This is a genomic window from Streptomyces sp. NPDC050988 (assembly GCF_044456225.1).
In the GTDB taxonomy this organism is placed as follows: domain Bacteria; phylum Actinomycetota; class Actinomycetes; order Streptomycetales; family Streptomycetaceae; genus Streptomyces.
The window spans coordinates 115343-168254 of the sequence record NZ_JBITFQ010000022.1; the positions used below are offsets into that span (position 1 = coordinate 115343).

Genomic DNA, 52912 nt, shown 5'->3' on the forward strand with positions numbered 1-52912 from the left:
GTACTTCGCCACGAAGCCCGTGCCGTCGTCCTGAGCGACGCGGGAGCATGACACCGGTTGCGAGCATGACGCCGGTCAGGCATGAGGCTGTGGGCCCGGCCCGGCCCGGATCGAGAACGGACGATCCTGGGCCGGGCCTGATCCGGCTGCCGATCAGTCGAACGCGGCGGCGAACATGCCGGGCTCGTAGGAGCCGCCCCGCTGGTGCACGATCACGGCGAGCCGGTTGGCCGCGTTGATCAGGGCGACCAGGCAGACCAGTGCGGCGATCTGGTCGTCGTCGTAGTGCTTGCGTGCCTGGGCCCAGGTCTCGTCGGACACGCCCTGGTCGGCGTCTGCGAGCCGGGTGCCCTCTTCGGCGAGTGCCAGCGCGGCCCGCTCGGGCTCGGTGAACACGGTGGACTCGCGCCAGGCGGCGACCAGGTTGAGCCGGACCGCGGTCTCGCCGGCGGCCGCCGCCTCCTTGGCATGCATGTCGATGCACCAGCCGCAGCCGTTGATCTGGCTGGCGCGCAGCGACACCAACTCCTGCGTGGACTTGGGCAGCGGCGACTGCTGGATCGCCAGGCCGGCGCCTGCGAACCGCTTGGCGAACTTGCCGGCGATCTCGTTGTCGAACAGGTTGAATCGGGCGTCCATGGCTTCGTCCTCACTCGTGGTGTGTCGCACTGGACTCGTGGTGTTGCACTGGCCGAACACGAGACGCCGGCGCCTCGCTCCCTGTGACGGGGCGGTCGTGTGACGAGCGCCACCGCTCATGAATGTCACAGAGCGGCGGCGACCGGCGTCTTGTGCGCGTGAGGCCGTCGACAGCGAGCAGGCAGGAGCAGCCGGTGATGAGCGAGCACGGTGAGCGCGCAGAGGACACGGCCGGGCGGCTCGGCGACGGGGGACGCACGGACCCCGCCACCGAGGCGTTCGTCGCCCATCGGAACCTGCTGTTCACCGTGGCCTACGAGATGCTCGGCTCGGCCGCCGACGCCGAGGACGTCCTCCAGGAGACCTGGCTGCGCTGGGCGGGCGTCGATCTCGGCACCGTGCGAGACCACCGCGCGTACCTGGTCCGGATCACCACGCGTCAGGCGCTGAGCCGGCTGCGCACGCTCGGCCGCCGCAAGGAGTCCTACGTCGGTTCCTGGCTTCCCGAGCCGCTGCTCACCGCGCCGGACGTGGCCGAGGACGTCGAGCTGGCCGACAGCGTCTCGATGGCGATGCTGCTGGTGCTGGAGACCCTGCAGCCCACCGAGCGGGCCGTTTTCGTGCTGCGCGAGGTGTTCGACCTCGGGTACGACGAGATCGCCGAGGCCGTCGACAAGAACGCGGCGGCGGTCCGCCAGATCGCTCACCGGGCACGGGCGCATGTCGCGGCGCGTCGGCCGCGCGGGGTCGTGTCCCCGGCCGAGACCAGAGACGCGCTCGACGCGTTCCAACGGGCGGTCAACACGGGCGACCTGCAGAGCCTGCTCGACATCCTCGCGCCGGATGTCGTCCTCCTGGGTGACGGTGGCGGAATCAAGCAGGCCGTACTGCGGCCCATCGTGGGGGCCGACAAGGTCTCCCGGCTGCTGGTCGCCGGGCTGGGCAGGGTCGCCGACGCGGTGTCGCTGCGGCCGGCGCAGGTCAACGGCCACCCGGCGCTGATCATCCGGCTCGACGGCGAGCTCGACACCGTCGTGGCGGTACGCATCGACGACGGCCTCATCACCGGGCTCTACGCCGTACGCAACCCCGAGAAGCTGTCACACATGCAGCGGGAGACCGCCCTGCGCCGCTGAGCCGGGCCACCCCTCGGACCCTCGGAAACCAGCTCGACCGGGCCCGCGAGCCCCGGGTCCGCGAGCCCCGGGTCCGCGGTTCACGATCGGGGGCGGGCGCCAGGTCCCAGTCGGGCGGTGACCTCCCTGGGGGTGAGCGTCGAGTGTTCCGCGGAGCACTCGACCACGACGCGGACCGGGGCGTCGCAGGCGGTGTGGCGGACGTCCAGTACGGGGCCCTCGGCGCCGAGGGCGTGGGTCTCGCCCCACTGGCTCAGCGCCATCAGGACGGGCCACAGGTCCCAGCCCTTGCGGGTCAGGCGGTACTCGTTGCGGGAGCGGCTGCCCGCCTCCTGGTAGGGGACGGTCTTCAGGATGTCGGCCGAGACCAGCTTCCGGAGACGGTCGCTGAGGACCGCCTCCGACAGGCCGATGTGGCGGTGGAAGTCGTGGAAGCGACGGACTCCGTTGACGGCGTCACGCAGGATCAGCAGCGTCCATTTCTCCCCGACCACGTCGAGCGTCCGCTGGACGGGGCAGTTCTCGGTGCTCGCCTCAAGCCACTCCATTCCGCCATCGTAGGGGCCTGGCTTCGTCATTGACAGTCAGGTGAGCCGGAAGTTAGCTTCATTTGCAAAAGTCAGATGGGAAGGCACCGGATCGTGGGACGAACACGTACGTATCAATGGGAGGACCCCGCGATCCTGGCGGAGGCCGCCGGACGCATGTCCGGTATCGACTTCCTGCGCGAGCTGCAGGCGGGGCGACTGCCCGCGCCGCCGATCGGTTCCAGCATGGACTTCGCGCTGGAGGAGGTGGAGCCCGGCAGGGCGGTCTTCTCCCTGACGCCGGGCGAGGAGCACTACAACCCGATCGGCAGCGTGCACGGCGGAATCTTCGCCACCCTGCTCGACTCGGCGGCGGGGTGCGCCGTCCAGTCCACCCTCCCGCAAGGCATGGCGTACACCTCGCTCGACCTGACGGTGAAGTTCCTGCGGCGGATCACCGTGGACACGGGTACGGTGCGAGCCATCGGTACGGTGGTCAACCAGGGCCGTCAAACCGCCCTCGCCCAGGCGCAGTTGGTCGACGTGAAGGACCGTCTGCTCGCCCACGCCACCAGTAGCTGCCTGCTCTTTCCGGTGCCGCCCGCTCAGCGGTGAGACTCCTCTTCGTCTTGGCTTCCGTCTCCGTCTCCGTCTCCGCCTTCGCGGGTGCCGGTCCGTGCGGCCGGTCCGTGCGGCCGGTCGGTCAGTGGCCGTCGTCGTCGGGCAGTTGGTCGCGCAGGACCGTGCTCAGGGTGATGGGCTTGCGGCCGAGCAGGGCGGCCGGCGTCGGGTCGACGGCGGCGAATTCGCCGGGGCGGCTCGCCGCGACGATGCCGAGCAGCTGGTCTGGCGCCTCGGCGGGGACGCCGCGGCCCACCAGCTGCTGCCGGAACCGGTGGCCGGTTGCGGTGATCCTTTTGACGCGGGTGCGGCCGGCGCCGCCCGTGCCCTGCGCGCCGCGCTGCCCGAGCAGACGACTCTCAGCGGCGCGGAGCGGCATTTGCCGAGGGAGTGGCTGGACCGTCTCGCCTCCGAAGGTTGAGGCGCCATTGCGTGTGCGGTCTCGGGGTGCGCCGACGGAGGGGTGACCTGGGGGTAGTCCAGGGGTGACCTGGGGGTATTGGTCGGTCGACCGCCACACCTCTCGGCGGCGGGGCCATGCCATCACGGACTGTCCTGGGTGCGTCGCACCTAGGGAAACGGCGGCCTGGTTGCTGTGCGGGCGCGGATCGAGTCTTGGACCAGAAGCCATTCGGCCCAGACTCGGCGCCTTCCGCGGCGCCTGCGAAGAGCCACCCGAAAGGGGCCCGCCATGAGCACCGACGACACCACCAGCGCCAGCCTTCTCGAACAACTGCGACGTCAGTCCGCCGATCCGCGTCGGCGCATCCTGTTCACCGGCGCCACCATCGTCACGATGGACCCGGAACTGGGCATCCTGCACAACAGCGACCTGCTCGTCGAGGGGGACGCCATCGCCGCGATCGGGCAGAACCTGACCGCCGACGGCGCGGTGGTCGTCGACGCCTCCGGCACGATCCTGGCCCCGGGTTTCGTCGACACCCACAGGCACGCCTGGGAGGCCCAGCTGCGCCGGATCATGCCCGACGTCGACGACCTCGGCGGCTATGTGATGTCCACGCTCGCCGGATACGCCACCGTCTACCGCCCTCAGGACATGTACGTCGGCACGAAGCTGGCGGCGCTGACCGCGATCGACAGCGGCATCACCACCATGCTCGACTTCTCCCACAACTCCCGTACCCGTGAGCACTCCGACGCGGCGATCGAAGCCCTGCGGGACACCGGTATCCGCGGAGTGCACGCCTCGATGGGGCCGCACTTCGGGGAGTGGGACCGTCAGTGGCCGGCCGACCTGACCCGCCTCAAGGACCAGTACTTCAGCAGCGACGACCAGCTGCTCACGCTCCGCATGGCGACGCTGGCCACCGACGAGATCGCCGGTCCCCTCCTCGCGTACGGCCCCGAACTCGCTCGTACCGCAGCCGACTTGGGCATCGGAGTCAGCGTCGACGCCGTCTTCGGTACCTCCTCGTCGGAGGCCGTGCTGTCCTGGGCCGAGCACGGCATCCTCGGTCCCGATGTCACGCTGATCCACGCCACCGGTCTGACCTCCGAAGCCTGGAAGGCGATGGGGGAGTCCGGCACGACGGTCGCTCTCGCGCCCACCTCGGACGCACAGATCGGGCTGGAGACGGCCATCCCCGCCGTGGACGAGGCGCTCGCCGTCGGCATCCGCCCCGGCCTGAGCATCGATGTCGAAGTCGCCCTCGCCAGCGACATGTTCACCCAGATGCGGGCCCTGCTCGCGATCCAGCGGATGCGCGCGGTCAACGCCGCCTACGGAACCGGCGGCGACCTCTCCCTCTCCCGCATCACCACGCACGACGTCCTGGACTTCGCCACCCTCCAGGGCGCGCGGACCAACGGCCTCGGCGACGTCACCGGCTCCCTCACTCCCGGCAAGAAGGCCGACCTGCTGGTCGTCCAGGCCGAGGACCTCAACAACATGCCGCTCAACGACCCCATCGGCACACTGGTGTTGGGCTCCGACGCCCGCAACATCACCGGTGTCCTGGTGGGCGGCCGGCCCCGCAAGTGGAACGGCCAGGTTCTCGACGTGGACCTCGCGGCCCTGCGGAGTGAGGTCGGCGCCTCGCGCACGTACGTACTCGACACACCGGCGAGCTGACCGGAGTTCGGGGGCGCTCCCTGGCCGAGCCGGGGAGCGCCCCCGTCGGACAGCGCCCGGGCACTCAGCACGAGCACACCAGGACGAGCACGCCAGCACCAGCACCAGCACCCAGAAACCAGCGCCACCGATGTGTGCGCACGACCGGAGTCCCCATGTCCCGCCTCAGCATCCTCCGCCGATCGCCGTCGCCCAGCGCAGTGGACCGATCCGCGTCGCCCACCGTTTCGGACCGACTCGCGACAGACTCAGCCCCGCCGAACGGCAGCCGCAAGGCCCCTGCGGCCTCCACAGCCTCCACGGCCTCAACCGTGGCCCTGCTCACCGCCCTCGGCGTCCTCGTCGTGGGCCAGATGTACACCGTCCTGGCCATGCTGGCCCCCATGGCCGACTCCTTCGCCACCACTCCGACGCAGACGACGTGGACGGCCACCGCGTTCGGGTTCGCCTACGCGGCGGGGTTCCTGATCGCCGGACCGCTGTCCGACCGCTACGGTCCTCGGACGGTGATCACGGGCGGCCTGGTGGGGGCGACCGTCACCACGCTGGCGGTGAGCGCCGCTCCCAGCCTCACCTGGGCCGTCGTGCTGCGCATCGTGCAGGGACTCACCGCGGCGACGTTCGCGCCCTCGGCGTTCTCGTACATCGCGGGCAACCTCGCGCCCCACAGCCGGGGCATCGCCCTCACCTGCGTAACCAGCGGGATGCTGGCCTCCGCGGTGGTCATGCAGATCGGCGCCCAGATCGTCGCGGCCGGACTGGGCTGGCGGATGGTCTTCGTCCTCAGTGCCGTCCTCATGGCACTCAGCCTGTGGCCGGTCCGGCGCGTCCTGCGTCCCGCGGCGGCACAGGACTCCGGCCCCAGCCTGCTCCAGGCGTTCGTCGCCGTACCTCGTCTCCTGCGCAAGCCCCGTCTCGTCGCCCTGTACCTGGCCACGGCCACGGTCATGGCGTCCTTCGTGGCCGTCTACACCGCGGTCGTCGTCGCCGGGCCTCCTGGCGTCGCGGGCGACAACGCGGCCCTGCTCGCCCTGCGGGCCAGCGCCCTGCCCGCCCTGGTCGCCGTGCCGCTCCTCACGTCTGCCCTGCATCGCCTGGCGGCACCGGTACGTGTCGTACTCGCGATGTTCGTGGCGGCCGGAGCGGTCGCGGCGGGCTCCGCGCTGGGCGGCGACGTCCGCGTCCTCGCGCTGGTGTTGCTCGTGTTCGTGGCAGCGGTGGCGGCGGCCGCGCCCGCCGTCGTCGAGGTCGTTCACGCCATGGCGTCCCACGCCCGGGGCGCGGGGGTCGCTCTCTACGCCTGCAGCATGTTCCTCGGCGCCAGCCTGGGCCCACAACTGGCCGGCGCCCTTTCCGGACAGGGCTTCGGCGGCATCCTCCGCGCCGTCGCCGTACTCCTGGTCGTGGGCACGCTGCTCTCCCTGCCCGCCCTGACCGGCCGCCGACGCGACCGGTGAAGGGGCCGTCCAGATACCCAGAGGTTCAACGCGTCAAGCGAGAGCGGGCCGTTGCGTCGTTCAGTTGGCCAAGATGGTTGTTGTCAGACTGTGGCGAATGCGGACAGTAGCGTTTCGGCCCGGATCTGGAGTTCCGGTGTCTCTGCTCCGGTGACCCTGACGGACATCACTTCGCTGCCGACGGAGTGAGCGAGGCCGACCTCCAGGGTGGCGATCGTGCCGGCCAGCGGATACGAGTACCAGCCGTCGAGCATCTCGTCGTCGGTGTCCTGGACGCCGAGTGCGATGGTGTCCCAGTCTGTCTGGTCGAAGGCACAGCCCGCGTAGTGGGACAGCAATTCGAGAAAGGGCCGCAGGTTACGGCCCATGATCCATCCCGTGATCGACTCGGTCACGCCTCTCCCTCATCCCTGTGCGGCGGGCGGCATGGCAGACGCGGTCCGGCTGTCACCCGGCGACGGCAGACCGGGGGCGGTCGTCTCCGATCTCGGCGAGTACCCGGGCGCCGAGCTGGACGTCGAGTCCGGGGAAACCACGGCTGACGGCCCGCGCTCAATCACCGTCCTGCGTGGCCTTCTTCGCCAAAAGCCCCAGAGCCCCGAGAGCCCCGAGAGTCCCCAGGCCCGCTGCTCCGGCGAGCGTCTTGCGCCCGGCCTCCGCGGCCGCGGTCTTCAACTGCCCCGGGTCCCGGGCCGCGTCCCGCCATCGTGTCGCCTCCAACGGATGGCGCCCGAACTCGATTCCGAGCGGCCTGTGGAAGTCGTCGACGGCGATCCCGACACGGTTGACCGAGCCCACCACAGCCCGGGACGCGGTCGAGTGGAGCAGCACCTTCGAGTTGGCCGTGCAGGCCGCATCCATGCGGGCCATAAGGCGCTCGGTCTCTCGTGTGATGCGTTCCCGCCGGTCCTGACGGTCGGCATTGAGCGCGAGGCGATGCCCGTCCAGCTCGGCCGGAGACACGTCCAGCACCCGGTCCAGTCGCAGCACGTCGAGCGCGTCCTGCAGTTCGAAACAGCGAGCCAGAACGGCGAGCAACTCCCGGACCTCGGACTCCGCTTCCCTGGCCGTCGTGGCGAGGTCACCGATCCGGGTCGTGCTCTCCACCCTCTCAGCGAGCGCGTCGAGTTGAAGCAACGCCCACCCGAGGGCGTCTGTGATCGTGTGGGTCCTGCCCTGCACCGTCGACCACGTGGTCTCGTCGACCCGACCGGCCTGCTCCCGAACGGTCATGGCGGACCGGATGTCGAGGCCCGCTCCGATCACTCGTGCCAACTCGGCGCTCTTCTGGGCGTGGAGTACGTCGTCGACCTTCTTGTCGATCGTGGCGAGATAGTCCTTGATCTCGTTCATCTCATGGTGCCTTGCGAGCTGCGCCATCATGCCCGCGGCACCGGCAAGAATCGCCGGGTTGGTCAGAAGCGATCCGGGCCCCTTCACGATTTCGACGAATCCCCCGATCTGGCCCCTGCTCCCCTTGATCACCCCCGTACAGAGACCAGTCTTCGCGCTTTCCCTCAGTCCGAACCTGCTGACGGCCTGCGCGGATTCCTCGGTCAGCTTCAGCCAGCGACCCGAGTTGGCGGCGATTGCGGAACCTGCCCGTGCGACTCCGGCTCCGGCACTGAGGAAAGGCCCAAGCCTTTGCAGTCCGAGGTCCTCCGACAACGACAACAGTCCCTCGGAGAGGAGGAAGCGTTCGACATCCGTCGGGTCCCCGATGACCGCAAGTCCATCGCCGTCACTGATCAGCTGAATCTCGATGTCAATCGCCCGCTCTTGTAGTGACTCCCCGTAGCAGCTGAGGGTAGTTGGGGTGAGCGGCGCGAGACCCCCGATCTTCGGAAGACGTCGATTCCAGGGCTGGAACTCACTGGGGAGTTCACTGGTCTGTCTCGCTGATTTGTTCAGAGCCGGTACGGGCCGAAAGCCGATAGGGGCCGAAGCCGGTACGCGCCGAAGCCGGTGCGGGCCAAGACCGTTACGGTCAAGGCTCGTACCGGCTTCGGCCCGTACGGCGAAGGGTCAGCCGAGTCGCATGGCGTACCCCGCGTGGTGCAGTTCCTCGCCCTGGAACTCGCCGAAGGCCCAGAAGCCGAGGTCGTCCAGGTAGTCGATGCGGTCGCCGTCGATCCAGTACCGGCCCTCGTAGGCGTGCGGGCGGCCGCCCCGGGTCTCGTCGTAGCGGCCGTCGGTGGTGAGTTCCTGGTGCAGGAAGTCGTTCTTGTCGATCCAGACGCCGGTGCGCGGGCTGCCGGTCATGTCCCCGGCGGCCGGGATTCCGGCCTCGGGCGCGGTGGGGCGGTCGGGGGCGTCGGTGCCGGCCCACAGGACGGGCTTGCCGGCCGCGACCAGGGCGCGGACCTGGTCCGGGCGGGTCAGGAGCGTGGCCTGTGCGCTCGCCACGTCGGTCGCGAACTCGTCCGGCACGACGAGCAGGTCGCCGGCGTTGCCCGGTGTCAGTGTCGCGACGTACTCCGAGCGGTGACCGCGTCCGCCGACCAGGGCGACGGTGTCCACGACGGCCGGTACGACGGTCATGCCGGTGCAGTCGACGACGATCGCGTTGTCGTCCTGGGCCGCGGTGATGATGCCGGGGCCGACGCCCACGAGCAGGGCGCCCACGAGCAGGACGTCGGCGCCGGTCATGGTCCCGATCAGCGGGTCCATCGTCAGCACCCGGGCGTTGGTGAACAGGACGGGACGTCCCGCGTCGTTCGAGACGATCTCGTCGAAGGCATTGCTGTTCCAAGTCACGGTGTCCGCGTCCGCGTCCGCGTCCGCGTCCGTGAGCGTGTTCGTGTCGGTGTCGCTCATCGCCGGCTCCTCAGGTGAGTGGTTCCGTCGGCCTGTGGATTGCGTCGAGCGCGTTCACGCCGGCCGAGGCGGGGTCGGCAGCTCCTTGCGGCTGCCTACGGCCAGCCTGGTCGCGGCCACGGAACGGAACCAGGCCGCCGTTTACCCAGGTGTATGGCACCCACCTTGCGCGCCGGTTCGTACGAGGTGGCGCCTCCGGCGACGGTCTCTCTCCCCTCCCCGCCGCGGCCCCTCCCGCGACGGTCCTTCCCGCGACGGTCCTTCCCGCCACGGTCTCTTCTGGGACGGTCCCTCCTCGCCGTGGATCGGCCGGTGCACGGCCGCGCGCGACGAGGGCCCTGCCCTGCCTGCCCGGAGCACCCTGCCGCCGTCCACGTCGGTGCGCGGCGAGCGGCATCGACGACCCGAGCGCACACACCCACCGCGTCCGGGGCCTGAGTGCCTGCGGCTGCCAGCCCGTCCGTCAGTCCGACGGCCCGTCCGTCAGCCCGACCGCCGCCCCGTCAGTCCGCGGAGGCCATCAGCCTCCGAGGGCGCCGGTCCGGGTAAGGAGGGCGCCGGTCCGGCCGATCCGGCCGGGCCCCCACCGTCCCCGTACCAGCACCTCGCTCACCCAGCAGCGCCACCCCGCCGGCCGGAAAACGAGCCACTGGTCCATACCTATCCCAGGGCAGTGAATCGTTTTGGCGGGTCCCTGTCAATGCCTCAAGGGGCGGGATTTCCGGTGGAGTTCAGGAGGGGCGCGATGGGTTGACAGTCCATTACTGGGCGCCCATCATCGGTGCAACTTCGGCGAGGCGCCTCGCAGACCCACTGCTCCATGAATCCCAGGCCTTCGTGGGCGATCGATTTGAATCGATTCAGGCAACTTGTTTCCGCACCGATCCGGGAGGTACTCATGCGGCGCCGCCGTCTCCTGCTCCACCGAACACCCTTTCCGGGAAGCCTGGTCGGCCTCGCCATGGTCGTGGCCTCCGCGCTGACCGTGGCTCCCGCGCCGTCCGCCGACGCATCCGCTCCCGCGTCCGCGGCGACGGCGAAGGCCCCAACCGCCGCGCCCAGAGCGGCCGTTGACCCGCTGAACTACTCGCCGACGTCACGGACCCTCAAGCCGACCGCCGTCCACAAGACGTCCGGCAGTGTCGCGAATCCGCAGAACGTCCTCAGCGGGCAGCCGACGAGGATCTCCGGCTCGCAGTCGGCCATCACGCTCGACTTCGGCAAAGAGGTCGGCGGTGTGACAACGTTGTCCTTCGGCAGTGCCAGCAGCAGCGGTCAACGGGTCGGCCTGGCATACAGCGAGTCGTCGCTGTACGTGGGCAACAACAGCGACCGGAGCAGCGGCCGCGACGGCGAGGACGGGGCCCTGTACGCCACGGCCTCCGCCAACGGCAGCTACACGGTGCCCACCGCGAAGCAGCGGGGCGGCTTCCGCTACCTCACCGTCTTCCTCGACAGCTCGGGCTGGGTGGACCTCAAGGGCGTGAGCCTCGACTTCACGGCGGCTCCGGGGAAGAGCAACCCGGCCGACTACGCCAACTACTTCCACTCCAACGACGAACTGCTCAACCGCATCTGGTACGCCGGGGCGTACACCGTGCAGCTCAACACGATCGCCTCGAACCAGGGCCGCGCCTGGCCCCCGCCGGCCTCGGAGTGGGACAACGGCGCCACCGTCGGGGTGGGTGACTCCATCCTGGTCGACGGGGCCAAGCGCGACCGCACGGTGTGGCCCGGCGACCTCGGCATCGCCGTGCCCAGCCAGTACGCGTACTCGGGCGACCTCACCTCGACCCGCAACGCGCTCACCACGATGTTCGACGCGCAGTCCGCCGAGGGTGAAATCCCCTGGTCGGGACCGCCGTTCAACCTCAAGGGCTCGGACACCTACCACACCTGGACGCTGCTGGGCACGTCGACGTACTACACGTACACGGCCGACCGGGCGTGGCTGGACTCCCAATGGGCCGACTACAAGCGTGGGATGGCCTTCATCATCAACAAGATCGGCAGCAGCAACCTGCTCAATGTGACCCGCACGCAGGACTGGGCCCGGTCCGGCCAGGGCGGCGAGAACATCTCCGCCAACGCGCTGTTGTACGCCGCGCTCAGGGGCGGCGCCAACCTGGCCACGGTCGAGGGCGACGGTGCGCTCGCCGCGAGCTGGAACAGCCGGGCGGCCGCCCTCAAGACCGCGGCCAACTCCCGTCTGTGGGACGCCTCGAAGGGGCTGTACAAGGACAACCCGACCAGCGGTCTGTACCCGCAGGACGGCAACTCGCTCGCCGTCTGGTACGGGCTCACCGACTCCGCGGCCAAGTCGAAGAGCGTCATCGCGGGGCTCGGCACACGCTGGGGCACCTACGGCCCGACCACCCCCGAGTGGGGCGGCAACGTCTCGCCGTTCGTGGGCGGCATGGAGCTGAACGCCCGCTTCACCGCCAATGACGACCACGGCGCCCTGGACCAGATCCGCCGTACGTGGGGCCACATGCTGAACAGTGACATCGGCACCAAGAGCACCTTCTGGGAGGGCATCAAGGCCGACGGCGGCCTCGCGTACGGCGGTTCGTTCATGAGCCTGGCCCACGGCTGGTCCAGCGCGCCCACCTCCACGCTCACCTTCGACGTGCTCGGCACCGCACCGGAGTCGGCGACCGGCGCGTACCGCTTCGTCCCGCACCCCGGCGATCTGACCAGCGCCGAGGGCCGCATCACCATGCCGCAGGGTGCCGTCAACGCGAACTGGTCCCGCGACCCCGCCGCCGGCACCTACTCGGCGCACCTCACCAGCCCGTCCGGCACCACCGGCCGTATCGGAGTCCCGAAGTTCGGCGGCGGCAACGTCACGGTGTCCGTGAACGGCAGCGTCGTCTGGCGCAACGGAACCTTCACGCCCACCTCCGGCATCACCGGCGGCAGCCAGGACGACACCTACGTCTACCTCACCGGTGTCGCCCCGGGCGGCTACACCGTGACCGCCACCGGACTGGGCAATCCCGCTCCGCCCGCCGAGCCGGGCACCGGCGCCCTGCGCGCGGGCTTCACCCGGTGTGCGGGCGAGGGCGGTACGTGTTCCTTCAGCGGCACCCGCTCTGTGGCCTACGGGGCCGGGACGTACAGGTACAAGACGGTGACCGACAGCACCGCGTGCACCAACACGGCCTTCGGCGGCGACCCGGCGTCGGATCTCGTCAAGTCCTGCTACGTCGCAGACGCGGGCGGCCCGCCCGGATACACCGTCTGCGCCGCCGAGGGCGCCAACTGCTCCGTTCCCGGCTACAACCGCGACGTGGCGTACGGCGCCAACGGCAACTTCGCCCACCAGGTCACCAACGGCTCAGTCGCCTGCACCAACGCCCACTTCGGCGATCCCATCGACGGCGTGGCCAAGTCCTGCTATCTGCCGCCAGCCGGGGCACCGCCCGGAGGCTGGACCAAGTGCGCGGACCAGAACGGCACTTGTGCGGCCGCCGCGGGACAGCCGGTGATGTACGGAGCCTTCGGCGCGTTCGCCACCGCCACGGCCACCGGTAACACCCCGTGCACCGACGCCACGTTCGGCGACCCGATCTCCGGTGAGTCGAAGTCCTGCTATACCGCCACCGGCGGTCCGCCCGGCTACGCCACGGCCTGCTCCGCCGAAGGCGGCACGTGTGCCTTCAGCGGTCAGCGAACCGTCGCCTACGGCGCACGGGGCAGCTTCCTGTACAAGTCGTTCACCGGCGGCACCGGTTGCACGACGGCGGCGTTCGGCACCGATCCGCTGCCCGGCGTGAGCAAGTCCTGCTACCTCACGTCCTGAGCGGTACGACCCACCTCGTGTCCTGAGCGGTACGACCCACCTCGTGTCCTGAGCAGTACGACGCTTCCGGCAGCCCTCGTCTCCCCGCGGTTCGGGGGCTGCCGGATCACTCCGGGTGGGCCACCGCGTCCTTCTGCAGCTGCACCGCCGCCAACAGGCTCAGCTGCGGCTCCGCCTGGCGCAGTGCCTTCACCGCCGCGACCGAGGTGATGTCCCCGGTGAAGCCGACGTCGGCCAGCCGGGAGCGGACCCAGTGGGCGCGCAGCCGTGTGTGCCAAGTGACTTGAGGAGGCTCAGAGGCTACCGACTGCCTCCTGCCGGATACTGGCTACGGGTTGTCGGCCTGTGCGGTCAGGGCGAAGGCCAGCAACGCCGTCGTGGTGAAGTCGAGGGCGGGTTCCACGGTCTGCCAGGCGCCCACGTCGTCCACGTACCGCGCGCCCTTGCCGTCGAAGTCGGTCCAGGCGCCTGTCGGCGGGGCGGCCGTGCACTTCTTCATGGTCGGGAAGCTGTTCAACTCCTCCAGTTTCGAAGCCTCGTTGGGGCCGTTGACTACGGCGCCCCGCAGGATGGCGCCCTTTCCGTCGTGGCTGCCGCGGAGGTTGGCCAACTGGTGTTCCGGGCAGTGCGGGTAGACCTCACCCGCGCCGATCACGAAGCTGGTGCCCCAGGCGTTGGCGCCGAGGGCCCAGCCCCGTTGCTGCCCGGCGAAGGCCGCGTAGCGGGTGTCCCCGGTGGCCCTGGCGTACAGGCGAGCGGTGGCCACCAGCCCGAAGGTGTGCGGTACGGCGTCGAAGTCGTCGTAGACGGCACCGGCGCCGAACGGGTCGTGCCCGGCACGGTCGACACCGTCCTCCAACTGGCGGCGCAGGTCCGCGTACAACTCCTCGTCCCCGATGCCGTTCCTCCGGGTGCCGTCCAAGGCGGTGGCCAGATCCACGTGGGCCAGGGCGCTGACGTCGGCGACGTTGAGGGTGCCCTTGACGTCGGAGTCCAGGTAGGCGCGGGCCCAGCGGGCCGAGTCGGCCGTCCAGTCGCCCTCCCGGTCGTCCCCCAACTTTCGTGCAGCGAGGGCCAGTTCGGATCCGGCGAACTCCATGTCGTCCTGCCAGGAGTCCTCGGGATAGAAGGCGCTCGGGAAGGCGGTGAAGAGCGGCTCGGCGGGGTCCGGGTCGGTGTCGGCCAGGTCGTAGACGGTGGCGGCCTTGTCCAGCCAGTCCTGCGCCTTGTCGGGGTCGGTGTCGGCCGCGCGCTGCGCGGCGAGGGCGAAGACGGCGGCCACGCGTCCCGCCAGGCTGGGGGTGATCGGCTCGCCCGGGTCGTTCGCGCGGAAGACCGGCCGGTGCTTGATCGTGTAGTCGGGGTCACCGGGTGACACATCGAGCCGGTCGTCTGCCTCGGGCAGCCGCCACACGTCGTGATCCGTCCGTACGTTCTCGTTGCCCGCGCCGATGCCGACCTGGGCGTAGAGCGTCTCGCTGTCCTCGTCCCACATCCTGTCCAGCCAGTCCAGCCCGTGCGTGGCCTCGGCGGACAGCTCCTTCATCTGCGGCAAGTCCCGCTGGGCGAGCAGGAGTTCGGCGACCGAGTAGGAGGTGGTGCCGGTGAACTTGAGGAAGTCTCCCGCGTCGAACCAGCCGCCCGAGACGTCGGCCCGGTCACCGGTCGGGGTCAACCGCTCGTCGAGCAGCTCGTTGCCCTCCTCGTCGTACTCCGGATCGGCGTAGACGGTCGCGTCCTCGTCGGCCAGATGGGACGGGCCGTGCTTGAGGGCGCCATCGGGAAGCGCGCCGGCGGGAAGCACGTCGGATCCGTCGCGCTGGGCCTGGAGGAAGCGGACGTTGTCCCGGACGAGCGGGGTCATCAGCTCGTGGGCGTCGGCGACGCGGAAGGCGGGCGAGCGGCCGGCGGCGGTACCGGTCAGGACGATGCGGTAGGTGCCGGGGGTGTTCAGCGCGGACAGGTCGGCGGTGCGTACCGAGGGGTACTTCGCGTTCCAGCGGCCGGTGACGGCTCCGAGCCTGCCCGCCGCGACCACCTCGTCCTTGGCGTCGACGACTTTGAAGCGTGCTCCGGCGAGTGCCGCCGAGGGCCCCATGACGTAGGCCTGCTTCTTCTCGCCTCGCAGATAGCCGACCTGGTCGACTCGCACGGCCACCTCGGGAACAGACGGCGCGGAGACCCCGCCGTACAGGTTCATGGCGACGAGCACGGCGCCGAGGCTTGCGGCGGTGGTGGCGGTGACCAACAGCGCGGGGCTGCGCAATACGTTCATGCGCCCACGGTGCCGGGACCTTCATGAGATGAGGATGAGGACGCCCGGGGCACGTCCGTGGGCAGCCGCAGTTCGGCGAGCAGGCCGCCGCCGGGAGCGTCCGCGAGGCGGGCGGTGCCGTGATGCAGTCCGGCGACCCAGCGGACGATGGCGAGGCCTGCCCCTGTTCCCGAGGCGGCCCCCGTTTCTGTGGCGGTCCTCGATTGCGAGTCGGCTCCCGCGCCCGAGGAAGCCCTCGTGACACCCCGGCCGAAGACCCGCTCCCGGTCCGCGGGCGGCACGCCCGCCCCGTGGTCGCGGACCGTGACGAGGCCGGGGGCGACGGTGACCTCCACCGGTGACCCGGCCGGGCCGCCGTGCCGCTGCGCGTTCTCCACCAGGTTCCGCACAGCCTGGGCCAGCAGGTCCGGATCCCCGAGTACCACCACCGGCTGGGAGGTCACCGTGACGCTCGCGTGGTCCGGCAGCTCCTCGACCGTGGTCTCCACCAGCTGGTCGAGGCGCAGGGGCACCAGCTCGGCCCGCTGCGCACCGGATTCCAGCCGGGCCCTCGCGAGCAGCCCGGTGACCAGCCGGCTCAGCCGGTCCACCAGCCGCAGGGCCTCGTCGGAAGACGCTGAAGCACCGGATGAGGAATCCCGTTCCACCACGAGCCGCAACGTCGCCAGTGGCGTACGCAGCTCGTGTGCCGCTTCGGCCAGGAACTGTTCCTGTTGCGCCAGCCCGCGCAGGGCGGGACGCATGGCCCGGCCGGACAGCAGGTGGCCGACGGCCGCCGCGCAGCAGACCAGAGCTGTGCAGCCGAGTGCCAGCCAGCGAACGAGGACGTCGTGATCGCGTTCGCTGCGCGCCAGCTCGGTGCCGACCAGCACGGCCGCGCCGATCCGGTCGCCGTCCCAGACCGGGGCCGCGGCCCACCTCAGCCGCCCGCCGTCCGCGGAGGGGGTGCTGACGACGACGGTCCCCTGTTCCTCCAGGACGCTCCGCCAGACACCGTCGAGCCGGCCCTGACCGGGCAGCGCCGAACGCGCGGGAACCACGTTCCGAACCGACGGCGACTCGCCAGGCGCCGCTTGCAGGACCGCCAACACCTCGGCGCTGCGCGCGAGTTCGTCCTCACGCAGCGGCTCCAGATGCAGCACTCCCGCATCGAACCAGACCGCCCGCGACAGCCCGACCGCACGGCTGCCGACCTCGTGGTCGAGCCCGGACCGGCGGGACCCGGAATCGATACGTACGGCGACCACGGCGAGTACGACCAGACACGCGGCGGTCGCCGAGGCGAACAGGAGCGTCATCAGCCGACGCGTGCGCCGCAGCCGGGCCACGGCGGGTGACATGGAGGACCTGGCTGACACGCCGTCCCGGCGGCTCACGCCCGCGCCCCGGCGGACGGCTCCTGATCGGCTCCGCCCAGCCGGTAGCCGACCCCGCGCACCGTCCCGATCGGATCGGGCGGACCGAGCCGTCGCCGCAGCTGACCGATGAGGACGTCCACCACGTTGGACATCGGCTCACTCGCCTCGTCCCAGCAGCTCTCGATCAGCTCGGTGCGTGTGACGACCTCGCCCGCGCGCAGCATCAGCAGCTCAAGGACGGCGAACTCCTTGGCCGACAGGCTGAGCAGCACCCCGGCCCTGGACACGCGGCGACGTGGGAGATCGACCTCCAGGTCGCCCGCCCGCAGGACCGGCGGCCGCGCGGGCTGCTCCCTGCGGCACAACGCCCGTACCCGTACGACCAGTTCGGCGAAGGCGAAGGGCTTGACCAGATAGTCGTCGGCGCCGTGCTCGAAGCCGGCCACCCGGTCGCTCACCGCGTCCAGTGCCGTCAGGAGGAGAAAGGGCAGTACGGATCCCGTCCGCCGGTGTGCGGCGAGCAGCGTGAGCGAGTCACCGTCCGGGACCGAGCGGTCGGCCACGACACAGTCGTAGCTGTTGACCGAGAGCTTGAGATCCGCTTCCGCCAGCGTCCGTGAGAGGTCCACCGCGAACCCCGCACCACGCAGCTGAGCAGCGACGACAGGCCCCAGCTCGGGATCGTCCTCCAAGACCAATACGCGCATGGCCCGGAGCTTAGACGGTGCGGTCGCCGGGGCCGGATGGCCCGGTGGTCGCCCGGTCGTGTGGTCATGTGGTCATGTGGTCGTGCGGGCCGTCATGTCCGCCGACGCGTCGTGGGGGGGGAGGAACAGCCGAGAGCTGTTCCTCCCCCGCCATGACGGGACGGACTTCAGACGACCTGGGCCGTCGGCAGGATGGTGATCTCGGTGAGGTTGACGTGACGCGGCACGGCGGCCATGAAGGCGACGGTCTCGGCGACGTCGGCGCTCTGGAGGACGTCGATGTCGTGGATCAGGTCGGCCATCAGCTTGGACGCGTCGGGGTCGGTGACGTGGTCGGGCAGCTCGGTGTCGACCATGCCGGGCTCGATGGTGGCGACGCGGACCATCTTGGGACCGAGTTCGACGCGGAGCAGCCGGGTGAGGTGGCTGATGTACGCCTTGGTGCCGGAGTAGATGGAGAACTTCGCCAGGATGCGGGTGGCCGCGATGGACGAGGTGTTGATCAGGTCGGCGGGCCTGCCCTGGGCGGCGGAGTCCGTCAGGTGGGGGAGAAACGCGGCGATGACGTTCATCAGACCGCTGATGTTGAGGTCGATCTGGCGCTGCCAGTCGTCGACCTTCAGCTCCTCGATGCCGGAGATGAGCTGGACACCGGCGTTGTTGAACACGAGGTCGGCCTTGCCGAAGCGGGCGGCGACCTGGTCGGCGGCGGTCTGGACGGCGGCGCGGTCGGTGACGTCGACGGCCAGGGCGAGCGCGGTGCCGCCGGCGGCCTCGATGTTCTTGACCAGGCTGTCGAGGCGCTCCTTGCGGCGGGCCAGTACGACCACGGTGGCGCCGAGTTCGGCGAGGCGTTCGGCGGTGACGGCACCCATGCCGCTGGAGGCGCCGGAGACGACGGCGACACGGCCGGCCAGGGGAGTGCCCGTGAGCAGAGCAGCAGACATCACAAAACCTCAATCTGATGGATCGGGAGGTGGGGAGGGCTCTTTGATCGGAGGGTGGGGAGAGCCGGAGGTGGGGGATCCGGCGATGCGTCAGGCGGCGTCCTCGTGCGCGGTGGCGGCGGACTTCTCGCGCCACGGGGCGAGGTCGTCCTGCACCTGCCGCTGCTTGACGTCGAGCCGCTCCAGGGTGTCGCGGCCCAGGTAGAGGTGCGTGGGCAGCTTTTCGCCGGAGGCGACCTCGACGATGAGGGCGGCGCCCTTGACGGGGTCGCCGAGCTGGGCGTGGTTGGCCCGGTCGATCCAGTCCAGCGTCACGTGCGCGGGGGTGTCGTCGTAGTCGGTGATGCGGGTCGCGGCCACGGAAAGCGAGCTGGAGTCGAGGAAGTCCGTGCGGAAGACACCCGGCTCGACGACCACCGACTGAATTCCGAACGGGGCCATTTCCGCGGAGAGCGCTTCACTGATACCGGCGACCGCGAACTTCGACGCGCAGTACAGGCTGACACCGGGCTCACCCTCGAAGCCCGAACGGGAGCCGATGTGCACGAGCTTGCCCGATCCCTGCTTGCGCATGACGGGAAGCACCGCGCGGGTGACGTTGATCAGGCCGAAGACGTTGAGGTCGAACAGCGAGCGGGCTTCCGCGTCGGTGATCTCCTCCAGGGCGCCGAGCAGGCCGCGACCGGCGTTGTTCACCAGGACGTCGATGCCGCCGAACCGCTCCACCGCGGCGTCCACCGCCTGCGGGATGCTGTCGTTGTCCGTGACGTCCAGGGCGACCGCGAATACGTGGTCGGAATCCTTGAGATCGGCCGGCACACGCTCCGGATTCCGCACGGCGACCACGACATTGTTGCCGCCCGCCAGGGCGGCCCGAGCGATTTCAGCACCGATTCCACGGGAAGCGCCGGTGACAAACCACGTAGCCATGGGAAAAACCTCTTTCGTCGTTTCCCCTTTTCGGGGATTTCCTGTTGACGTATTCGAGTCTGCCCGGGGGCCATGGCGCGATGAAGGCTGTGCTTTTCCTGGGAGTCCCATACCTAGGCTTACCTAGGAAGAGGAGGCGAACGTGGCTCAGGCGCCCTGTGCGGGATTCTGCTGGTGGGGTACTTCGGGCGCGCTGATGGAACCCAGCAGGGACAGACGGTCCTCGGAGGGAGAACCCGGCTCTGCCTGAAGGATGACGAGCTGCTGTCCCGGAGCGCTGCGGATGGTGAGGGCCTCGTGCCTCAACTCCAGGTCTCCCACGCCGGAGTGGTACATCTGCTTGACCTCGTACGGCGGGACCCGGGTGTACTCACGTGCCCACAGGGAGCGGAACTCCCCGCTGCGCACGGACAGTTCACCGACGAGTTCCAGAATGCGGGGATCCTCGGGGGTGCTCGCGGCGGTCTGCTGAAGGTCGGCGACCGCACGGTTCTTGGCCCGTTCCGCGTTCCGGTAGAAGGTCTTCGCCGCGGGGTCGAGGAAGAGCATGCGCAGTACGTTGTCGTGCTGTGCGAAGTCGGCGTAGAGGGCGTCGGCCAGTGCGTTGGTGGCCAGCAGGTCCTGGGCGTGGCCGATGATGAAGGCCGGTGTCCTGGTCCAGCCTTCGATGAGTCGCCGCAGGTGCGGGCGGACACGCTCGACGCGGAACGGGGACTTGGTGCGGCGGGTCGCGGGCCGGGCCAGCCGGAAGAGTTCCTTCTTGTCCTCTTCCCCGAGGCGCAGCACGCGGGCCATGGCCTCCAGTACCCGTGCGGAGGGGCTGAGTTCACGGCCCTGCTCCAGTCGGCTGTAGTAGCTCAGGCTGACACCCGCGAGCGCCGCGACCTCATCGCGCCGCAACCCGGGCACCCTTCGCCGGCCGACGCCGGGCAGCCCCGCGTCCGCGGGGGTCAGGCGTTCCCGGTGGGAGCGGAGAAACTGACCCAGCCCTTCAACCAGGTCGGGGCGCGTGTCGTTGTCCATGCTGTCGAGGCTAGGTGGAAAACACCCGGAAATGGTGTGCGGACGGTGGGTGCGTTACACCCAGGTTTGCGGGCCCGCCTCACCCTGTGACTACTCTGCGTATACGTGCCTGTCGCCCGACGTCATATTGCACAACCTGGACTTCTGGTCGGCCGGAAACCATCTAGGCTTGCCGCATGAGCAATGGGACACCTTTGGGTGATTTCCTCAGAGCCCGTCGAGAAGCCCTCAAGCCGCAGGATGTCGGTCTTCCCGAATACGGGCGACGCCGGGTGCCGGGACTGCGCAGAGAGGAAGTCGCGCTCCTCGCGGGCGTCAGCTCCGACTACTACATCAGGCTGGAACAGGGGCGTGAAAGCAGCCCCTCCGCGCAGGTGGTCGAGGCCGTCGCACTCGCGCTGAAACTGGACGCGGAAGCCGCCGACCATCTCAACCGCCTCTGCCTCACCGCCTCGCAGCGCCCGCGTGACCGGGACGAGGCGGAGGTCAGCCACCAGCTGTTGCAGCTGATGGACGGCTGGGAGCACACTCCGGCCTTCGTGGTCGGCCCGGCCCTCGACATCATGGCGGGCAACTCCCTCGCCACAGCTCTGCACAGCGGATTCGACCAGTTCGACAACCTCGCCCGCATGGTGTTCGTCGACCCGGCGGGCCGCGAGTTCTACCAGGAATGGGAGCGGGCCGCGCACTCCTGTGTCGCCGAGATCAGGGCCGCCTACGGCCACGATCCCGAATCGGCCCGCATCGCCGAGGTGGTCGCGGAACTGTCGGCCCAGAGCGAGGAGTTCGCGGCACTCTGGAAGATGCACGAGGTCAAGAGCAAGTCCCAGGAAGGCAAGCACCTCAAGCATCCTGAGGTCGGGGACCTGAACATCAAGTTCGCTGCTTTCACGGTCAACGGGGCCCCGCATCAGCAACTGGTGGTCTACCAGGCCGAACCGGCCGGCCCGACGGCGGCCGCCTTCGAGACGCTGAGGGCCATGGCGGTCGCGCCGAAACAGGCCACGTCCGCCGAGCCGACGGAGACCACGGCGACCGAGTCGACGCAGGCCCGGGCAGCCGCGCCCGTGGCCGACCTCGCCGGCAAGGAGCAGTAGGGCGCCGGCAAGGAGCAGTAGCGGCGGGGGGGCGGGAGTATGTGAGCCGGGGGCGAGGCTGGTCCTCCCGTACCCAGGAACAACGTGGCCTTCATGGCGGTGTGCCTGTCTGCCGACACTCGATGCGACAGACAGTGCGCCGGCCCGGGTGCCGGCGCCCGGATCGCACGGCGCCAGGAGCAGACATGATCACCGTGAAGGACCTTCGGCCCCACCCCCTGGACCAGGTTCACCGACTGATCGAACCAGGCCCCGTCATCCTGGTCACCACCAGGCATCGAGGCATCCCGAACGTGATGACCAACGGGTTCAACATGATGGTGCGCCACGCCCCGCCGCTGATCGCGTGCACCATCGGCCCCTGGGACCACAGCTACCAGGCGCTGGTCGAGACCGGCGAGTGCGTCGTCTCGGTCCCCACGGCGGACATGGCGGCCACCGTCGTCGACATCGGCAACTGCTCGGGCGCCGACGTGGACAAGTTCGAGGAGTTCGACCTGACCGCCGTGACCGGTGAGCAGGTCCAGGCACCGCTCGTGGCCGAATGCTTCGCCAACATCGAGTGCAGGGTCGCCGACACCAGCCTCGTGGCCGACTACAGCCTCTTCCTCCTCGAACCCGTCAGGGCGTGGACCGACCCCTCACAGCCCCAACCCCAGCTGTTCCACCACCGCGGAGACGGAACCTTCACGCTGGACGGCCCGACCGTCGACCTGAAGGACCGCATGACCAAGTGGCAGTACCTGCTGTAGCGGTCGCGTATCAGAGGGGACCGTCGGCGGTGCCGCGTACGACCGACGCCGTATCTCTGCATCTCGGCTCCACCGGCGCGGGCCCGTCGCCGCTCGGGGCCCGGTACGGCTCAAGCTCCTTGAGCTGTGCGTTGGTGCGCCGGTTCCGTCGGAGGCGTGCCGGAAGCGGTGTGCGGGAGTCCGGACGCAGGCGCTGGGCGCGGAACGCGGACTTCAGGAACGCGGACGACACGCTCGCGGCGAGGGCTGATCCAGCCGATGCGATGGAGCCGGCAGACCCGCTCGCCCGCGAGGAAGCGGGTCAGGTCCCTGCCGAACGACCGTAGGGGGGCGGGGAACCAGCGCTCCGCGAAGAAGCCCATCATCGCGGTCGCCACGCGATGGCCGGACTCCGTCGGCTCGTACGGCCTGGACTCGAACTCGACGGCGAACGCGTTCATGGCGTCCCAGTCCTCGGGAAACGCCTCGTCGTACAGTGGGCCGGACTCACGTTCCAGAAGGCGGAAGAGCGCCTGCGCCCATCGGTGCCAGGCGGTCTTCATGGGTCCGCTCAAGCCGGGCAGGCCCAGCGAGGTCTGAAGACGGTCGCCGAACGTGGCCAGCAGCACCAGCGGATAGACGAAGTCGTCGGTGTCGTCGAAGTTGCCGGGTAAGTGCGGGGTCCCGCGGGCGACGGCCAGGTGGATACGGTTCAGCCGTCCGGCGGCCCCGCGGCCCGCCGTACTGGACAGGCCGTCCACCATCCAGGCCATCAGGAAGTCGTTGCCGTCCTGGAAACGCCGGTGGGGCCTCGTCTCCAGCTTCGAGGTGTGGGCCAGTGTGGCGGCCCCGAAAGCCGGCTGCATCATGCGCATGGTGCCCGGATAGATCATCATCGCCAGGGCGAACTCCGGGACGCGGTGGCCGACATAGAGCGAGACCATCCGCTCCCAGTCGGTCTCCGGGTCCATCCGGGACAGTTCGCGGTCCACCCACTTGTATCCGCGGCGCAACGTCGGTTCCCCCTGTCTCCGACCATGCGCTGTGGCGTACCGGCCGCACGTCGTCGGCGCCCTGCGAAGCAACCCTTCCAGGGGTGCGGTCGTCTTACCGGGCGTCGTGTACGGAGGGTCAGGATCAGGATCAGCCTCCGTCCACGCGTACCGGCAGTCGACTGAAAGGGCGCAGTCCATGGAGCTCGATCCCGACCTCTGCCTGGACGTTCCGGAGGGTTTCGACGACTCGGATGCCGAGAGCCAGGTGCATCCCATAGCCAGGAAGCTGTTCCCCGCCACAACCGCCGCGGAAGCCTTCGGGAAAGCCCAGGAGTGGGTGGGGGAGAACCAGGTCTTCCTGCTCGACGTCTCATGGGACTTCGCGTACGACGAGGACGAGCCCTACACCCTGAGCGTCTACTTCACCTTCGAGCTGGAACCCGAGGACGCCTGACACCGTACGGTCATGCGGGAGGTGGTAGCCAGTGAGTCAGCCCCTCGCAGCTGCCCGTGCGGCCGCCGGTCCGGTGGCGGAACTGGAGCTCGCCGGTGATCTGGACCGCCCGGCCCGGATGACGGTGCCCGACCTGCTCGCCTGGCCGCAGCACGAGGCCGAGGTCAGCTTCGAGTGCGCCACCAGCGGCATCCGGCACCATCGCTTCACCGGACCGCTCCTGCACGACGTACTGACTGCCGCCGGCCCCGCATTCGACCCCTCCCGCCGCAAGGACCGGCTGCGCTTCCTCATCGCCGTGTCCAGCAGGGACGGACACCACGCGCTGCTGTCCTGGGCCGAGATCGACCCCGACTTCGGCCGCGCGCCGGTCCTGCTCGCGGTGGGCATCGACGACACCCCGCTCGACAGAGAGGGACCCCAACTCGTCCTGCCCCAGGACCGCTGCGGCGCCCGGCACATCAGCGGCATCGACACGATCCGCGTGGACGGCGGCTACACCCCGTGGACGTGACACCGCCCGGCCCATGCTGTACGTCGGCACCCCGGGCACGCAGCCCCCTCCCGCGGAGGTCACGCATGCAACTGCGCCAGCTGGAGTACCTGGTCGCCCTCGCCCGCGAACGCCACTTCGCCCGCGCCGCGGCCGCCTGCTACGTCTCCCAGCCGTCGCTGTCCGCCGCGATCCGCCGCCTCGAACACGAACTGCACGTCCCGATCGTGCGGCGGGGGAGACGGTACGAGGGACTCACCCCGGAGGGCGAGGTGGTCCTGGCCTGGGCGCACCGCATGCTCGCCGAACGCGACGCGCTCCGCCAGGAGTTGTCCGCCCTGGGCGACGGCCTCACCGGCACGCTCCGCCTCGGGGTGGTCCCCACTGCGCTGCCCGCCGCCTCCCTGCTGACGACCCCGTTCTGCGACCGCCACCCACGCGCCCGCGTCAGCATCGAGTCCCTGTCCTCGGCCGACATCACCCACGGGCTCGCCGAGTTCGAACTGGACGCGGCGATGACGTACCTCGACGACGACTCGCTGCGCCGACTGCCGCTGTACGAGGAGCGATACGTCCTGCTCACCCCCACCGACGGCCCGCTCGCCACCGCCGCCACGGCCCGCTGGGCCCAGGCCGCCACTCTCCCGCTGTGTCTGCTCGGCCCGCGCATGCGCAACCGCCGCATCATCGACGAGTGCTTCGCGGCCGACGGCGCCACGGCGGCCCCCGCGATCGAGTCGGACAGCGTGGCGGGGCTGTACGCGCACCTCCCCGGCGGCCGCTGGTCCAGCGTGATCTCGCACGCGTGGCTGCACATGTTCGGCGTACCGGACGGCATGCGGGTCGTACCGCTGGAGGGGCCCGCCCATGGACCGAGGGTGGGACTGGTGACCGGCCCCGACGATCCGCCCTCCGTACTGGCCGGTGCGCTCCTGACGGTGGCGCGGGAGGCGGGCGTACGAGAGGCGCTGGACGCGTTGCTGCGGACGTATATCGACGTCGGCGACCACTGATAGACGTGCGCTATACGGGCATAGCGAAGTTCGCTTTGACCAGCGGAGTTCCCGGCGAGGATCGTGAAGCGCACCTTCCGTAACCGGAGTTGAGGAGCCGTGACCATGGCCAAGGTGCTCTGCGTCCTGTACGACGACCCCACCGACGGATACCCGACCTCGTACGCCCGTGACGACCTCCCCGCGATCGACCACTACCCCGGCGGGCAGACCGCCCCGACCCCGTCCGAGGTCGACTTCACGCCGGGCCACCTCCTCGGCAGCGTCTCCGGTGAACTCGGCCTGCGGCGCTTCCTGGAGGCCGCCGGGCACACCCTTGTCGTCACCTCCGACAAGGACGGCGACGGATCCGTCTTCGACCGGGAGCTGCCCGACGCGGACGTGGTGATCTCGCAGCCGTTCTGGCCGGCGTACCTGACCCCGGAACGTGTCGCCGCCGCGAAGAACCTCAAGCTGGCGGTCACGGCCGGCATCGGCTCCGACCACGTCGACCTCGACGCGGCCATCGCCCATGGTGTGACAGTCGCGGAGGTGACGTACTGCAACAGCATCAGCGTCGCCGAACACGTGGTGATGATGACCCTGTCCCTCGTCCGCAACTACCTGCCCTCCCACCAGGTGGTGCTCGACGGCGGCTGGAACATCGCCGACTGCGTGGCCCGCTCGTACGACCTGGAGGGCATGCACGTCGGCACGGTCGCCGCCGGGCGCATCGGACTCGCGGTGCTGCGCCGCCTCGCGCCCTTCGACGTGAAGCTGCACTACACCGACCGGCACCGCCTGCCCGAGGACGTTGAGCGGGAACTGGGCCTGACCTTCCACGAGACGGCCGCCGACATGGTGCCGCACTGCGACGTCGTCACGATCAACGCTCCGCTGCACCCGGAGACGGAAGGGCTGTTCGGCGACAAGCTGCTGGGCGAGATGAAGCGCGGCGCGTACCTCATCAACACCGCGCGGGCGAAGATCGCCGACCGGGACGCCGTCGACCGGGCGCTGCGCAGCGGCCGGTTGGCGGGCTACGCGGGCGACGTCTGGTACCCGCAGCCCGCCCCGGCCGACCACCCCTGGCGGACCATGCCGCACCACGGCATGACCCCGCACATCTCCGGCTCCTCCCTCTCCGCGCAGGCCCGCTACGCGGCGGGCACCCGGGAGATCCTGGAGGCCTTCTTCGCCGGACGGCCGATCCGCGACGAGTACCTGATCGTCGACGGCGGCGCACTGGCGGGAACGGGCGCGCACTCGTATTCGGTCACCAAGTGACCGTGCGCTTGTACTCGGTCACTTGGTGACCGCGCACCGGTACTCGGGCGCCAACTGACCGCGCTCCGGTATTGGGCCAGCAAGTGACCGGCCTCCCGGCCGAGTTGTGACCGCGGGAGGCCACCCCCTGCTCCCTCAGGCGCGGTCGATGTGCACGTTCGTCGACTTCACCCGGGCGGTGGCCTCCACCCCGACCTCAAGACCCAGCTCCTCCACGGCCTCCCGGGTCAGCAGCGACACCAGCCGGTGCGGCCCGGCCTGGATCTCCACCTGGGCCGCCACATCGCCGAGCTTCACGGCGGTGACGATGCCGGGAAAGGCGTTGCGGACGGAGGTGTACGAGACGTCCTCCTCGCTGCCGCTCTTCGCCAGCTCGACGGAGAAGGCGGCCAGCGCCCGCCCGTCGATGAGGCGCCGCCCGCCCTCGTCCCGGTGCGTGGCCACCCGGCCCGCGTCCGCCCACCGCCGGGCGGTGTCCGGACTGACTCCGAGCAGCCTCGCTGCCTGGCCGATCGTGTAGGACTGCATAGCCGTCAAGATAGGCGATCAGGCGCCGACGTACGCCGCCAGGTGCTCGCCGGTGAGGGTCGAGCGGTCGGCGACGAGGTCGGCGGGAGTGCCCTCGAAGACGATCTTGCCGCCGTCATGACCTGCGCCGGGACCGAGGTCGATGATCCAGTCCGCGTGCGCCATGACCGCCTGGTGGTGCTCGATGACGATGACCGACTTGCCGGAGTCGACGAGCCGGTCGAGCAGACCCAGCAGCTGCTCGACGTCGGCGAGGTGGAGGCCGGTGGTCGGCTCGTCCAGGACGTACACGCCGCCCTTGTCTCCCATATGGGTGGCCAGCTTGAGCCGCTGCCGCTCGCCGCCGGAGAGCGTGGTGAGCGGCTGGCCGATGGTGAGATAGCCGAGCCCGACGTCGGCGAGCCGCTGCAGGATCCGGTGCGCGGCCGGCGTGTGTGCCTCGCCGCCGCCGAAGAACTCCTCGGCCTCGGTCACCGGCATCGCCAGCACCTCGCTGATGTCGCGCCCGCCGAGGCGGTACTCCAGCACCGACGCGTCGAACCGCTTGCCGCCGCAGTCCTCGCAGGTGGTGGAGGTGCCGGCCATGATTCCCAGGTCGCTGTAGATGACCCCGGCGCCGTTGCAGGTGGGGCAGGCGCCCTCCGAGTTGGCGCTGAACAGCGCGGGCTTGACGTCGTTGGCCTTCGCGAACGCCTTGCGGATCGGGTCGAGCAGTCCCGTGTACGTTGCCGGGTTGCTGCGCCGCGAGCCGCGGATCGGGCTCTGGTCGACCGACACCACCCCCTCCTCGGTGGGGATCGACCCGTGCACGAGCGAGCTCTTGCCGGAGCCCGCGACGCCCGTGATGACGCTGAGCACCCCGAGCGGGATGTCGACGTCGACGTCCCGCAGGTTGTTCGCCGTCGCGCCCCGGATCTCCAGCGCACCGGTGGACTTGCGCACCTCCTCCTTGAGAGAGGCCCGGTCGTCGAGGTGGCGTCCGGTGATGGTGTCGCCGGCCTTCAACCCCTCGACGGTGCCCTCGAAGCAGACCGTGCCGCCCGCCGTGCCTGCGCCGGGGCCGAGGTCGACGACATGGTCGGCGATCGCGATGACCTCCGGCTTGTGCTCGACGACGAGCACGGTGTTGCCCTTGTCCCGCAGCTGCAGCAGCAGGTTGTTCATCCGCTGGATGTCGTGCGGGTGCAGGCCGGCGGTGGGCTCGTCGAAGACGTACGTGACATCCGTGAGCGAGGAGCCGAGGTGGCGGATCATCTTGACGCGCTGCGCCTCACCGCCGGACAGCGTGCCCGAAGCCCGGTCGAGCGAGAGGTAGCCGAGACCGATCTGCACGAAGGAGTCGAGGGTCTGCTGGAGCGCGGTGAGCAGCGGCGCCACCGACGGATCCTTGACGCCGCGGACCCACTCGGCCAGGTCCCTGATCTCCATCGCGCAGGCGTCGGCGATGCTCTTCCGGTTGATCTTCGACGACCTGGCCCCCTCGGTCAGCCGCGTGCCGTCGCACTCGGGGCAGGTGGCGAAGGTGACCGCCCGCTCCACGAACGCCCGGATGTGCGGCTGCATCGCTTCCTTGTCCTTGGACAGGAACGACTTCTGGATCTTGGGGATCAGCCCCTCGTAGGTGAGGTTGACGCCGTTGACCTTCACCTTGGTCGGCTCGCCGTAGAGGAAGGCCTGCATCTCCTTCTTGGTGAAGCTGCGGATCGGCTTGTTCGGGTCGAGGAATCCCGACTGGGCGTAGAGCCCCACGGTCCACTGGCTGTCCGACTTCCAGCCGGGGATGGTGAACGCGCCCTCGGCGAGCGACTTGGAGTCGTCGTAGAGCTGGGTGAGGTCGATGTCGGAGACCTTGCCCCGGCCCTCGCAGCGCGTGCACATGCCGCCGGTGCGGTTGAAGGTCGCCTTCACGGTCTTGGTCTTCTCGGCGCCGCGCTCGACGGTGATCCCACCGCTCGCTCTGACCGAGGCCGTGTTGAAGGAGTACGCGCTGGGCGGCCCGATGTGCGGCTTGCCGAGCCGGCTGAAGAGAATGCGCAGCATCGCGTTGGCGTCGGTGGCCGTACCGACCGTGGAGCGGGGGTCGCCGCCCATCCGCTGCTGGTCGACGGTGATCGCGGTCGTCAGCCCGTCGAGTACGTCCACCTCCGGCCGCGCCATCGTCGGCATGAAGCCCTGGAGGAAGGCGCTGTACGTCTCGTTGATCAGCCGTTTCGACTCCGCCGCGATCGTGTCGAACACCAGGGAGCTCTTGCCAGAGCCGGAGACACCGGTGAACACCGTCAGCCGCCGCTTGGGGATCTCGATGCTGACGTCCTTGAGGTTGTTCTCGCGCGCCCCGTGCACGCGGATCATGTCGTGGCTGTCGGCATCGTGCGTCGCAGGCGACTGCGCGTCCGTCCTCGTGGTCCTGCTCATCATGTCTCCCTCCGTGGGACGGGCCCGCTCCCGCGGTTCTCCGTCGACGTCGCCTGGCTCGATCCGACCGGCTTCGAGCAGCATGCTTGGTTCTACTTTGTCCGCGCCCGTCGCGGCAACGGGACGCCGTCATTCCTGATCGGCGGTGCCGGCCGGGGTGGCCCGAGGCCCGCCCGGCCGAGGCGTCAGACCGACCAGCGGCAGTCGCGCATCAGCTCGCGGTCGTCCAGCTCGTTCACTTCGCGCCAGGCCTGGATGCGGCGCGGAGAGATACGGAACCAGCGGTACGGCGTGGTCAGCGTCCGCGGGTCGAAGTCGGTGTGCGCGGCGAACCGGTCCCCTCTCTCCTTCGGCAGCTCGTCGATCTCCAGGACCTCGACCTCGCCATCGATCATGACCACGTCCCGGGTCGGGCCAAGGCCCAGCCGAACGGTTCGGGTGGCGGCCAGGTTCCTGCCGGTGGGGCTCTTCGTCGGCGTGGCCACCAGCAGCGCCTCGCCGTCCCAGTCGAAGGACAGCGGTACGAGGTACGGCGTACCGTCCGCCGAAGCACTGGCCACCCACAGATCGACGTCGTGGGCGAGCCGGTGCTCGGTGTCGCGACGACGCTGGTCGCGGCTGCGGGGGGCGGCGCTCATCGGTCCTGCAGAAGTCCGAGGACATTGCCGTCGAGGTCGGTGACGGCGGCCACCAGACGTCCGCCACCCACATCGTGCGCGGGCTCCTTCACGGTGGCACCGGCAGCCGTCACCTCGGCCAGCTTCGCCTCGATGTCCGGCACATGCCAGTACACCACCGGCGAACCCAAGCCCTGCTGCCCACCGTTCGGCACCAGCCCGATCTGCTGGCCCGCGGCCTCGAAGCCGACGTAGTACGACTCGTCGGTCTGCGGCGGCACCCCGAGCAGTGCGGTGTACACCGCCTTGGCCGACGCCAGGTCGGACACGGGATGCAGCACGGTTCTGATTCCTTGTGTGGCAGAGCCGGTCATGGTCACTCCTGAAGCGATCGTGCCGCGAGGAAAGGCCGGGGACGCGTCCGGGGACGCGTTCGTGTCGTAGCGCGGCGGGAATCCTGGCTGACTGGTGAAGCACATGGCAGTCACGCTAGCCGCGGCCCGCAGACAGCGCTTCTCGATTCCTGACCGATGAGTTTCGGTTACTTCGAGGCGGAGCGCAGCACGTCCAGGGCCGCGCGAGCCCCGGCGACACGCTGTCTCCAGTCGTCGCTTCGCAGGGTGGCGACGTCCCACACGACCACCGGCTCGGAGCCGCTCACGCAGTAGCCGTAGACCTGGTCGGCCACCGAGTCGGTGAGGAGACGGTCGTAGGAGAACGATCCCTCGAAGGCCGCCCAGGCGACGGACCGGGTGCCCTCGCAGACCCGCCGCAGGACCGCTCCGGTGTACGCCCGCAGGTCGAGAGAGGTGTTCTCGAAGTCGAGGTCGTACGACACCAGGCCGAGGGCGGCGATGTCCTCCGGCGGTTCCGTCAGGGTGAACGGCAGCACCCGGTCGGGGACAAGTCCGGCGAGGTGGAAGGTCTCGTTCGGGAACGGTGTGCTGCCCGCGCCGAGGACGAACACGTTCACCGAGGCCGGCCCCCGCCAGCAGAGGAAGTCCTGTATCCCGTCCACCACTTGTACCTCTCCCTAGGTCCGTGAAGTCCGGACGTCGTGCGGCGGTGCCGCCGTCGTTCCGCGGGTCACGAGGTGCGGGGCGATGACGGTGTCCGTGCCGGAGGGCTCCTCGCCCTCCAGCCGTGAGACGGCCCGGCCGACGGCGAGTTCGGCGAGGCGGGAGACGTCCTGGCCGACGGTGGTGAGGTCGATGTGGGCGAGGCGGGCGAGGTGGCTGTTGTCGAAGCCGACCACGGAGATCTCGTCGGGGACGGCCACCCGGGCGCGGAGGAACGCGTCGAGTACGCCCGTGGCGCAGCGGTCGTTGAAGGCGAGGACGGCGGTTGGCCGCGGCCGGACACCGAGGAGCGCGCGGGCGGCCGTGGCACCGTCCTCCTCGGTCAGTCCACCGGGCAGAACACGCGCACGATCGGCGAGACCGTGGCGGCTCATGGCGGTGCGGTAGCCACGGCGCCGGTCTGCGGCGCCCGGTGCCTTTCCTCCGTCGATGTGGGCGATGTCGCGATGACCGAGGGCGACCAGATGGTCGACGGCCTGGCGCGCACCCTCGTCGTCGGCGGTGCGTACGACGTCCACCCCGGCGGCGGGCGGCCGCAGCCGCCGCACCACGGAGACCACCGGCAGGTGCGCCGACAGCTCGGCCAGCCGTGCGGCGGGGGCCTGCGGACCGAGCAGGATCAGGGCCTCGCAGCGGTCGCCGAGCAGCGTCTCCACCGCCTGCCGCTCACTGCGGCTGGGGGCGACCGCGCTGAGGGCGACCTGGTAGCCGGCGGACTCGGCCGCCGCGTAGACGCCCTCCACGAGGTCGGTGTGGAAGGGATGCTGGAGACCGAACTGCACGCCGAGCAGACGCGAGCGGTTGCTGCGCAGCAACCGCGCCCGGGAGTCCGGCCGGTAGCCGATCTCGCGCGCCGCCTTCAGCACCCGCTCGCGGGTGGCCGCGCCGGCGCCCTTGGCCTCGCGCATCACGATGGAGACCAGCGCCGTGGAGACACCGGCCCGTGCCGCCACGTCGGCGAGGGTCGGCCGCTTTCCGTCCGGGACCACGGGGGTCGCTGGCATCGCCGGCCTCCCCGGTCGAGGTGTGTGACCCGGTCGAGGGGCGCGCCCCGCCGGGTGTGTGCTTCCGCCGACGATCGTAGACCAAGAGTGAACGCGCTGGTCGGAGAGAACTGCAACGTTCTAGTTCCGGGCCGTCCCGGGCCGTCCCGGGCCGTCCCGGGAGCTTGACAGGGCGCCTCGGTGGCTGGCGTACTGCTACTTCCGACTGGAACTAGAACGTTCTAGTCGCAGGTGCCGTGGCGAACCGAGAGAGGGCGAGCAGCGATGTTCACGTTGGCGGTCTGTGCCGAGATGGTCTTCCGGGGCCTGTCGATACCCGAGCGGGCAGTGCGCATTCACGACGCCGGTTTCCAGGTCGAGATCTGGGACTGGACCCGGCACGACCTGGACGCCCTGGCCCGGACCCCGGCCGAGTTCTCCTCGATGACCGGCTACATCCGCGGCAGCCTCACCGACGAGGACGGGGCCGCCGAACTCCTGCGTACCGCCGAGGAGTCGGTCCGTGCGGCCGAGCGGCTGGTCTGCCCCCGGCTGAACCTCCACGGCACCGGCCTGGACGGCGAGGGCCTGCCCGTGGTGCCGGTGACCGGCGAGCCCACCGGGGAGATGTGGATCGCCGCCCACCGCACGCTCACCCGCCTCGCCGAGCTGGGCGAGAGCGCCGGGGTCACCTTCACCCTGGAGAACCTCAACACCGCCGTGGACCACCCAGGGGTGCCGTTCGCCAGGGCCGCCGACACCCTGGCCCTGGTCGCCGCCGTGGACCGCCCCGGGCTGCGGATGAACCTCGACCTCTACCACGCGCAGATCGGCGAGGGGAACCTCGTCGAACTGGTCCGCCGGGCCCACGGCCTGGGCCTGATCGGCGAGATCCAGGTCGCCGACGTACCGGGCCGCCGCGAACCCGGGACGGGCGAGATCAACTACCCGGCCGTCGCGAGCGCCCTCGTGGACCTCGGCTATGAGGGCACCGTCGCCATGGAGGCATGGGCCTCCACCGACAGCGACCTCGCTCTGGAGAGGTTCCGCTCGGCCTTCACACCCTGACGGCGCAGCAATTCCACACGGCGCTGTGATTCCACACGGCGCCGCAATCCCAGACGGCGCCGCGCTCCACATTGCACCGCATTCCGCACGCGCCGCCCCTTCCCGCCAACGCCCGCTCGCCCGCCCGCTCGCCCGCAGACGTACGGAGAACCGGATGACCACACACCAGCCTCTCGCCGTCGGCCTCATCGGTGCCGGACGGATGGGCTCCTTCCACGCCGAGACGCTCGCCCGCCGCCTCCCCGGTGTCCGCCTCGCCGCGGTCGCCGACCCGGCGCCGGGTGCCGCGAACCAACTGGCGGACCGGCTCGCGGACCACCTCGGCCGTCCCACGGCGTACACCGAGATCGGCGAACTGCTCGCCGACCCGCGGATCGAGGCGGTGGTGATCTCCACCCCGGCCCGCACCCACGCCGACCTGGTCGTGGCGGCGGCCCGGGCGGGCAAGGCGGTCTACTGCGAGAAGCCCATGGCCGTCACCCTCGCGGACGCCGACCGGGCCATCGCCGCGGCCCGCGACGCGGGCGTGCCGCTCCAGGTGGGCTTCAACCGCCGCTACGACACCGGCTTCCGTGCCGCCCACGACAGGATCGGCGCCGGTGACATCGGCACACCCCAACTGCTGCGCTCACTCACCCGGGACCCCAGGCTCAACGACCCGGCCCGCATCCCGCCGTGGACGATCTTCCTCGAAACCCTGATCCACGACTTCGACACCCTGCGCTTCCTCAACCCCGGCGCCGAACCGGTCGATGTCTTCGCCTGGGCCGACGCCCTGGTCCGCCCCGACTTCAAGGACCGCGGCCTCCTCGACACCGCCGTGGTCACGATCCGCTTCGACAACGGCGCCCTCGCCACCGCCGAGGCCAACTTCCAGGCCGTGTACGGCTATGACGTGCGCGGCGAGGTCTTCGGCTCCGCCGGCCTGCTCACCATGGGCGACATCCGCCGCACCCATCTCACCTCGTACGGCCCGGACGGCGTCGCCGCCGACTGCGTCACCTACGACCAGGACCTGTTCCACGACGCGTACGTGGCCGAACTCGCCGACTTCGCCGACAGCGTCCGTACCGGCCGTACCCCCCTCGCCACCGGCGAGGACGCCCGGGCCGCACTGTCCATCGCGCTCGCGGCCGTCCGGTCGGTCACCACCGGCGTGCCCGTCGGTATCGCGGAACTCAAGGGTGAGTAAGACCGTCAGTTCACGTCCCTCGGTTCAGGTCCTTCAGACCCGTCGCCCGGCCTTCCTCGTCCCACTGGACCTCCAGGACGCGTTCGACGGCGTCGCGGTCGAGGGGGCCGAACACGTGGGGGAACAGGACACCTTCGTCGACCCCTGGCGGAGGGGTGGGATCCGCGGCTTCCCATACGCACCTCGCGGCGAGCCGGCTCTCGTCGAGGAGCAGCGCCAGCAGGGGCCTCGGCGCGTCCCGGTAGAAGGCGTTGACGACGGCCAGCGTGGTCGCCTCGTCGGGGGAGCAGTGGACGAAACCTTCCTCCGCGAGGGAGGCGGGGGCGTACGGCCGGTCGGGACGGGCGGTCCAGTCACCGAGCGTCACAGCATGGTAGATCATGGGCCGGTTATACAACGGCGCGCGGGCATACGGGCATATCGAAGGCCCCCCGAGCCGGTTCCGCCACATGGGCCCCGGGAGGCGTCGCGGGTTCGGCTCCGGGATGTGGCAGCGTGGGTGTGTACCCCCGTGGGCGGGGCCGTGCGGAACGTGAATCCATGACGCAGAGGAGAGTTCGTGTCGAAGCCGCCGCTTCCCGAGGCCGTGGTCGCCATGCTGAGGAAGCCGAATCCAGCCGTCATCGCCACCCTCCGGTCCGACGGACAACCGGTGTCCGCGGCCACCTGGTACCTCTGGGACGACGGGCGCGTGCTGGTCAACATGGACGAGGGCCGCAAGCGGCTCGACCACATCCGCAACGACCCGCGGGTCACCCTGACCGTGCTGGACGAGTCCGGCTGGTACACCCATGTGACCCTCATCGGCCGTGTCGCCGAGCTGCGTGACGACGAGGGCCTGGCCGACATCGACCGGCTGTCCACGCAATACCTGGGCCACGCGTACACGAGCCGGGAACGCCGCCGGATCAGCGCGTGGATCGAGATCGACCGCTGGCACGGCTGGGGCAGTCACCGGGACAGCAACCAGGCGATGGGCTAGCCGGGGCCGCAGCCCTACGCGACGGTTCAGAGGCTGCCGCCCTACGCGACGGAGTCCGATGTCTGGTACCACCGACGCATGGGGATGGAGCGGTTCATCGGCATCGACCTCGCCTGGTCGCACGGCGGGGCGCGCGCCAAGCCCAACGAGACCGGCGTGGCCGCCATCGACGGCAGCGGCGTGGTGATCGACTGCGGCTGGACGCGTGGGGTCGAGGCGACGATGGAGTGGCTTGCCAGGACGGCCGTCGGCGGATCGACCCTGGTCTTCGTCGACGCGCCGCTGGTCGTCGACAATCCGGCCGGCCAGCGGCCGTGCGAGCGTGACGTCGGCCGACGGTACGGGCGTTGGAAGGTGAGCGCGAACAGCACCAACCAGGGCTCCCCCCGCCAGGCCGGCGTCCTGCTGCGGACACAGCTGCAGGAGTCCGGCTGGGTCTACGACGACGGCAGGGGCGGGCCGCCGACCGAAGGCCTGGTCATGTCCGAGTGCTATCCGTACACGACCTTGGTCGGCGCCGCGGAGTTGGGCTATGACCAGGAACGCCCCAGGTACAAGCGGCCGGGACGGAGGCCGCCGCAGGGGTGGCGTGCCACGCGGGCGGACACGTGCGACGAACTGATCGCGCGGCTCTCGGGCCTGGCCGAGGCCGATCCGCCCTTGCTCCTCGATTCCCACCCGGTGTCCCGGCAACTCATGACCGAGCCCTCACCGGAGCGCGACGCCCTCTACAAGCACCGCGAAGACCTCATCGACGCACTGCTCTGCGCGTGGACGGCCGCACTGTGGTCCCGCCATGGCCTGACACGCTGTCAAGTACTGGGAACGGACAGCCTCGTACCGCCGCCGCCGCCGCCGTCGTCCGGCCAAGCCCCCACCATCATCGCGCCCGCCCGTCCGGAACAGCGGCGGGGCGACGGGGCGAACTGAACCGAAGGATCGAGGCGGCAGGAAGGAGGTGGAAAAACCCGGTGCCCCGCCCCCGCCCCGTTCCCTAGACTCGCCCCACAACGCGCGCCGCACACCACCGTGGCGCGCCCCGTGACCATTTGAGGGGAGCCCAGCCATGCGTTACCGCACCGCTGTTGTCGTTCCCCCGTCGCGGTACGAGGTGATCCTCGTGTCTTCGGGTGTCCGGTGTCGGCTGCGCGGCCGGCCCCGGATGGCCCTGACGAACGCCTGATCTCCGCACGCCTCTCACCCCTCGGCCCGCCCCGCATGCGCATCAGTTGCGGTTGCGGTCGCGCGGGCTCGGGCGTGCCCATAGGCCATGACGTGTGGGTCATGGCCCGTTCGTCCGGGAATTGCGCCGACCCCTTCTGGAACGTCCTGAAAGGCCATGGGCCGTGCGTACCGAACCTCACCGAAATCCCGTCAACCCCCTGACCGCCGTCCGTAATCTGGGCATCCTCGCCCATGTGGACGCCGGGAAGACCACCGTCACCGAGCGGATCCTGTACGTCACGGGGACCACGCACAAGCGGGGCGAGGTCCATGACGGCACGACCGTCACCGACTTCGACTCCCAGGAGCGGGACCGGGGGATCACCATCTTTGCCGCGGCGGTGAGTTGTGGCTGGGACGGGCATCGGATCAACCTCATCGACACTCCGGGGCACGTCGACTTCTCCGACGAGGTCGCGCGTTCGCTGCGGGTGCTCGACGGGGTGATCGCGGTGTTCGACGCCGTCGCGGGGGTCGAGCCGCAGAGCGAGTCCGTGTGGCGGCAGGCCGACCGGTACGGGGTTCCGCGCATCGCCTTCGTCAACAAGCTGGACCGGGCCGGTGCCGATCTCGACAAGGCGGTCGAGTCCATCCGGCAGCGGTTGCATCCGGCCCCGCTGGTCGTGCAGTTGCCGATCGGCGCCGAGGACGGGTTCCGCGGCGTCGTCGACCTGCTGCGTATGCGGGCGCTGGTCCGGGCCGACGGCCATGACTCGGTCGAGGAGAGGCCCGTACCCGATGCCCTGGTGGACGAGGCCCGGCGGCGGCGCCGGGTGCTGGAGGAGGCGGTCGCCGAACTCCATCCCGGCGCGCTGGAGGAGTTCTGCGCGGAGTCCGCCGTCTCCGCGCGGACCCTCGAAGGTGCGCTGCGCGACCTGACCCGTACCGGTGACGGTGTGGTCGTGCTGTGCGGCTCGGCCTATCGCGACCGGGGGACCGAGCCGCTGCTGGACGCCGTGGTGGCCTACCTGCCCTCGCCGTTGGACGTACCCGCCGTGCGCGGTGTCCGTGACCGGGACGGCGGGGAGGAGGAGCGGGCCGCCGACCCCGCGGCGCCGTTCGCGGCGCTGGCGTTCAAGGTGAACGCCACCGCCACCGGGCGGCTGACCTACCTGCGTGTGTACTCGGGAACGATCCGGAAGGGAGACGCTGTGACCGTGTGGGACACCGGTGCGCCGCGCACCGAGCGCATCGGGCGGATCCTGCGCGTCCAGGCCGACCGGCACGACCGGTTGGACCTGGCGGTGGCCGGGGACATCGTCGCGGTGGTCGGGCTGAAGACCGCCCGCGCCGGTGCGACCCTGTGCGCGCCCGGGGCTCCGCTGGTCCTCGAACCGCCGACCACCGCCGAACCGGTGGTCTCCGTGGCGGTCGAGGCCCGTGCCCGTACGGACACGGACCGCCTGGTGTCGGCGTTGACGCGGCTGGTCGAGGAGGACCCCTCGCTGGTCGTCCGGACCGACCCCGAGACCGGGCAGACACTGCTGTCCGGCATGGGCGAACTGCATCTGGAGGTGGCGGTGGAGAAGATCCGGCGCGCCCACGGGCTGGACGTCCGGGTCGGCCGGCCGCGGGTGGCGTACCGGGAGACGGTCGCACGCGGGGTCACCGGACACGTCCACCGGCACGTCAAACAGGACGGTGGCGCGGGGCAGTTCGCGCATGTCGTCCTCGACGTGGAACCGCTGCCGGACTCCTCCGGCGCGGCCGGTGACAGTGCGACGGGCTTCGAGTTCCGGTCGGTCGTCGTCGGTGGACGCGTACCGCAGGAGTACGTGCGGGCCGTCGAGGCCGGCTGCCGGGACGCGCTGGGTGAAGGGCCGGTCGGCGGTCATCCGGTGACCGGGCTGCGGGTGGTCCTGACCGACGGGGCGACCCATTCCAAGGACTCCTCGGAGATGGCGTTCCGGACGGCCGGACGGCAGGCGCTCCGGGAGGCGCTGCGCGCCTGCGCGATGGTCCTCCTGGAACCGGTGGTCGAGGTCACGGTCACCGTGCCCGAGGACTCCGTGGGCGGCGTGCTCGGCGACCTGGCCGCGCGGCGCGGACGAGTCACCGACTCGACCACGCGCGGGGGAGCGGGCACGGGAGCGGGTACGGCGGTGGTCACCGCCACCGTGCCCCTGGCCGAGCTGTTCGGCTACGCGACCCGGCTGCGCAGCCGGACGCAGGGCCGGGGAGTCTTCACCACCCGGCCCACCGGCTACGCCCCGGCTCCGGCCTCGGTGTCGGCAGCGGCCCCGGCTCCGGGCGTGGCGTCCGACGGGACACCTGCCCGGTAGCCGGAGCTGAGGTCCGGATCCCGCCGGCAATGACGGTCCCGCCCACGCACGGGCGGGCCCGTCACTCCGCCGGACCCGCCCCGCCCCCCCGGTGGACTCGCTCACGGCTGAGGGTTGTAACCAGGTGTACGAACGTATGAGTGATGTCACGCGGCCAAGCCAAGGCCGGCCACTGACAAGGGCGGTCGCCCACCCGCGAGGACGGACGCGCCACCGACAAGAACGGACGCGCCAGTGCCGAGCACCGGCCCATCACCTCGGCCACGGGCCGAAAACGCTTGCCCCGCTTGTCCCTTGACGAGGACCGGGCGCCGCGTACTCACGGTCGTGACAGGTATTCGCCGCTTTTCTGTGAGGCTCGCTGTTGCGGCCGTGCAGTCGCAAAGCTGTGACTAGACTCGCGCCCCATGCGTAGCGCCAGCCTCATCCGGCAGTGGAAGACGACATCCCCTCGCGCATCGCGCGCCGACGTGTACGGCTGGAGAAGAACGACCCGGCACACGCATCCCCGAGGCGGCCGGACGCGTCCCGGCCTTCCTGGGGAGCCCGCCGAACACGCCACGCGCGAGCCGCACTTCATAGCCGCCGAGAGGGGGGACGACGGCCCGTGAAGGCTCGGCACAAGCAGTCCCGCGACCCTCGCGCACACTGGCTGTTACTGATTCTCGTCCTGCCCGCGATGTTCGCGGCCCTGCTCTTCGAGGGCTGGACCAACCACGAGGTGGACGCCGCGACGACGCGGTCCGCGTGTACCTCACCCGCACCCGATGCCGTGGCCGGCGGCGGCCCCGTGGTGGGGATCAACGGCAACGGGATACAGACCGCCTCGATGCCCGCCCGCACCGTCGCGCTCACCTTCGACGGCGGCCCCGACCCGGTGTGGACCCCGCGCCTGCTCGACCTGCTGCGACAGCACCGGGCGCGCGCCACCTTCTTCCTCTTCGGCTCCCAGGCGGCCCGCCATCCGGACCTGGTGCGGCGCATCCGTGCCGAGGGGCACGAGATCGGCTCGAACACCTATACCGGGGGAGCCCTCGGCGAGGCGTCGTCCGTCCGCTTCTCCGCCGAACTGGACCTGACCCAGGCCGCGTTGGCGGGCGCCACCGGCATCCGCACCAATCTGCTGCGGATGCCGCGGACCACCTCGCCGGACACGCTCTGCGGCCGCGAGTGGGCGGCCGCACGACGCGCCGCCGCCCAGGGGTACGTCCTGGTCGCCGCCGACAAGGGGTCCCGGAAACCGGCTCAGGGGCTGGTCCGACAGCTGAGCCAGACGGCGACCGCGTACCGGGAGACGGAGAAGCTGCTCAAGAACCCGGGCGTCGACCGTTTCACCACCGTCTCGGCCGGCCTGCGGCTGACCCCGTACGAGCCGGTCTCGGCCGTCGAGCGATGGCGCGGCACCGCCCTCGTCTGGGCCACCACCCTCGGGCGCGCGTTCTCGAACGCGATGACCTGGACGCTCGGCATCGCGGGGGCTCTCGGGGTGCTGCGGATGGCGGCGCTCGTCTTCTTCGCCCGGGCGCACGTCCGCCGGCTCGAACGCTCCCGGCCCGGCGCGCCCTGGCTGCGCGAGGTCACGGAACCGGTGTCCGTGCTCGTGCCCGCCTACAACGAAGAGGCCGGGATCGAGTCCACCGTCCGCTCCCTGCTCGCGTCCGACTACCCGCAGCTGCAGATCATCGTGGTCGACGACGGCTCGACGGACCGCACGGCGGAGCTCGCCGAAGGCGTCGGGGATCCGCGCGTCCTGGTGGTCCGCCAGCCCAACGCCGGCAAGGCCGCGGCCCTCAACACCGGTCTGGCGCACACGAGTCACGACATCGTGATCATGGTCGACGCCGACACCGTCTTCGAACCGGACGCCATCCACCACCTGGTCCAGCCGCTCGCGCACCCGGCCGTGGGCGCGGTCAGCGGCAACACCAAGGTCGGCAACCGGCGGGGCCTGCTCGCCAAGTGGCAGCACCTGGAGTACTGCTTCGGCTTCAACCTCGACCGCAGGATGTTCGAGGTGCTGGAGTGCATGACCACCGTCCCCGGCGCCATCGGGGCGTTCCGCCGGGACGCGATCCTGGGCGTGGGCGGGGTCAGCGACGACACCCTCGCCGAGGACACCGACCTCACGATGGCCCTGTGGCGGGCGGGCTGGCGCGTGCTCTACGAGGAGTCCGCCATTGCCTGGACCGAAGTACCCACCTCGTTGCGGCAGTTGTGGCGGCAGCGCTACCGCTGGTGCTTCGGCACGATCCAGTCCATGTGGAAACACCGCGGTGCCGTCCGGGAGATGGGCGTCGCGGGACGCTTCGGCCGGCGCGGACTCACCTACCTCGCGCTCAACCAGGTCGCCCTGCCGTTGCTCGGGCCGGTCATCGACGTGTTCGCCCTGTACGGCGTGCTGTTCCTCGACCCACTGAGTTCGGCCGGAGTGTGGTTCGGCTTCATGGCCGTCCAACTGCTCTGCGCCGGTTACGCGTTGAAGCTCGACGGGGAGCGCGTACGCACCTTGTGGTGGATGCCGTTCCAACTGGTCGTCTACCGGCAGCTCATGTACCTGGTCGTCATCCAGTCCGTGGTCGCCCTGCTCCTCGGCAGCCGGCTGAAGTGGCAGCGCATGAAGCGTTCGGGCACGGCCGCTGAACAGATCGAGGGTCCGACGCCGTATAAGAGTGTGCCGACGAGATGACCCCATGTGATGAGGGACTGGACAGGGCGATGAGTGAAGGGACCGACCTGCCGGTGGGCTACGACCGGAGCGGTGGTGCGGCTCAGCCGCCCAGTGGCGTCACGGGCCGGGTGGCACGCGGGAACGCGTCCCCGCCCTCGACACGTACGGCACCACTGCCGGGCATGCCCTCACCCGCCACCCCGGGCCGCACCGGCCACGGCCGCCGGCCACCGGGGGAAGCGGGAAGCGGCAGGTCCCCCAAGCCGCCCCCCAGCCGGCGCCGTAAGGTCACGCGGCTCGCGATCCTCCTGGTCGTCGCGCTGGTCGCCTCCGTCGCCGGGACGTACGTATGGGCCGACACCAAGCTCGACCAGGAGGTCGACCTCGGTGCGCTGCCGGACCGCCCGGCGGAGGGAAAGGGCACCAACTACCTGATCGTGGGCTCCGACAGCCGCGCCGGTCTCTCCGAGCAGGCCAGGAAGAGTCTGCGCACCGGCTCGGCGGAGGGCCGCCGCACCGACTCGATGATCCTGCTGCACACCGGCGCGAACGGCACCACGATGATGAGCCTGCCGCGCGACTCGTGGGTGACGGTTCCGCCGTACGTACGCCCCGACACGGGCAAGAGCTTCTCCGCCGAGCCGAACAAGCTGAACGCCGCGTTCTCGCTGGGCGGCCCCGACCTGCTCGTACGGGCCGTGGAACGCAACACCGGGCTGCGCATCGACCACTACGCGGAGATCGGCTTCGCGGGCTTCGTCGGAGTGGTGGACGCGATCGGCGGAGTGGACATGTGCCTGGAGCGCGCCGTCAAGGACGAGAAGTCCGGCGCGGACCTGCCCAAGGGCTGCCAGACCCTCGACGGCGCCGAGGCGCTGGCGTTCGTCCGGCAGCGCAAGCAGGAGGCCGAGGGCGACCTGGGCCGCACCCGCAACCAGCAGAAGTTCCTGACCGCGCTCGCCAAGAAGGCGGTCACCCCGGGCACGCTCCTCAACCCGGCCAAGTCCTTCCCGACGCTCGGCGCGGGCCTCGACACGCTCGTGGTCGACAAGGACACGGGCCTGCGGGACCTGATGTCGCTGTTCCAGGCGATGCAGAGCGTCTCGGCGGGCAACGGCAGGCAGATCAACGTGCCCGTCTCCGACCCCGGTTTCGCCACCTCCAAGGGCAGCGCCGTGAAGTGGGACGACCGCCGGGCACGGCAGCTCTTCGCGGAACTGCGGGACGACCTGCCCGTGACGCTCCCGACCGGGAAGTGACCCTGACCGGTTCGGGACGCGCCGGACCGGCCGACCGCAGATGTGTGTCGGGCCGGAGGCCGGTCAGACCGGCTGTGCGGAGGAGTCCAGGGCCGGGGCGAGGACCGGGTCCCGCGTCTCGCGGGTGTGCGGGAAGTTGGCCGCCCGGTGCTGGAACGAGAGGATCTTCGGGTTCATGACGACGCCGTCGCGGATCTCGATGGCCTTGCTGATCGTGGCGTCGGCGTCCCATGCGGTGGGCCCGCTCATGACCTTGCGCAGATAGGGGAGGAGCGCCTCGCTGATCTCCCACGTGGCCGAGTTCCACAGATGGGACGGGCTGTGGTCCACCCCGTAGTAGTGGCAGCCAGGACCGACCGTGGGCATCGGATCGCCGAAGGTGGTCGGGCGGGCCCAGGTGAAGCCCATGCCCTCGTCGCAGGCGACGTCGATGAAGAAGGTGCCCGGCCGGAAGTGGGCGAGCTCCTCGTCGGTGACGAACGTCAGTGGTGCGTCGGTGTCCTGCCGGATGCAGTTGACGATGATGTCGAAGCCGGCCAGGTACTCCGCGAGCGGTACGGGGCCGAGCCCGGTGAGGGCCTGCAGACGCGAGGGATCGTCCGGCCGCTCCTCGAAGTGGCCCATCACGACGGACGGCATCGGTGAGGCCACCGCGGCCGCGGCGCGCTGGGTGAGCACCGTGACGTCGGAGACGCCCATGGCGCCCAGACCCGTGACCGCTCCGCGCGCCGTGGCGCCGAAGCTGATGACCACCGCGCGCATACGACGCCCGTAGCTGCCGGTCAGCCCGCCGAGCTGCAGGGCGTGCAACACCGAGCAGTAGCCCGCGAGTTCGTTGTTCTTGTGGAACACATGGACACTGAAGGCGCCCGTGGACGTCCAGTGGTTCATGGCCTCCCAGGCGATGAGGGTCAGCCGGCGGTCGATGCCGAGCTGGGTCATCGTCTCGTCCTGAACGCAGTGCGGCCATCCCCACAGCACCTGGCCCTGGCGCAGCGCGGCGACGTCGTCGTGCATGGGCTTGGGCAGCAGCAACACATCGCACTCGTCGAGGAGTTGCTCGCGGGAGCGCAGGCCCGCCACCTGCGGCCGCAGCGCATCGTCCGTGACGCCGAACCGTTCGCCGTAGCCCTGTTCGAGGAAGATCTTCTCGCGTACGTCGGGTGCGATCCGGCCGAGGTGGGCCGGGTGCAGGGGAAGGCGGAACTCGTTTTCCTTGTGGGAGGAGGCGAGTACTCCGAGACTCAGCAGGCTCATGCGCTTCCTCATCATCATTTCGTTCGTGTCCTGACGTTCACGCCAGGTCGTGCTCGTAGTGCCGCGTACGGCTGTCCGGTCCCGGTCAGGAGGCGCCGGGCCGGTGCGCGCGGACGCGCTCGGCCAGGGGGAGTGGTGTCTCGTCCAGCCCGTTCACCGACCCGCACACCATGCGTGCGCACGTCCCGTGGCAGGCGAGCAGCTGCTTGCCGTCGCGGTGGGAGACCACCACCGCCTCCGTGTCGGGCGCGTTGCGGTAGTCGGTGCCGCAGATGAGGCAGGCCAGCCCGGCGAGCATCTCGGGAGTCGGTTCGGGACGGCCGCGGCGGTGGCCGGAGATCGAGTCCTGTGAATACATGTGTCCGCATCCTCTTGATCGGTTCAGGGCCGTGCGCGGGATGCCGGAACGCGTCGGGGGCATTCCGGTGGGCGGGAAATTCGCTAGCGCGCTGCGCGGGAACGGATACGGAAGGCGGCGAGACGGTACGAGCCAGAGGGCATGGTGCGGCTCATTTCCGGCCGGATCCGAGGTGCGCCGGCCTGTGCCGTTCCCCGAGGGCGACGCCGAAACGGATGACGGCATGCGAGGTGCGCTCGGTGCTGCCAACCGTACTCCCCTCAGGACCCGCCACGCGCCGCATCGCACACCCGGAGCCGGCCCACCGGGTCGTCACCGGGCAGTCACCGGGCCGTACAGGGCTCGACCGGTACTCGACCGGTGCTGGACCGGTGCTGAACCGGGCCGGCGGGACCCGGGTCAGCGGGACGCGCGTACGCCGTCCAGTGCGACGGACAGGACCCGGTCGCGCTGGGCGTCGTCGTCGAAGGCTGTCGCGGTGATGCCCGCGACCATGCGCAGCAGGTCGACGAAGTCCATGTCCGTGCGTGCCGCGCCGGCCCGCTGGGCCCGTTCGAACAGTGGGCCGCCGGCCGCGTACATCGACTCGCGGCAGGCGGTGAAGATCTCCGACTCGTCGTTGAGCGCCTCCCGGACGGCCCGCTTGGTCACCATGTAGTCGGCGAACCGGTCGAGCCACGTCGTCAGCGCCTCCCACGGCTCCAGGTCGGCGACCTGCTCCGCGACCCGGCACAGGGCGTTGACCTCGTCCGCGTAGACGCTCTCGAAGAGGTGCCTGCGGGTCGGGAAGTTCCGGTACAGCGTGCCGATGCCGACGCCCGCGCGACGGGCGATGTCCTCCAGTGAGGCCTCCGCGCCGTGCTCCGTGAAGGCCTCGCGGGCGGCCGTGAGCAGGGCGTCGTAGTTGCGCGCCGCGTCCTTCCGGTGCGGCCGCCGGGACGCGACGATCTCGCTGACGGGGAACGACTGGGCGGTCACTGCTGCCTCCCGGGGCGGGACGAGGTTGAAGCGGAGGTATGCCTCCGCTACAGTGGAGGGGTACCTCCACTTTAGCAGTGCGGGGTGCGTACGGCGTGGACGCGTGCGGCCGCACGCATCGACGACGCGACGCCACCCGCATTCGGGCGGCCCCCGGGCCACCCCGCATACGGACGGGCCCCGGCCCGTACCCGTGCGGGTCCGCGCCGGAGCGCATCGCCCGTCCCCTGACACTTTCCGCGACCTCCTCCCGGCTCTCCGGCCGTGCCCGAAGCCGGGAGGGCCGCCACCCCGCGACCGTCGCCGTGCCCTGTGCTGCCCCTGGGCAGGCACCGGGCCCGTACGGCCGCGGTCCGAGGCTCTCGGCCGCAACCAGTTCGGAGAGGCTCTTCATGCCCCGCAAGTCCACCCGCCTCACCTTCGCGGTCCTCGCGACCGGTGCGGGCGTGTTCTCCATGCTCCAGTCGCTGATCGCGCCGGCCCTGCCGACCGTTCAGCACGCACTGGACACCTCCCAGTCCACCGCGACCTGGGTGATGACGGCGTACCTGCTGTCCGCCTCGGTCTTCACACCGATCCTCGGCCGGGTCGGCGACCTGATAGGCAAGAAACGCACCCTCGTCGCCGTCCTGGTGGCCGTGCTGCTCGGGTGTCTGCTGGCCGCGCTCGCCCCGACCATCGGCGTACTGATCGTCGCCCGGGTCGTCCAGGGCATCGGCGGCGCGCTGTTCCCGCTGTCCTTCGGCATCATCCGGGACGAGTTCGCCGCGAACCGGGTGAGCCCCAGCATCAGCAACCTGTCCGCCGTGATCGCCGCGGGCGGCGGTGTCGGCATGGTCGCGGCCGGTCCGGTCGTGTCCGCGCTCGGCTACCGCTGGCTCTTCTGGCTCCCCGTCGGCATCGTCGCGGTGACCGCTCTGATCGCCCTCCGGTACGTCCCGGAGTCGCCCAGCCGCGCCGAGGGCCGCGTCAACTGGCTCGGTGCCGTCCTGCTGTCGGCGTGGCTGGTGGCGCTGCTGCTGCCGCTGAGCCAGGCGGGCCAGTGGGGCTGGGGCTCTGCCCGGGTGATCGGACTGTTCGCCGCAGCCGTGGTGCTCTTCGCGCTGTGGCTGCTGGCCGAGTCGCGCTCCCGCTCCCCGCTGATCGACCTGCGGGTCATGCGGCTGCCCGCCGTGTGGACCACCAACACCGCCGCGCTGCTGTTCGGCGCCGGCATGTACTCGATCTGGTCCTTCCTGCCGGGCTTCGTCCAGACGCCCGGCTCCGCCGGGTACGGATTCGGCGCGAGCGTCACCGCGTCCGGACTGCTCATGCTGCCGATGCTGATCGCGATGTTCGTCTCGGGCATCCTCAGCGGCCGTCTTGAGCCGGTACTCGGAGCGAAGAAGCTGCTCACCACCGGTGCCGCACTCGGCGCGGTCGCCTGCGGGTTCCTCGCCCTCTGGCACGACGAGCAGTGGCAGATCGCCTTCGTGTCGGGCGTCTTCGGCCTCGGCATCGGTCTCGCCTTCGCCTCGATGGCCAACCTGATCGTGGGCAGCGTCCCGGCCGAGCAGACCGGCGCCGCGACCGGCATGAACGCCAACATCCGCACCATCGGCGGGTCCATCGGCGCCGCCGTGACCAGTGTCCTGGTGACCGGCCACCTGCAGCCCTCGGGCCTGCCGTACGCCTCCGGCTACACCCACGGATTCACGCTGCTCGCCCTGCTCTGCCTCGCCGCGGCCCTGGCCGCACTCCTCGTCCCGGTCCAGCGCGCGAACCGTATGTCCCGCGTACCGCGGGCCGCCGCGGCCGCCGACGATGACCACGACGTTTTGCGTACGGACCAGGAGACCGTCACATCCGTCACGCCCGGCGTACGCGGCTGACGTGATCGCGGACCGCCGCACCGGCCGCCGCCCAGGCCCTCACCGGGGGCCCGGGCGGCGGCCGTCACTGCTCGTCGACGGCCTGGTGCTCGTCGGAGCCGGTCGGCCTCCGGCTCTCGCCGGAGGAGGTCGCGGTCAAACTCCCGAGTATGGCGAGCAGTTCGGCGTCGCGGCTGCCCGGTTCGGCGTGGAAGACCTTGAGGATCAGGCCGTCCGTGCCGTTGATGGCCAGCTTGTTGGACTGCAGTTCGAGGTCGCCGACCTTCGGGTGGCGCAGCCGCATGACGCGCGCGTGCTTGGGCCGGACATCGTGACGGCCCCACAGACGGCGGAAACGCTCACTGCGTACGGACAGTTCGCCCACGAGTTCCACCAGGCGGGGATCGTCGACATCGGGTCCGACGTTGGCCCGCAGGGCGGCGACCCCCGCCTCGGTCAGTTCCTCCCAGTCCCGGCGCAGCTCCCGTTCGGCCTCGTCGAGAAGGATGGCCCTGATGAGATTGACGCCGGGGGTGTGGCTCGGGGACAGGGCCACCGCCAGTGGGTTGGCCGCGAGCACATCGGTGAACCTGTTCTCGACGTACGCGGGATTGCTCGGCCATCCGTCGATGAGCTGGAGGATGCCGGGCGGCACGGGCTCGGGCTTTCGTGCGGCCGGTCCACGGTCTGTGGAGCGGCGCGACTGACGCGCCTGGGACGGGCGCGCCTGGGTCAGGCCGATCAGGTGCGCGGTGGCGGGCGCGTCCAGGTCCAGCACGTCGGCCAGGGCTTCGAGGACCTGGAGCGACGGGTTGCGGTCGCGGCCCTGCTCCAGGCGTAGGTAGTAGTCGGCGCTGATCCCGGCCAGCATCGCGACCTCCTCGCGCCGCAGCCCCGGCACGCGCCGCAGTCCGCCGTGGCGGATCCCGGCGTCCTCGGGCCGTATCAGCGCGCGACGGGCCCGCAGGAACTCTCCGAGGGCGTTCGTTGCGTCCATGACTCAACCGTAGGTCCGTCCCGGCGCCGGTGACTGTCCCTGTCACTACCAGGAACAGCGGGGTACTGCCGACCGCCGTCGACCGGGCGCAGAGTCGGCAACGGCGAAGGACGAATCCGTCCACGCGGATCAAGACGAGCACATCTCCCCACATACAGACACAGAACAGCCATGGATACGCAGTGAAAGGCACACCATGACGGACGCAACCGGCACCGTTTCCGGCGGAACCCTGACCCTGGCGGACGATCTGACGATCACCCGCATGGGATACGGAGCCATGCAGCTGGCGGGCCCCAACGTCTTCGGGCCGCCCAAGGACCGGGACGAGGCCGTCGCGGTCCTGCGGGAGGCCGTCGAGCGGGGCATCACCCACATCGACACCAGCGACTTCTACGGGCCCGTCGTCGTCAACGAGATCATCAAGGAGGCCCTGTACCCCTACCCCGCCGACCTGCGCATCGTCACCAAGGTCGGCGCCCGCCGCGGCGACGACGGCAGCTGGATCATGTCGCGGGACCCCGAGGACCTCAAGGTCCAGGTCCACGAGAACCTCCAGCACCTCGGCGTGGACGCCCTCGACGTGGTGAACCTGCGCGTCGGCTCCAACGTCGGGGGAACGGACGAGGAGCCGCTGAGCGAGCAGTTCGGCGCCCTGGCCGAGCTGCGGAAGGAGGGCCTGATCCGCCACCTCGGCGTCAGTGCCGTCTCCGACGCGCAGCTGACCGAGGCCCAGGCCATCGCCCCGGTCGTCACGGTGCAGAACCTCTACAACCTGGCCAACCGCCAGGACGACGCCCTCGTCGAGCGGTGCGCGGCGGAGAACATCGCGTTCGCCGCGTTCTTCCCGCTCGGCGGCTTCAGTCCACTGCAGTCGCAGACGCTGACCGACGTGGCCGCCCGCCTGGACGCCTCGCCCCAGCAGGTGGCCCTGGCCTGGCTGCTCCAGCGCTCCGCGACCACGGTCCTGATCCCCGGCACCTCGTCGCGGGCGCACCTGCGCGACAACGTCGCGGCGGCGGAACTGGCCCTGCCGGCCGCGGAGATCGAGGAGCTCGATGGGATCGGCCGCTGACCAAGGCACGGGGCAAGCCCCGGCGCTTTTAGGGGCGCGGGGAACTGCGCGACCAGCCACACACAACCCGCAGTCGACGTAGTACCTCGGCTGCGGGTTGTGGGGGCTGAGCGCGCAGTTCCCCGCGCCCCTAAAAGACAACCCCTTACGGGGCGCCGGCGCCGGCCGGTTCCCGGTGGAGGCGCTCGACCTCCACCCGCTCAACCCCCCGCTCGGCGGAGCCCCTCGTGCGCCACAGCCAAGCGATGTCCCGCCCGAACGACCACGTCAGCAGGCCGAGGGCGAGGGCGACGACGCCGAACGTCGGGGCGTACGGGAGGATCCCCGAGCCCGCGAGCAGCAGCAGGACGCCCTGGAGGGCGGCCACCGTCTTGCGGCCCGTGCTCGGCGGGAGGGCGTTGTTCAGCCAGGGCAGGAACCGGGCGGCGGCCACGAAGGCGTAGCGCATGCCGCCGATCAGGAGTGCCCAGGCGCCGACGGTCGTGGAGACGTACACGCTGAGCACCAGGATGAGAAACGCGTCGACCTCCATGTCGAACCGCGCGCCCAGCGCGGAGGAGGAACCCGTCCGCCTGGCGACCTTGCCGTCGACCGCGTCGAGGATCAGGGCGACCGCGGTGAGGGCGACGAGGACCGTCACCGGCGGCGGGCTCTGGAAGGAGTCCGCGACGAGCGCGGTCACTCCGCCGACAAGGGTGGCCCGGCCCAGGGTCACGCGGTTCGCCGGTCCGAAGGAACGGGGCCGCGTGCGATGCAGGGCGCGGGAGAGCACCGCCCACGTCGCGAGCGCGAACGCCAGTCCCGTCAGCCAGCCCGCGGGCCCCATGCCGAGCGCCGTGCCGAGCACGGTGAGCAACAGAAGCTGCACACCCGCTCCCACGGCCGTCTCCTGCTGCAAGAGCCTCGCGTCGTACGTGTTGTTCAGGGCCACCGCACATCCTCCGGCCAGGTGACAGAGTCGATCAATGCCGCGTACCTTGTGCGCGGCTTCGCAAAGGTCGGTACGTGGCTCGCCGCCCGATCGTTCAGCTCATTCGCTCAGCCCATTCACATGGACCACCCAGGAGGATGCCGAATGGACCGCTCCGCCCGCGCCTTCTGGCTCCGCTCTCCCGGCCTCGGTGAGATCCGCGACGCCCAACTGCCCGAACCCGCCGAGGGCGAGGTCGTGGTGCGAACACTTTTCTCGGGGGTGAGTCGTGGAACCGAGACGCTCGTCTTCCGCGGCGGAGTACCGGAGAGCCAGCACGCGGCCATGCGGGCGCCCTTCCAGGAGGGGGACTTCCCCGGCCCGGTCAAGTACGGGTACCTGAACGTCGGAGTGGTGGAGGCGGGGCCGACGGACCTCCTCGGGCGGACCGTCTTCTCCCTCTATCCGCACCAGACCCGGTTCGTCGTCCCGGCGAGCGCCGTGACGCCCGTGCCCGAGACCGTGCCGGCCTCGCGCGCCGTACTCGCCGGAACCGTGGAGACCGCGGTCAACGCCCTGTGGGACGCGGCACCGTTGATCGGCGACCGGATCACCGTGGTCGGCGCCGGCATGGTCGGCGCGAGTGTCGCCGCGCTCCTGGCCCGGTTTCCCGCGGCCCGGGTCCAACTCGTCGACGCCAACCCGGCGCGCGCCGACATCGCACAGGCCCTCGGCGTCGACTTCGCGCTCCCGGCGGACGCGGCAGGCGACCGCGACCTGGTCGTCCACGCCAGCGCCACCGAGGCAGGGCTCGCCCGTTCGCTCGAACTCCTCGCCCCGGAGGGCACCGTCCTCGAACTGAGCTGGTACGGCGACCGGAAGGTCAGCCTGCCGCTCGGCGAGGCGTTCCACTCCCGCCGCCTGGTGATACGCAGCAGCCAGGTCGGAACCGTCTCCCCGGCCAGGAGCGCCCGCCGCACCTACGCCGACCGCCTCGCCATCGCCCTCGACCTGCTCGCCGACCCGGCCTTCGACGCGCTGATCACCGGCGAGTCCTCCTTCGAGGAGCTACCGGAGACGATGACCGGGCTCGCTGCGGCAGAATCGACGGGGATGTGCCACCTCGTCCGCTACGACGCAACCGCGCCCGGACCTTGAAGGCACTGGACACCGATCGCGCCCTTAAGGGGCGCGGGGAACTGCGCGACCAGCCCCCACCAACCCGCAGTCACCAACTCACCCCCACCCACACCGAACCCAACCGCCCCACCCCGCGGAGCGCACCGTCCGAAACTCCGAGCCGAACCCCCTGAACACGGAGAACGGACCGGCCGTACTACACGGCACGCCCCGGCAGAGGGGTCAGACGCGCCGCACCTGGAGGGTCGTCCGTTGTTCAGCATCACCGTCCGCGATCACCTGATGATCGCCCACAGCTTCCGCGGAGAGGTCTTCGGACCCGCGCAGCGCCTGCACGGGGCGACGTTCCTCGTGGACGCCACGTTCCGCCGCGCCGAGCTGGACGACGACAACATCGTCGTCGACATCGGACTGGCCACCAGGGAACTCGGGGAGGTGGTGGCCGAGATGAACTACCGGAACCTCGACAACGAGCCGGTGTTCGCCGACACCAACACCTCGACGGAGTTCCTGGCCAAGGTCGTCGCCGACCGCCTCGCCGAGCGCGTGGAGAAGGGCCTGCTGGGCGAGGGCGCCCGCGGCCTGGCCGGCATCACCGTCACCCTGCACGAGTCGCACATCGCCTGGGCGAGTTACGAGCGTGCCCTGTGAACCACAACGCCGACATCATCCCCATGTCCCTGCGCGCCATGCACTTCGTGATGCCCGGCGCGGTCAACGACCCGACCATGCCGAGCGGCGGCAACGTCTACGACGCGCGGGTCAGCCTCGACCTTCCCGGCTTCGGCTGGCAGGTCCACAAGCACGCCATCGACGGCAGCTGGCCCCAGCCGGAGGCCCCGGCCCGCGCCGAACTGGCCCGCACCCTCGCGGAACTGGCCGACGACACCGTCGTACTCCTCGACGGCATCGTCGCCTGCGCGGTCCCCGAGATCGTCATCCCCGAAGCCGAACGACTGCGGCTGGTCGTCCTCGTGCACCTGCCGCTCGGCGACGAGACGGGACTCACGCCCGCGCTCGCCGCGGACCTCGACGCCCGGGAGCGCCGCACGCTGCGATCCGTGCCCGCCGTCGTCGCCACCAGCGAGTGGGCGGCCCGCAGGCTCGTCGCCCACCACGGCCTCGCGCCCGACCGGGTCCATGTCGCCGCGCCCGGCGCCGACATCGCACCGCTCGCCTCCGGTACCGACGGCGTCTCGCGGCTGCTGTGCGTCGCCTCGGTCACCCCGCGCAAGGGGCAGCACCGACTGGTCGAGGCCCTCGCCGCGGTCACCGACCTGCCCTGGACCTGCGTCCTCGTCGGCGGCCTCGACCACGACCCCGAGTACGTGGCCGGGTTGCGGGCCCTGATCGAGCAGCACGGCCTCGGCGACCGGCTGCACCTGGCCGGCCCCCAGTCCGGCGCCGCCCTCGACGCGAGCTACGCCTCCGCCGACCTCATGGTCCTCACCTCGTACGCCGAGACGTACGGCATGGCCGTCACCGAGGCGCTCGCCCGCGGTATCCCCGTGCTGGCCACGGACGTCGGCGGACTCCCCGAGGCGGTCGGGCGCGCGCCCGACGGCGGGGTGGCCGGGCTGCTCGTGGCGCCGGAGAACCCCCCGGCCCGCGCGGGCGCACATCGCGGCGGGTTGGGCGAGGCCGACGTACGCCGTCGCCACAAGGCC

At 70.6% G+C, this 52912-nt stretch carries 49 protein-coding genes (1 of these 49 only partly in view); 24 read left to right on the top strand and 25 right to left on the bottom strand.

The window, feature by feature from the left end; genetic code table 11:
- Positions 1-34 carry the 3' portion of a sialidase family protein gene (locus ACIBEI_RS34460; RefSeq protein ID WP_398894248.1) on the top strand. 1163 nt of this gene lie to the left of the window's left edge, so the window shows 34 of its 1197 coding nt (coding positions 1164-1197); the start codon falls outside the window, past its left edge; it ends in the stop codon at positions 32-34.
- Between the two features lie 119 nt (positions 35-153).
- On the opposite strand, the gene ACIBEI_RS34465 is transcribed toward ACIBEI_RS34460, so the two are convergent.
- On the bottom strand, positions 154-639 hold the full coding sequence (locus ACIBEI_RS34465; RefSeq protein ID WP_398894249.1) for a carboxymuconolactone decarboxylase family protein: 486 nt from the start codon (positions 637-639) through the stop codon (positions 154-156).
- A 194-nt stretch (positions 640-833) separates the two neighbouring features.
- On the opposite strand from ACIBEI_RS34465, the gene ACIBEI_RS34470 reads away from it, so the two are divergent.
- Positions 834-1775 carry an RNA polymerase sigma-70 factor gene (locus tag ACIBEI_RS34470; RefSeq protein ID WP_398894250.1) on the top strand — a complete coding sequence of 314 codons (942 nt, stop codon included), beginning with the start codon at positions 834-836 and terminating at the stop codon, positions 1773-1775.
- A gap of 80 nt (positions 1776-1855) precedes the next feature.
- Here ACIBEI_RS34470 and ACIBEI_RS34475 read toward each other — a convergent pair whose 3' ends face one another.
- Positions 1856-2323 (bottom strand): winged helix-turn-helix transcriptional regulator, encoded by a 468-nt coding sequence (locus ACIBEI_RS34475; RefSeq protein ID WP_398894251.1) that lies wholly within the window; start codon positions 2321-2323, stop codon positions 1856-1858.
- A 93-nt stretch (positions 2324-2416) separates the two neighbouring features.
- Here ACIBEI_RS34475 and ACIBEI_RS34480 point away from each other — a divergent pair, with 93 nt between their 5' ends.
- Positions 2417-2917, top strand: coding sequence for a PaaI family thioesterase (locus ACIBEI_RS34480; RefSeq protein ID WP_398894252.1), 501 nt, complete (start codon positions 2417-2419; stop codon positions 2915-2917).
- Positions 2918-3005: 88 nt separating this feature from the next.
- Here ACIBEI_RS34480 and ACIBEI_RS34485 read toward each other — a convergent pair whose 3' ends face one another.
- Positions 3006-3302, bottom strand: a complete 297-nt coding sequence (locus ACIBEI_RS34485) for a hypothetical protein (protein WP_398894254.1) — start codon at positions 3300-3302, stop codon at positions 3006-3008.
- A 312-nt stretch (positions 3303-3614) separates the two neighbouring features.
- On the opposite strand from ACIBEI_RS34485, the gene ACIBEI_RS34490 reads away from it, so the two are divergent.
- Complete coding sequence (locus tag ACIBEI_RS34490; RefSeq protein WP_398894255.1) at positions 3615-5015, top strand: amidohydrolase family protein; 1401 nt, start codon at positions 3615-3617, stop codon at positions 5013-5015.
- A gap of 311 nt (positions 5016-5326) precedes the next feature.
- Positions 5327-6472, top strand: a complete 1146-nt coding sequence (locus ACIBEI_RS34495) for an MFS transporter (protein ID WP_398894257.1) — start codon at positions 5327-5329, stop codon at positions 6470-6472.
- Positions 6473-6555: 83 nt separating this feature from the next.
- Here ACIBEI_RS34495 and ACIBEI_RS34500 read toward each other — a convergent pair whose 3' ends face one another.
- From ACIBEI_RS34500 to ACIBEI_RS34510, 3 genes are all read right to left on the bottom strand, one after another.
- Positions 6556-6867, bottom strand: a complete 312-nt coding sequence (locus tag ACIBEI_RS34500; protein ID WP_398894259.1) for a hypothetical protein — start codon at positions 6865-6867, stop codon at positions 6556-6558.
- Positions 6868-7024: 157 nt separating this feature from the next.
- Positions 7025-7825: a hypothetical protein gene (locus tag ACIBEI_RS34505; protein WP_398894261.1), complete on the bottom strand. Its 801-nt coding sequence runs from the start codon at positions 7823-7825 to the stop codon at positions 7025-7027.
- A 672-nt stretch (positions 7826-8497) separates the two neighbouring features.
- A complete protein-coding gene (locus tag ACIBEI_RS34510) occupies positions 8498-9289 on the bottom strand; it encodes an Atu4866 domain-containing protein (protein ID WP_398894263.1) in 792 nt (263 codons plus the stop codon).
- An 898-nt stretch (positions 9290-10187) separates the two neighbouring features.
- On the opposite strand from ACIBEI_RS34510, the gene ACIBEI_RS34515 reads away from it, so the two are divergent.
- Complete coding sequence (locus ACIBEI_RS34515) at positions 10188-13094, top strand: MGH1-like glycoside hydrolase domain-containing protein (protein ID WP_398894265.1); 2907 nt, start codon at positions 10188-10190, stop codon at positions 13092-13094.
- 328 nt (positions 13095-13422) lie between these two features.
- Here ACIBEI_RS34515 and ACIBEI_RS34520 read toward each other — a convergent pair whose 3' ends face one another.
- The 6 genes from ACIBEI_RS34520 to ACIBEI_RS34545 form a co-directional block, all read right to left on the bottom strand.
- Complete coding sequence (locus ACIBEI_RS34520) at positions 13423-15369, bottom strand: glycoside hydrolase family 9 protein (RefSeq protein WP_398894267.1); 1947 nt, start codon at positions 15367-15369, stop codon at positions 13423-13425.
- Positions 15366-16709 (bottom strand): sensor histidine kinase, encoded by a 1344-nt coding sequence (locus tag ACIBEI_RS34525; protein ID WP_398894268.1) that lies wholly within the window; start codon positions 16707-16709, stop codon positions 15366-15368. The genes ACIBEI_RS34520 and ACIBEI_RS34525 overlap by 4 nt, the downstream gene beginning before the upstream one ends.
- 32 nt (positions 16710-16741) lie before the next feature.
- Positions 16742-17434, bottom strand: coding sequence for a winged helix-turn-helix domain-containing protein (locus ACIBEI_RS34530; RefSeq protein WP_398894270.1), 693 nt, complete (start codon positions 17432-17434; stop codon positions 16742-16744).
- Between the two features lie 167 nt (positions 17435-17601).
- Positions 17602-18384 carry an SDR family oxidoreductase gene (locus ACIBEI_RS34535; RefSeq protein ID WP_398894272.1) on the bottom strand — a complete coding sequence of 261 codons (783 nt, stop codon included), beginning with the start codon at positions 18382-18384 and terminating at the stop codon, positions 17602-17604.
- 87 nt (positions 18385-18471) lie between these two features.
- The gene (locus tag ACIBEI_RS34540) at positions 18472-19311 is read right to left on the bottom strand and encodes an SDR family NAD(P)-dependent oxidoreductase (protein ID WP_398894274.1); all 840 of its coding nucleotides are present in this window, start codon (positions 19309-19311) and stop codon (positions 18472-18474) included.
- Between the two features lie 147 nt (positions 19312-19458).
- Positions 19459-20334 carry a helix-turn-helix transcriptional regulator gene (locus ACIBEI_RS34545; protein ID WP_398894275.1) on the bottom strand — a complete coding sequence of 292 codons (876 nt, stop codon included), beginning with the start codon at positions 20332-20334 and terminating at the stop codon, positions 19459-19461.
- A 176-nt stretch (positions 20335-20510) separates the two neighbouring features.
- Here ACIBEI_RS34545 and ACIBEI_RS34550 point away from each other — a divergent pair, with 176 nt between their 5' ends.
- Positions 20511-21431 carry a helix-turn-helix transcriptional regulator gene (locus ACIBEI_RS34550; RefSeq protein WP_398894276.1) on the top strand — a complete coding sequence of 307 codons (921 nt, stop codon included), beginning with the start codon at positions 20511-20513 and terminating at the stop codon, positions 21429-21431.
- Positions 21432-21616: 185 nt separating this feature from the next.
- Positions 21617-22183, top strand: coding sequence for a flavin reductase family protein (locus ACIBEI_RS34555; RefSeq protein ID WP_398894277.1), 567 nt, complete (start codon positions 21617-21619; stop codon positions 22181-22183).
- A gap of 110 nt (positions 22184-22293) precedes the next feature.
- Here ACIBEI_RS34555 and ACIBEI_RS34560 read toward each other — a convergent pair whose 3' ends face one another.
- Positions 22294-23154, bottom strand: coding sequence for a DUF2236 domain-containing protein (locus ACIBEI_RS34560; protein ID WP_398894279.1), 861 nt, complete (start codon positions 23152-23154; stop codon positions 22294-22296).
- Positions 23155-23353: 199 nt separating this feature from the next.
- Here ACIBEI_RS34560 and ACIBEI_RS34565 point away from each other — a divergent pair, with 199 nt between their 5' ends.
- The 4 genes from ACIBEI_RS34565 (at position 23354) to ACIBEI_RS34580 (ending at position 26383) form a co-directional block, all read left to right on the top strand.
- Positions 23354-23611 carry a hypothetical protein gene (locus ACIBEI_RS34565; protein WP_398894280.1) on the top strand — a complete coding sequence of 86 codons (258 nt, stop codon included), beginning with the start codon at positions 23354-23356 and terminating at the stop codon, positions 23609-23611.
- 31 nt (positions 23612-23642) lie between these two features.
- A complete protein-coding gene (locus ACIBEI_RS34570; RefSeq protein ID WP_398894281.1) occupies positions 23643-24125 on the top strand; it encodes a molybdopterin-dependent oxidoreductase in 483 nt (160 codons plus the stop codon).
- Between the two features lie 65 nt (positions 24126-24190).
- Positions 24191-25117 carry a LysR substrate-binding domain-containing protein gene (locus tag ACIBEI_RS34575; RefSeq protein ID WP_398894282.1) on the top strand — a complete coding sequence of 309 codons (927 nt, stop codon included), beginning with the start codon at positions 24191-24193 and terminating at the stop codon, positions 25115-25117.
- Between the two features lie 105 nt (positions 25118-25222).
- On the top strand, positions 25223-26383 hold the full coding sequence (locus ACIBEI_RS34580; RefSeq protein WP_398894284.1) for an NAD-dependent formate dehydrogenase: 1161 nt from the start codon (positions 25223-25225) through the stop codon (positions 26381-26383).
- A gap of 135 nt (positions 26384-26518) precedes the next feature.
- Here ACIBEI_RS34580 and ACIBEI_RS34585 read toward each other — a convergent pair whose 3' ends face one another.
- The 6 genes from ACIBEI_RS34585 to ACIBEI_RS34610 all read right to left on the bottom strand — a co-directional run bounded on the left by ACIBEI_RS34585 (position 26519) and on the right by ACIBEI_RS34610 (position 32026).
- Positions 26519-26911 carry a molybdopterin-binding protein gene (locus tag ACIBEI_RS34585; protein WP_307519837.1) on the bottom strand — a complete coding sequence of 131 codons (393 nt, stop codon included), beginning with the start codon at positions 26909-26911 and terminating at the stop codon, positions 26519-26521.
- Positions 26912-26929: 18 nt separating this feature from the next.
- On the bottom strand, positions 26930-29326 hold the full coding sequence (locus tag ACIBEI_RS34590) for an ATP-binding cassette domain-containing protein (RefSeq protein ID WP_398894286.1): 2397 nt from the start codon (positions 29324-29326) through the stop codon (positions 26930-26932).
- Positions 29327-29511: 185 nt separating this feature from the next.
- A complete protein-coding gene (locus ACIBEI_RS34595) occupies positions 29512-29964 on the bottom strand; it encodes a pyridoxamine 5'-phosphate oxidase family protein (RefSeq protein ID WP_398894288.1) in 453 nt (150 codons plus the stop codon).
- Positions 29961-30317 (bottom strand): VOC family protein, encoded by a 357-nt coding sequence (locus tag ACIBEI_RS34600; protein WP_398894290.1) that lies wholly within the window; start codon positions 30315-30317, stop codon positions 29961-29963. The genes ACIBEI_RS34595 and ACIBEI_RS34600 overlap by 4 nt, the downstream gene beginning before the upstream one ends.
- A 167-nt stretch (positions 30318-30484) precedes the next feature.
- The gene (locus ACIBEI_RS34605) at positions 30485-30964 is read right to left on the bottom strand and encodes a hypothetical protein (RefSeq protein ID WP_398894292.1); all 480 of its coding nucleotides are present in this window, start codon (positions 30962-30964) and stop codon (positions 30485-30487) included.
- 12 nt (positions 30965-30976) lie between these two features.
- Positions 30977-32026 carry a LacI family DNA-binding transcriptional regulator gene (locus ACIBEI_RS34610; protein ID WP_398894294.1) on the bottom strand — a complete coding sequence of 350 codons (1050 nt, stop codon included), beginning with the start codon at positions 32024-32026 and terminating at the stop codon, positions 30977-30979.
- Positions 32027-32290: 264 nt separating this feature from the next.
- Here ACIBEI_RS34610 and ACIBEI_RS34615 point away from each other — a divergent pair, with 264 nt between their 5' ends.
- Both ACIBEI_RS34615 and ACIBEI_RS34620 read left to right on the top strand, forming a co-directional pair.
- Positions 32291-33073 (top strand): TIM barrel protein, encoded by a 783-nt coding sequence (locus ACIBEI_RS34615; RefSeq protein WP_398894295.1) that lies wholly within the window; start codon positions 32291-32293, stop codon positions 33071-33073.
- Between the two features lie 154 nt (positions 33074-33227).
- On the top strand, positions 33228-34265 hold the full coding sequence (locus ACIBEI_RS34620) for a Gfo/Idh/MocA family oxidoreductase (protein WP_398894297.1): 1038 nt from the start codon (positions 33228-33230) through the stop codon (positions 34263-34265).
- A 10-nt stretch (positions 34266-34275) separates the two neighbouring features.
- Here ACIBEI_RS34620 and ACIBEI_RS34625 read toward each other — a convergent pair whose 3' ends face one another.
- Positions 34276-34647, bottom strand: coding sequence for a DUF952 domain-containing protein (locus tag ACIBEI_RS34625; protein WP_398894299.1), 372 nt, complete (start codon positions 34645-34647; stop codon positions 34276-34278).
- Between the two features lie 177 nt (positions 34648-34824).
- Between ACIBEI_RS34625 and ACIBEI_RS34630 the strand changes: the two genes are divergently transcribed.
- From ACIBEI_RS34630 to ACIBEI_RS34650, 5 genes are all read left to right on the top strand, one after another.
- The gene (locus ACIBEI_RS34630; protein ID WP_398894300.1) at positions 34825-35247 is read left to right on the top strand and encodes a PPOX class F420-dependent oxidoreductase; all 423 of its coding nucleotides are present in this window, start codon (positions 34825-34827) and stop codon (positions 35245-35247) included.
- A gap of 78 nt (positions 35248-35325) precedes the next feature.
- Complete coding sequence (locus ACIBEI_RS34635; protein ID WP_398894302.1) at positions 35326-36177, top strand: DUF429 domain-containing protein; 852 nt, start codon at positions 35326-35328, stop codon at positions 36175-36177.
- 416 nt (positions 36178-36593) lie between these two features.
- Positions 36594-38753, top strand: coding sequence for an elongation factor G (gene fusA / locus ACIBEI_RS34640; protein ID WP_398894304.1), 2160 nt, complete (start codon positions 36594-36596; stop codon positions 38751-38753).
- A 679-nt stretch (positions 38754-39432) separates the two neighbouring features.
- Positions 39433-41439 carry a glycosyltransferase gene (locus tag ACIBEI_RS34645; RefSeq protein WP_398894327.1) on the top strand — a complete coding sequence of 669 codons (2007 nt, stop codon included), beginning with the start codon at positions 39433-39435 and terminating at the stop codon, positions 41437-41439.
- Between the two features lie 29 nt (positions 41440-41468).
- Entirely contained in the window at positions 41469-42680 is a 1212-nt protein-coding gene (locus ACIBEI_RS34650; RefSeq protein WP_398894306.1) for an LCP family protein, read from the top strand.
- Between the two features lie 63 nt (positions 42681-42743).
- On the opposite strand, the gene ACIBEI_RS34655 is transcribed toward ACIBEI_RS34650, so the two are convergent.
- The 3 genes from ACIBEI_RS34655 to ACIBEI_RS34665 form a co-directional block, all read right to left on the bottom strand.
- Positions 42744-43937, bottom strand: coding sequence for a N(5)-(carboxyethyl)ornithine synthase (locus tag ACIBEI_RS34655; RefSeq protein WP_398894307.1), 1194 nt, complete (start codon positions 43935-43937; stop codon positions 42744-42746).
- An 85-nt stretch (positions 43938-44022) separates the two neighbouring features.
- Positions 44023-44295, bottom strand: a complete 273-nt coding sequence (locus ACIBEI_RS34660) for a hypothetical protein (protein WP_398894309.1) — start codon at positions 44293-44295, stop codon at positions 44023-44025.
- A 399-nt stretch (positions 44296-44694) separates the two neighbouring features.
- The gene (locus ACIBEI_RS34665; RefSeq protein WP_398894310.1) at positions 44695-45273 is read right to left on the bottom strand and encodes a TetR/AcrR family transcriptional regulator; all 579 of its coding nucleotides are present in this window, start codon (positions 45271-45273) and stop codon (positions 44695-44697) included.
- 392 nt (positions 45274-45665) lie between these two features.
- On the opposite strand from ACIBEI_RS34665, the gene ACIBEI_RS34670 reads away from it, so the two are divergent.
- On the top strand, positions 45666-47144 hold the full coding sequence (locus ACIBEI_RS34670; protein WP_398894312.1) for an MFS transporter: 1479 nt from the start codon (positions 45666-45668) through the stop codon (positions 47142-47144).
- 64 nt (positions 47145-47208) lie between these two features.
- On the opposite strand, the gene ACIBEI_RS34675 is transcribed toward ACIBEI_RS34670, so the two are convergent.
- The gene (locus tag ACIBEI_RS34675) at positions 47209-48120 is read right to left on the bottom strand and encodes a helix-turn-helix domain-containing protein (RefSeq protein WP_398894314.1); all 912 of its coding nucleotides are present in this window, start codon (positions 48118-48120) and stop codon (positions 47209-47211) included.
- 196 nt (positions 48121-48316) lie between these two features.
- On the opposite strand from ACIBEI_RS34675, the gene ACIBEI_RS34680 reads away from it, so the two are divergent.
- Positions 48317-49195: an oxidoreductase gene (locus tag ACIBEI_RS34680; protein ID WP_398894316.1), complete on the top strand. Its 879-nt coding sequence runs from the start codon at positions 48317-48319 to the stop codon at positions 49193-49195.
- A gap of 145 nt (positions 49196-49340) precedes the next feature.
- Here the strand turns inward: ACIBEI_RS34680 and ACIBEI_RS34685 are convergent, their stop codons facing one another.
- Positions 49341-50126, bottom strand: a complete 786-nt coding sequence (locus ACIBEI_RS34685) for a CDP-alcohol phosphatidyltransferase family protein (protein ID WP_398894318.1) — start codon at positions 50124-50126, stop codon at positions 49341-49343.
- Between the two features lie 144 nt (positions 50127-50270).
- Between ACIBEI_RS34685 and ACIBEI_RS34690 the strand changes: the two genes are divergently transcribed.
- The 3 genes from ACIBEI_RS34690 to ACIBEI_RS34700 all read left to right on the top strand — a co-directional run.
- Positions 50271-51263: a zinc-binding alcohol dehydrogenase gene (locus ACIBEI_RS34690; RefSeq protein WP_398894320.1), complete on the top strand. Its 993-nt coding sequence runs from the start codon at positions 50271-50273 to the stop codon at positions 51261-51263.
- Between the two features lie 234 nt (positions 51264-51497).
- Entirely contained in the window at positions 51498-51896 is a 399-nt protein-coding gene (locus ACIBEI_RS34695) for a 6-carboxytetrahydropterin synthase (RefSeq protein ID WP_189839644.1), read from the top strand.
- Positions 51897-51919: 23 nt separating this feature from the next.
- Positions 51920-52912, top strand: a 993-nt coding sequence (locus tag ACIBEI_RS34700) for a glycosyltransferase family 4 protein (protein ID WP_398894329.1), incomplete at its 3' end; no start/stop codon positions are given.

Coding starts and splice junctions, on each gene's coding strand:
- ACIBEI_RS34485 (WP_398894254.1), bottom strand. CDS start 3,302: ATGCCGCTCCGCGCCGCTGAGAGTCGTCTGCTCGGGCAGCGCGGCGCG.
- ACIBEI_RS34610 (WP_398894294.1), bottom strand. CDS start 32,026: ATGCCAGCGACCCCCGTGGTCCCGGACGGAAAGCGGCCGACCCTCGCC.
- ACIBEI_RS34660 (WP_398894309.1), bottom strand. CDS start 44,295: ATGTATTCACAGGACTCGATCTCCGGCCACCGCCGCGGCCGTCCCGAA.
- ACIBEI_RS34625 (WP_398894299.1), bottom strand. CDS start 34,647: ATGATCTACCATGCTGTGACGCTCGGTGACTGGACCGCCCGTCCCGAC.
- ACIBEI_RS34635 (WP_398894302.1), top strand. CDS start 35,326: ATGGGGATGGAGCGGTTCATCGGCATCGACCTCGCCTGGTCGCACGGC.
- ACIBEI_RS34555 (WP_398894277.1), top strand. CDS start 21,617: ATGATCACCGTGAAGGACCTTCGGCCCCACCCCCTGGACCAGGTTCAC.
- ACIBEI_RS34465 (WP_398894249.1), bottom strand. CDS start 639: ATGGACGCCCGATTCAACCTGTTCGACAACGAGATCGCCGGCAAGTTC.
- ACIBEI_RS34520 (WP_398894267.1), bottom strand. CDS start 15,369: ATGAACGTATTGCGCAGCCCCGCGCTGTTGGTCACCGCCACCACCGCC.
- ACIBEI_RS34525 (WP_398894268.1), bottom strand. CDS start 16,709: ATGTCACCCGCCGTGGCCCGGCTGCGGCGCACGCGTCGGCTGATGACG.
- ACIBEI_RS34580 (WP_398894284.1), top strand. CDS start 25,223: ATGGCCAAGGTGCTCTGCGTCCTGTACGACGACCCCACCGACGGATAC.
- ACIBEI_RS34595 (WP_398894288.1), bottom strand. CDS start 29,964: ATGAGCGCCGCCCCCCGCAGCCGCGACCAGCGTCGTCGCGACACCGAG.
- ACIBEI_RS34655 (WP_398894307.1), bottom strand. CDS start 43,937: ATGAGCCTGCTGAGTCTCGGAGTACTCGCCTCCTCCCACAAGGAAAAC.
- ACIBEI_RS34540 (WP_398894274.1), bottom strand. CDS start 19,311: ATGGCTACGTGGTTTGTCACCGGCGCTTCCCGTGGAATCGGTGCTGAA.
- ACIBEI_RS34475 (WP_398894251.1), bottom strand. CDS start 2,323: ATGGAGTGGCTTGAGGCGAGCACCGAGAACTGCCCCGTCCAGCGGACG.
- ACIBEI_RS34645 (WP_398894327.1), top strand. CDS start 39,433: ATGTTCGCGGCCCTGCTCTTCGAGGGCTGGACCAACCACGAGGTGGAC.
- ACIBEI_RS34585 (WP_307519837.1), bottom strand. CDS start 26,911: ATGCAGTCCTACACGATCGGCCAGGCAGCGAGGCTGCTCGGAGTCAGT.
- ACIBEI_RS34600 (WP_398894290.1), bottom strand. CDS start 30,317: ATGACCGGCTCTGCCACACAAGGAATCAGAACCGTGCTGCATCCCGTG.
- ACIBEI_RS34565 (WP_398894280.1), top strand. CDS start 23,354: ATGGAGCTCGATCCCGACCTCTGCCTGGACGTTCCGGAGGGTTTCGAC.
- ACIBEI_RS34515 (WP_398894265.1), top strand. CDS start 10,188: ATGCGGCGCCGCCGTCTCCTGCTCCACCGAACACCCTTTCCGGGAAGC.
- ACIBEI_RS34550 (WP_398894276.1), top strand. CDS start 20,511: ATGAGCAATGGGACACCTTTGGGTGATTTCCTCAGAGCCCGTCGAGAA.
- ACIBEI_RS34650 (WP_398894306.1), top strand. CDS start 41,469: ATGAGTGAAGGGACCGACCTGCCGGTGGGCTACGACCGGAGCGGTGGT.
- ACIBEI_RS34620 (WP_398894297.1), top strand. CDS start 33,228: ATGACCACACACCAGCCTCTCGCCGTCGGCCTCATCGGTGCCGGACGG.
- ACIBEI_RS34590 (WP_398894286.1), bottom strand. CDS start 29,326: ATGAGCAGGACCACGAGGACGGACGCGCAGTCGCCTGCGACGCACGAT.
- ACIBEI_RS34675 (WP_398894314.1), bottom strand. CDS start 48,120: ATGGACGCAACGAACGCCCTCGGAGAGTTCCTGCGGGCCCGTCGCGCG.
- ACIBEI_RS34530 (WP_398894270.1), bottom strand. CDS start 17,434: ATGCGCGTATTGGTCTTGGAGGACGATCCCGAGCTGGGGCCTGTCGTC.
- ACIBEI_RS34615 (WP_398894295.1), top strand. CDS start 32,291: ATGTTCACGTTGGCGGTCTGTGCCGAGATGGTCTTCCGGGGCCTGTCG.
- ACIBEI_RS34690 (WP_398894320.1), top strand. CDS start 50,271: ATGGACCGCTCCGCCCGCGCCTTCTGGCTCCGCTCTCCCGGCCTCGGT.
- ACIBEI_RS34510 (WP_398894263.1), bottom strand. CDS start 9,289: ATGAGCGACACCGACACGAACACGCTCACGGACGCGGACGCGGACGCG.
- ACIBEI_RS34545 (WP_398894275.1), bottom strand. CDS start 20,334: ATGGACAACGACACGCGCCCCGACCTGGTTGAAGGGCTGGGTCAGTTT.
- ACIBEI_RS34490 (WP_398894255.1), top strand. CDS start 3,615: ATGAGCACCGACGACACCACCAGCGCCAGCCTTCTCGAACAACTGCGA.
- ACIBEI_RS34505 (WP_398894261.1), bottom strand. CDS start 7,825: ATGAACGAGATCAAGGACTATCTCGCCACGATCGACAAGAAGGTCGAC.
- ACIBEI_RS34680 (WP_398894316.1), top strand. CDS start 48,317: ATGACGGACGCAACCGGCACCGTTTCCGGCGGAACCCTGACCCTGGCG.
- ACIBEI_RS34670 (WP_398894312.1), top strand. CDS start 45,666: ATGCCCCGCAAGTCCACCCGCCTCACCTTCGCGGTCCTCGCGACCGGT.
- ACIBEI_RS34575 (WP_398894282.1), top strand. CDS start 24,191: ATGCAACTGCGCCAGCTGGAGTACCTGGTCGCCCTCGCCCGCGAACGC.